At 40.8% G+C, this 42,169-nt stretch carries 57 protein-coding genes; 15 read left to right on the forward strand and 42 right to left on the reverse strand.

Annotated elements, in window-relative coordinates; translation table 11 throughout:
• Nucleotides 1-176: 176 nt before the first annotated feature.
• Together HF078_RS12650 and HF078_RS20795 are read left to right on the forward strand one after the other, a co-directional pair.
• Nucleotides 177-449, forward strand: coding sequence for a hypothetical protein (locus HF078_RS12650; RefSeq protein WP_169291487.1), 273 nt, complete (start codon nucleotides 177-179; stop codon nucleotides 447-449).
• On the forward strand, nucleotides 409-666 hold the full coding sequence (locus tag HF078_RS20795; protein WP_205831616.1) for a hypothetical protein: 258 nt from the start codon (nucleotides 409-411) through the stop codon (nucleotides 664-666). The genes HF078_RS12650 and HF078_RS20795 overlap by 41 nt, the downstream gene beginning before the upstream one ends.
• 364 nt (nucleotides 667-1,030) lie before the next feature.
• Here the strand turns inward: HF078_RS20795 and rlmD are convergent, their stop codons facing one another.
• Nucleotides 1,031-2,398: a 23S rRNA (uracil(1939)-C(5))-methyltransferase RlmD gene (rlmD, locus tag HF078_RS12660; protein ID WP_169291488.1), complete on the reverse strand. Its 1,368-nt coding sequence runs from the start codon at nucleotides 2,396-2,398 to the stop codon at nucleotides 1,031-1,033.
• A 21-nt stretch (nucleotides 2,399-2,419) separates the two neighbouring features.
• On the reverse strand, nucleotides 2,420-2,929 hold the full coding sequence (locus HF078_RS12665; RefSeq protein ID WP_169291489.1) for a hypothetical protein: 510 nt from the start codon (nucleotides 2,927-2,929) through the stop codon (nucleotides 2,420-2,422).
• Nucleotides 2,930-3,057: 128 nt separating this feature from the next.
• On the opposite strand from HF078_RS12665, the gene HF078_RS12670 reads away from it, so the two are divergent.
• Complete coding sequence (locus tag HF078_RS12670) at nucleotides 3,058-3,252, forward strand: hypothetical protein (protein ID WP_169291490.1); 195 nt, start codon at nucleotides 3,058-3,060, stop codon at nucleotides 3,250-3,252.
• Between the two features lie 237 nt (nucleotides 3,253-3,489).
• Here HF078_RS12670 and HF078_RS12675 read toward each other — a convergent pair whose 3' ends face one another.
• From HF078_RS12675 to HF078_RS12760, 18 genes are all read right to left on the reverse strand, one after another.
• Nucleotides 3,490-3,831, reverse strand: coding sequence for a type II toxin-antitoxin system PemK/MazF family toxin (locus HF078_RS12675; RefSeq protein ID WP_169291491.1), 342 nt, complete (start codon nucleotides 3,829-3,831; stop codon nucleotides 3,490-3,492).
• Nucleotides 3,832-4,281: 450 nt separating this feature from the next.
• On the reverse strand, nucleotides 4,282-5,439 hold the full coding sequence (gene cntE, locus HF078_RS12680; protein ID WP_169291492.1) for a staphylopine family metallophore export MFS transporter CntE: 1,158 nt from the start codon (nucleotides 5,437-5,439) through the stop codon (nucleotides 4,282-4,284).
• A gap of 12 nt (nucleotides 5,440-5,451) precedes the next feature.
• Nucleotides 5,452-6,195 carry an ABC transporter ATP-binding protein gene (locus HF078_RS12685; RefSeq protein ID WP_169291493.1) on the reverse strand — a complete coding sequence of 248 codons (744 nt, stop codon included), beginning with the start codon at nucleotides 6,193-6,195 and terminating at the stop codon, nucleotides 5,452-5,454.
• On the reverse strand, nucleotides 6,186-7,001 hold the full coding sequence (gene cntD, locus HF078_RS12690) for a staphylopine uptake ABC transporter ATP-binding protein CntD (protein ID WP_169291494.1): 816 nt from the start codon (nucleotides 6,999-7,001) through the stop codon (nucleotides 6,186-6,188). Before cntD ends, HF078_RS12685 begins: the two co-directional genes overlap by 10 nt.
• On the reverse strand, nucleotides 6,998-7,897 hold the full coding sequence (gene cntC, locus HF078_RS12695) for a staphylopine uptake ABC transporter permease subunit CntC (RefSeq protein ID WP_169291495.1): 900 nt from the start codon (nucleotides 7,895-7,897) through the stop codon (nucleotides 6,998-7,000). Before cntC ends, cntD begins: the two co-directional genes overlap by 4 nt.
• Nucleotides 7,898-8,830 (reverse strand): nickel/cobalt ABC transporter permease, encoded by a 933-nt coding sequence (gene opp1B, locus HF078_RS12700; RefSeq protein WP_169291496.1) that lies wholly within the window; start codon nucleotides 8,828-8,830, stop codon nucleotides 7,898-7,900. It lies immediately after the preceding gene.
• 49 nt (nucleotides 8,831-8,879) lie between these two features.
• A complete protein-coding gene (cntA, locus tag HF078_RS12705) occupies nucleotides 8,880-10,478 on the reverse strand; it encodes a staphylopine-dependent metal ABC transporter substrate-binding lipoprotein (RefSeq protein ID WP_169291497.1) in 1,599 nt (532 codons plus the stop codon).
• Between the two features lie 266 nt (nucleotides 10,479-10,744).
• On the reverse strand, nucleotides 10,745-10,924 hold the full coding sequence (locus tag HF078_RS12710; RefSeq protein ID WP_169291498.1) for a hypothetical protein: 180 nt from the start codon (nucleotides 10,922-10,924) through the stop codon (nucleotides 10,745-10,747).
• A 47-nt stretch (nucleotides 10,925-10,971) separates the two neighbouring features.
• The gene (locus HF078_RS12715) at nucleotides 10,972-11,184 is read right to left on the reverse strand and encodes a helix-turn-helix domain-containing protein (protein WP_148988898.1); all 213 of its coding nucleotides are present in this window, start codon (nucleotides 11,182-11,184) and stop codon (nucleotides 10,972-10,974) included.
• Between the two features lie 10 nt (nucleotides 11,185-11,194).
• Nucleotides 11,195-11,671 carry a DUF2975 domain-containing protein gene (locus HF078_RS12720; protein ID WP_169291499.1) on the reverse strand — a complete coding sequence of 159 codons (477 nt, stop codon included), beginning with the start codon at nucleotides 11,669-11,671 and terminating at the stop codon, nucleotides 11,195-11,197.
• A 158-nt stretch (nucleotides 11,672-11,829) separates the two neighbouring features.
• On the reverse strand, nucleotides 11,830-12,408 hold the full coding sequence (locus HF078_RS12725) for a GNAT family N-acetyltransferase (RefSeq protein ID WP_169291500.1): 579 nt from the start codon (nucleotides 12,406-12,408) through the stop codon (nucleotides 11,830-11,832).
• Between the two features lie 14 nt (nucleotides 12,409-12,422).
• Nucleotides 12,423-13,151, reverse strand: a complete 729-nt coding sequence (locus HF078_RS12730) for a tubby C-terminal domain-like protein (protein WP_169291501.1) — start codon at nucleotides 13,149-13,151, stop codon at nucleotides 12,423-12,425.
• A gap of 89 nt (nucleotides 13,152-13,240) precedes the next feature.
• Entirely contained in the window at nucleotides 13,241-13,528 is a 288-nt protein-coding gene (locus HF078_RS12735) for a hypothetical protein (protein WP_169291502.1), read from the reverse strand.
• A gap of 24 nt (nucleotides 13,529-13,552) precedes the next feature.
• Complete coding sequence (locus HF078_RS12740; protein ID WP_169291503.1) at nucleotides 13,553-13,930, reverse strand: hypothetical protein; 378 nt, start codon at nucleotides 13,928-13,930, stop codon at nucleotides 13,553-13,555.
• 29 nt (nucleotides 13,931-13,959) lie between these two features.
• Complete coding sequence (locus HF078_RS12745; RefSeq protein ID WP_169291504.1) at nucleotides 13,960-14,382, reverse strand: DUF4275 family protein; 423 nt, start codon at nucleotides 14,380-14,382, stop codon at nucleotides 13,960-13,962.
• The gene (locus HF078_RS12750) at nucleotides 14,372-15,199 is read right to left on the reverse strand and encodes a GNAT family N-acetyltransferase (protein WP_169291505.1); all 828 of its coding nucleotides are present in this window, start codon (nucleotides 15,197-15,199) and stop codon (nucleotides 14,372-14,374) included. The genes HF078_RS12745 and HF078_RS12750 overlap by 11 nt, the downstream gene beginning before the upstream one ends.
• A gap of 28 nt (nucleotides 15,200-15,227) precedes the next feature.
• The gene (locus tag HF078_RS12755) at nucleotides 15,228-15,761 is read right to left on the reverse strand and encodes a GNAT family N-acetyltransferase (RefSeq protein WP_169291506.1); all 534 of its coding nucleotides are present in this window, start codon (nucleotides 15,759-15,761) and stop codon (nucleotides 15,228-15,230) included.
• The gene (locus HF078_RS12760; RefSeq protein WP_169291507.1) at nucleotides 15,762-16,298 is read right to left on the reverse strand and encodes a ribonuclease FAU-1 family protein; all 537 of its coding nucleotides are present in this window, start codon (nucleotides 16,296-16,298) and stop codon (nucleotides 15,762-15,764) included.
• Nucleotides 16,299-16,665: 367 nt separating this feature from the next.
• Between HF078_RS12760 and HF078_RS12765 the strand changes: the two genes are divergently transcribed.
• Nucleotides 16,666-17,298 (forward strand): HNH endonuclease family protein, encoded by a 633-nt coding sequence (locus tag HF078_RS12765; protein ID WP_169291508.1) that lies wholly within the window; start codon nucleotides 16,666-16,668, stop codon nucleotides 17,296-17,298.
• A gap of 65 nt (nucleotides 17,299-17,363) precedes the next feature.
• A complete protein-coding gene (locus HF078_RS12770; protein WP_169291509.1) occupies nucleotides 17,364-17,606 on the forward strand; it encodes a hypothetical protein in 243 nt (80 codons plus the stop codon).
• Nucleotides 17,607-17,932: 326 nt separating this feature from the next.
• On the opposite strand, the gene HF078_RS12775 is transcribed toward HF078_RS12770, so the two are convergent.
• From HF078_RS12775 to HF078_RS12790, 4 genes are all read right to left on the reverse strand, one after another.
• Complete coding sequence (locus HF078_RS12775; RefSeq protein ID WP_169291510.1) at nucleotides 17,933-18,469, reverse strand: histidine phosphatase family protein; 537 nt, start codon at nucleotides 18,467-18,469, stop codon at nucleotides 17,933-17,935.
• 142 nt (nucleotides 18,470-18,611) lie between these two features.
• A complete protein-coding gene (gene tatC / locus HF078_RS12780) occupies nucleotides 18,612-19,346 on the reverse strand; it encodes a twin-arginine translocase subunit TatC (protein WP_346775341.1) in 735 nt (244 codons plus the stop codon).
• Between the two features lie 70 nt (nucleotides 19,347-19,416).
• The gene (gene tatA, locus HF078_RS12785) at nucleotides 19,417-19,617 is read right to left on the reverse strand and encodes a twin-arginine translocase TatA/TatE family subunit (protein ID WP_169291512.1); all 201 of its coding nucleotides are present in this window, start codon (nucleotides 19,615-19,617) and stop codon (nucleotides 19,417-19,419) included.
• Between the two features lie 16 nt (nucleotides 19,618-19,633).
• Complete coding sequence (locus HF078_RS12790) at nucleotides 19,634-21,526, reverse strand: alkaline phosphatase D family protein (protein WP_169291513.1); 1,893 nt, start codon at nucleotides 21,524-21,526, stop codon at nucleotides 19,634-19,636.
• Nucleotides 21,527-21,840: 314 nt separating this feature from the next.
• Between HF078_RS12790 and HF078_RS12795 the strand changes: the two genes are divergently transcribed.
• Nucleotides 21,841-22,398, forward strand: a complete 558-nt coding sequence (locus tag HF078_RS12795; protein ID WP_169291514.1) for a nitroreductase family protein — start codon at nucleotides 21,841-21,843, stop codon at nucleotides 22,396-22,398.
• Nucleotides 22,399-22,527: 129 nt separating this feature from the next.
• On the opposite strand, the gene HF078_RS20900 is transcribed toward HF078_RS12795, so the two are convergent.
• Both HF078_RS20900 and HF078_RS12805 read right to left on the reverse strand, forming a co-directional pair.
• Entirely contained in the window at nucleotides 22,528-23,049 is a 522-nt protein-coding gene (locus tag HF078_RS20900) for a hypothetical protein (protein ID WP_240951746.1), read from the reverse strand.
• Nucleotides 23,050-23,201: 152 nt separating this feature from the next.
• Nucleotides 23,202-24,056: a dimethylarginine dimethylaminohydrolase family protein gene (locus tag HF078_RS12805; protein WP_205831617.1), complete on the reverse strand. Its 855-nt coding sequence runs from the start codon at nucleotides 24,054-24,056 to the stop codon at nucleotides 23,202-23,204.
• Between the two features lie 210 nt (nucleotides 24,057-24,266).
• Here HF078_RS12805 and gvpU point away from each other — a divergent pair, with 210 nt between their 5' ends.
• The 5 genes from gvpU (at nucleotide 24,267) to HF078_RS12830 (ending at nucleotide 27,984) form a co-directional block, all read left to right on the forward strand.
• A complete protein-coding gene (gene gvpU, locus HF078_RS12810) occupies nucleotides 24,267-24,680 on the forward strand; it encodes a gas vesicle accessory protein GvpU (protein WP_169291515.1) in 414 nt (137 codons plus the stop codon).
• A gap of 93 nt (nucleotides 24,681-24,773) precedes the next feature.
• The gene (locus tag HF078_RS12815; RefSeq protein ID WP_169291537.1) at nucleotides 24,774-25,958 is read left to right on the forward strand and encodes an MFS transporter; all 1,185 of its coding nucleotides are present in this window, start codon (nucleotides 24,774-24,776) and stop codon (nucleotides 25,956-25,958) included.
• A 317-nt stretch (nucleotides 25,959-26,275) separates the two neighbouring features.
• Nucleotides 26,276-26,710, forward strand: a complete 435-nt coding sequence (locus tag HF078_RS12820) for a MarR family winged helix-turn-helix transcriptional regulator (protein ID WP_169291516.1) — start codon at nucleotides 26,276-26,278, stop codon at nucleotides 26,708-26,710.
• A 54-nt stretch (nucleotides 26,711-26,764) separates the two neighbouring features.
• Nucleotides 26,765-27,412 carry an SDR family NAD(P)-dependent oxidoreductase gene (locus HF078_RS12825; RefSeq protein ID WP_169291517.1) on the forward strand — a complete coding sequence of 216 codons (648 nt, stop codon included), beginning with the start codon at nucleotides 26,765-26,767 and terminating at the stop codon, nucleotides 27,410-27,412.
• Between the two features lie 50 nt (nucleotides 27,413-27,462).
• The gene (locus tag HF078_RS12830; protein ID WP_169291518.1) at nucleotides 27,463-27,984 is read left to right on the forward strand and encodes an NAD(P)H-dependent oxidoreductase; all 522 of its coding nucleotides are present in this window, start codon (nucleotides 27,463-27,465) and stop codon (nucleotides 27,982-27,984) included.
• 78 nt (nucleotides 27,985-28,062) lie between these two features.
• On the opposite strand, the gene HF078_RS12835 is transcribed toward HF078_RS12830, so the two are convergent.
• Entirely contained in the window at nucleotides 28,063-28,602 is a 540-nt protein-coding gene (locus HF078_RS12835; protein WP_169291519.1) for a flavodoxin family protein, read from the reverse strand.
• A 123-nt stretch (nucleotides 28,603-28,725) separates the two neighbouring features.
• On the opposite strand from HF078_RS12835, the gene HF078_RS12840 reads away from it, so the two are divergent.
• A complete protein-coding gene (locus tag HF078_RS12840) occupies nucleotides 28,726-29,610 on the forward strand; it encodes a LysR family transcriptional regulator (protein ID WP_169291520.1) in 885 nt (294 codons plus the stop codon).
• 31 nt (nucleotides 29,611-29,641) lie between these two features.
• On the opposite strand, the gene HF078_RS12845 is transcribed toward HF078_RS12840, so the two are convergent.
• The 5 genes from HF078_RS12845 to HF078_RS12865 all read right to left on the reverse strand — a co-directional run bounded on the left by HF078_RS12845 (nucleotide 29,642) and on the right by HF078_RS12865 (nucleotide 31,719).
• Entirely contained in the window at nucleotides 29,642-29,791 is a 150-nt protein-coding gene (locus HF078_RS12845) for a hypothetical protein (RefSeq protein ID WP_169291521.1), read from the reverse strand.
• A gap of 72 nt (nucleotides 29,792-29,863) precedes the next feature.
• Nucleotides 29,864-30,043 (reverse strand): hypothetical protein, encoded by a 180-nt coding sequence (locus tag HF078_RS12850; protein ID WP_169291522.1) that lies wholly within the window; start codon nucleotides 30,041-30,043, stop codon nucleotides 29,864-29,866.
• A 37-nt stretch (nucleotides 30,044-30,080) separates the two neighbouring features.
• On the reverse strand, nucleotides 30,081-30,410 hold the full coding sequence (locus HF078_RS12855; protein ID WP_169291523.1) for a hypothetical protein: 330 nt from the start codon (nucleotides 30,408-30,410) through the stop codon (nucleotides 30,081-30,083).
• A 20-nt stretch (nucleotides 30,411-30,430) separates the two neighbouring features.
• Complete coding sequence (locus HF078_RS12860; RefSeq protein WP_169291524.1) at nucleotides 30,431-31,237, reverse strand: GNAT family N-acetyltransferase; 807 nt, start codon at nucleotides 31,235-31,237, stop codon at nucleotides 30,431-30,433.
• A complete protein-coding gene (locus HF078_RS12865) occupies nucleotides 31,225-31,719 on the reverse strand; it encodes a DinB family protein (protein ID WP_169291525.1) in 495 nt (164 codons plus the stop codon). The genes HF078_RS12860 and HF078_RS12865 overlap by 13 nt, the downstream gene beginning before the upstream one ends.
• 366 nt (nucleotides 31,720-32,085) lie before the next feature.
• Between HF078_RS12865 and ptsG the strand changes: the two genes are divergently transcribed.
• Entirely contained in the window at nucleotides 32,086-34,143 is a 2,058-nt protein-coding gene (gene ptsG, locus HF078_RS12870; protein WP_169291526.1) for a glucose-specific PTS transporter subunit IIBC, read from the forward strand.
• A gap of 52 nt (nucleotides 34,144-34,195) precedes the next feature.
• Here ptsG and HF078_RS12875 read toward each other — a convergent pair whose 3' ends face one another.
• On the reverse strand, nucleotides 34,196-35,020 hold the full coding sequence (locus tag HF078_RS12875; RefSeq protein WP_169291527.1) for a manganese catalase: 825 nt from the start codon (nucleotides 35,018-35,020) through the stop codon (nucleotides 34,196-34,198).
• Between the two features lie 115 nt (nucleotides 35,021-35,135).
• Here HF078_RS12875 and HF078_RS12880 point away from each other — a divergent pair, with 115 nt between their 5' ends.
• The gene (locus HF078_RS12880) at nucleotides 35,136-35,486 is read left to right on the forward strand and encodes a DUF2200 domain-containing protein (protein ID WP_169291528.1); all 351 of its coding nucleotides are present in this window, start codon (nucleotides 35,136-35,138) and stop codon (nucleotides 35,484-35,486) included.
• A 92-nt stretch (nucleotides 35,487-35,578) separates the two neighbouring features.
• Complete coding sequence (locus HF078_RS12885; RefSeq protein ID WP_169291529.1) at nucleotides 35,579-35,854, forward strand: hypothetical protein; 276 nt, start codon at nucleotides 35,579-35,581, stop codon at nucleotides 35,852-35,854.
• Nucleotides 35,855-36,234: 380 nt separating this feature from the next.
• Here HF078_RS12885 and HF078_RS12890 read toward each other — a convergent pair whose 3' ends face one another.
• The 9 genes from HF078_RS12890 to HF078_RS12930 all read right to left on the reverse strand — a co-directional run bounded on the left by HF078_RS12890 (nucleotide 36,235) and on the right by HF078_RS12930 (nucleotide 41,632).
• Nucleotides 36,235-36,540 carry a DUF4190 domain-containing protein gene (locus HF078_RS12890; protein ID WP_148988934.1) on the reverse strand — a complete coding sequence of 102 codons (306 nt, stop codon included), beginning with the start codon at nucleotides 36,538-36,540 and terminating at the stop codon, nucleotides 36,235-36,237.
• Nucleotides 36,541-36,615: 75 nt separating this feature from the next.
• Nucleotides 36,616-36,828 carry a hypothetical protein gene (locus tag HF078_RS12895; RefSeq protein WP_169291530.1) on the reverse strand — a complete coding sequence of 71 codons (213 nt, stop codon included), beginning with the start codon at nucleotides 36,826-36,828 and terminating at the stop codon, nucleotides 36,616-36,618.
• 25 nt (nucleotides 36,829-36,853) lie between these two features.
• A complete protein-coding gene (locus HF078_RS12900) occupies nucleotides 36,854-37,132 on the reverse strand; it encodes a hypothetical protein (protein WP_169291531.1) in 279 nt (92 codons plus the stop codon).
• 555 nt (nucleotides 37,133-37,687) lie between these two features.
• Nucleotides 37,688-38,323 carry a hypothetical protein gene (locus HF078_RS12905; protein WP_205831618.1) on the reverse strand — a complete coding sequence of 212 codons (636 nt, stop codon included), beginning with the start codon at nucleotides 38,321-38,323 and terminating at the stop codon, nucleotides 37,688-37,690.
• 519 nt (nucleotides 38,324-38,842) lie between these two features.
• Nucleotides 38,843-39,133 carry a hypothetical protein gene (locus HF078_RS12910; RefSeq protein ID WP_481748017.1) on the reverse strand — a complete coding sequence of 97 codons (291 nt, stop codon included), beginning with the start codon at nucleotides 39,131-39,133 and terminating at the stop codon, nucleotides 38,843-38,845.
• Nucleotides 39,134-39,136: 3 nt separating this feature from the next.
• Nucleotides 39,137-40,033: an ABC transporter permease gene (locus HF078_RS12915; protein ID WP_169291533.1), complete on the reverse strand. Its 897-nt coding sequence runs from the start codon at nucleotides 40,031-40,033 to the stop codon at nucleotides 39,137-39,139.
• A 3-nt stretch (nucleotides 40,034-40,036) separates the two neighbouring features.
• Complete coding sequence (locus HF078_RS12920) at nucleotides 40,037-40,975, reverse strand: ABC transporter permease subunit (protein ID WP_169291534.1); 939 nt, start codon at nucleotides 40,973-40,975, stop codon at nucleotides 40,037-40,039.
• A 22-nt stretch (nucleotides 40,976-40,997) separates the two neighbouring features.
• Entirely contained in the window at nucleotides 40,998-41,360 is a 363-nt protein-coding gene (locus HF078_RS12925) for a hypothetical protein (protein WP_156317593.1), read from the reverse strand.
• Between the two features lie 38 nt (nucleotides 41,361-41,398).
• Nucleotides 41,399-41,632, reverse strand: a complete 234-nt coding sequence (locus HF078_RS12930; protein WP_060664100.1) for a hypothetical protein — start codon at nucleotides 41,630-41,632, stop codon at nucleotides 41,399-41,401.
• Nucleotides 41,633-42,169 lie beyond the last annotated feature (537 nt).

A 42,169-nucleotide genomic window follows, 5' to 3' on the forward strand; every position in this document is an offset into this window, starting at 1 on the left:
TTTCATTTAATTGCATCTAAATCATTGCCTCCCCCCCATATTATCCTTATCATATGAACAAAATTGTGCGCTTGATAATGATTTTATTAAGCAATATGGAGAACCATTAAAAATAGAACAACATAAAATACCGTAACCTTATTTTTAAGGACTTAATTAACAAGGCGGTAACATAGATGGGGAAAGAAGAAATCTCGAAGTTATATAATGAGGATAGGGGATATGGACTTGATGGATTCCTAAGCCGTAATCCAGGATCCGCAGGTAATAAAGATACTGAAGTTGAAGTTGGTTCTGGTTCTGGTTCTGGTTCTGGTTCTGGCTCTGACTCTGGCTCTGGTTCTGGCTCTGGTTCTGGCTCTGGCTCTGGTTCTGGTTCTGGTTCTGGCTCTGGTTCTGGTTGTGGTTTTGGCTCATGCTTTTGTACTTGGTATGTGTTTTGCTACTGATGATGGAGTGGAATCTGGTTCTGGTTCTGAATTTGATTCTGCTTCTGGATCTGGTTCTGGTTCTGGTTCTGGTTCTGGTTCTGAATTTGGTTCTGAATTTGGTTCTGATTCTGGATCTGGTTCTGGTTCTGGTTCTGGCTCTGGTTCTGGTTCTGGTTCTGGCTCTGGCTCTGGTTCTGGGTCTGGCTCTGGGTCTGGGTCTGGTTCTGAATCATAATACTTTCATGATTCTAAAGTAAAAGATACGAGAAAGCCCCTTTTATTAGTCTTTAAAAGCAAAAAGAAACGGATGAACAATTCCTTGCCTTTCAGACGCAAATTGGAATGTTTGAAAAACAGAATATAATGATTGGCGTGTTAGATGGATTTAGTATGATACATTACCGTATCACCCACTTTCATGGTAAGGGCAAGTTATCTCAAGGGGCTTTCTAGAAAGCCCCTTTACATTTCTGTAGAGGGCGGAAGCAAGTACCACCCTTGCTCTTTATAAAATAAAATCCCTTGAACCTGATAGTCCAAGGGTCATAAAGAACGTGTTAACTTCAACCTAAGCCTGCTGATATATCTTTTGATGCAATTCATTTTAATTCCAATAACGCGACAGCCTCTACGTGTACAGTATGAGGGAACATGTCTACCGGCTGCACCTCAACCGTCTTGAATCCCCCATCCTCCAACACTCTTAAATCTCTCGCAAGTGTCGCCGGATTACAGGATACATACACTACCTTCTTCGGCTTCATTTCCAGAATGGTTTGGAGTAATGCTTCATCACAGCCTTTGCGCGGTGGATCTACCACTAACACATCCGCGGTGTTGCCTTCCTTATACCATTTCGGGATCACCACTTCCGCTTCACCAACTGCGAATTCTGCATTTGTGATTTCGTTTAGTTCTGCGTTGCGTTTTGCATCTTCAATTGCTTCTGGCACGATCTCGACGCCGAACACTTTTTTCGCTTTTTGTGCCAGGAACAGGGAGATGGTTCCGATCCCACAGTAAGCGTCTATGACACTCTCTTCCCCGCTTAAGTCCGCATATTCTAGGGCTTTTTCGTAAAGCACTTTCGTTTGTTCCGGGTTGACCTGGTAGAAGGATCTAGCGGAAATGGCAAACTTGATGTCGCCGATGAAATCATAGATGTATTCATTTCCCCAAAGCACACGCGTTTCGTCTCCGAAAATTACGTTCGTTTTCTTCGTGTTTACGTTCTGCACGACTGATTTCACTTCTGGTAGGGCGACAGTGATTTCTTCCACAATCGCTCTGCTGTTGGGAATATCTGGTGTGCGGGTGATAAGGACAATCATCACTTCACCAGTCACTAATCCATAACGTGCCATCACGTGACGGAGCACGCCTTTGTGCGTTTTTTCGTTATAAGCACGCACGCCATGCTTGTCGCAGATTTCACGTACCGTTTGAACGACACGGTCGTTGATTTCCTGCTGTATGAGGCATTCCTTCATATCAATGATTTCGTGGCTACGTTGCTGGTAAAAGCCTGCAATCAGTCCGCCTTCGCGCTCGCCTATAGGAACTTGCGCTTTATTACGGTAGCGCCATGGGTTGTGGTCCATTCCGAGTACCGGATGAACCGGCACGTCTTTTAGATGTCCTATGCGTTCAAGGACATCCTTGACCTGCTTTTGCTTGGCCACAAGCTGACCTTCATAGCTCAGATGCTGAAGCTGGCAGCCCCCGCATTGCTTATAAATCGGGCACGGAGCATCTACACGATAAGGGCTTGTCTTGTAAATCTCCTCAAGCCGGCCGAATGCATAGCCTTTTTTTATTTTTATAATTTTGACTTTGATCTCCTCGTCTGGAAGGGCATTTTGGACGAAAATTGGAAAGCCATCTATTTTTGCTACGCCAGCACCGTCATGGGTTAAGTCTTGAACGGTGACATCGTAGTATTCATTTTTTTGAACAGGTACTGTCATGTATTTTCTCTTCCTTCTCGTTTAAAATCGCTGTTCCGATTGTACCATAGGAAGGGGGGGCGTGCTATTTGTTTGTCTAATCACTTTTTCTACGATGTACTGATATCCATATAATACAACTGCCAAAATTACAGTAATACACCAGTACATACTTGGTGACATCCTTTTTAATTTAAATATTCCCACCTTTTTCAAGAAGCCACCAAAAAGAAATATATTTACCCAATCTAACACTATATTTGAGATTAAAAATTTTCGAAAAGAACCGTATGTTAATTTAAAGATCCACAGTGTTCCAATAAAGTGAGCACCTAAAATATATGTAAAATCTATTGGTGCATTAGAAAATAGAGGGTTATTGTTTTTAAACCATTTTTTCCGATTAGCAATTACGGTAAATACACTTATAACTAGGTTTGCGAAAGTTGCTACGGGCAAAAAACGAACAAATGATTTCACTCCTATAAAAGGAACAGTTAACCACGGAAAAATTAAAACACATAAAGAAATTAGCATTCTTTTATTATGCATATACCTACTCCTAAAAACGTATTTTAAATATATTATTAACAGTTTCTAGAAAGACATGTACGATAAAAAATTGCTTACTGGTTGAATATGTTAAAGTTAGAATAGTTTTATGGAGGAGAGGTTGCCAAATGACCATTGTTGCTTTTTTAATAATTGCCTGGGTACTAAGTTGGTTCGGTTTTAACCGAATGTTTGTGCAAGCATTTAATGAACTATTTAATAAGGAAGTTTCCAACGCAAGCTACTACTTTATATTCTTTTGCATCGGTGTTATTGGAGATTTCATATTATTTTTCAGGGGGCAATATCCGTTTGATTTGTAAAGGGGAAGTGGGAAGGGCTGGAGTTTACTAAGTTTTATGTTCTACACTTTTCTGCTCAGCTTCTACCCTTTTCCAGTAAGCTTATACATTTCCCAAGATACCTTCTACATTTCCCAAACGATATTCTACATTTTCAACCAAACCTTCTACAACTTCACTAAAACAGGATGGATTGCAGGGCTCCCAATGGAGCCCTGCAATCCATCCCTATGTGAGTTAAAGTCAAACCTATAGTCGTCAGAATAAGTCCTGAAACATTAACTCTAATGTTTCAAAATCTGATGAATCCATGGAACCTATTTTTTTTATGATTATTCTGTCTTCAATGGAGAATAATTTATTGGGGAGTACCCACTGATTATCGTAAAGCAAACCAACAGATCTTGTTTTTCTTAATTTGTGTTCATAACGATCTTTGCCACCTTGTTTTTCTTGGCTAGTAATTGCGACACAAATATATTTGCCGTATTGGTTGCCATGCTCGTCTTTGCTGATAATAGCAGCAGGTTTTTTCTTGAATCCAGGTGTGTCATTGAAGGGGAACGGGACTAGAACAATATCTTTATTGTTAAAGGTCATTATAAGCATCATCCTTTTCATTGTCCCACACTTCTTGAAGTGATTTATGGACGATTTCCTTGTAAAGATTATCCTCTTCTTCTGTTAAAAGCTGTTGTAACATTTCCTTAATCCTTTTAATATGATCCGAGAAGGCCTCTCTTTCATTACCTGATAATGACTTAATAAATTGTTCCAAAGCATCAATTTCATTGAAAACATCTTCTTTTTTAGAGCCGACAAATCTAACACCTCATTTCTTTTGAATTTACATCTATTATATCTTTAAAAAAGAAGACTAACCAAAAATGCTATGAAAGCTTTTTATATAGTACCCTACTACCTTTTTAACTTCATCTTCTACCTTTTTCCGGCTAGCTTCTACATTTCCCAAGTTACCTTGTACATTTCCCGGACTAAATTCTACCTTCTAACGCCAACTTTCTACAACTTAACAAAAATATGTGGGTTTTACCCCCGACGGTAGGCCACTACCACCATCATTCCCCCCAATACCGAACAGACCAAGTATACGGTTGAGTAAGAGGTAAGATCTGCTACTGGCCCCATAACAGCGCCTCCCATGCTCACCCCTAGATCGGCCGAGGCTATGAAGAGACCTAGTAACACATTCCTACTAGCCTTTGGTAGGACAAGGCTAAGATACGTTGTGAGTGATGGATAGAGCAGTGCTTGAGCGACCCCTACCACAATGGCTCCAAAATAGAAGAATACAGCTCCACCTTCTATTGCATAGCTGATACTTAGCGTCCCAATTGTGAGTAAGAGCATAGTGGCAATCATAAACGAAGAATGCCATTTGCCGTCTGACGGGATCCTTTTTCGTAAAGTAAAGCGAGATACGACAACCGTTAAGGCCATCAACATCAGAAAGATTCCAGCATTTCCATCTGGGACTTGCATCGAATAGAGGGGAATGAAAAAGGTCGTTGCCCCAAACACAATGGACCCAAATAGCATTAGTATGCAGCTTCTTGAAAGATCTGGATTAGCTACTAATTGACGTAAAGCCTTTCCCATCCCTAAAGATGGTTGGCTAACAGCTTTTACATCTGTCTGTCCTCCTACCCTTGCTGTAAAACCAATCAAACCTGTTACAACAGCCAAGGTAACCATGACTATCCCGAAAGCTCCCATTCCCTCTTGCCATATCCCAAGGGCCAAGAGCGGACCAATGATTCCTGGAATATAGGAAAAAAGAGAATACAATGATATTCCTTGGGAACGATCTTTTTCGGGAAGTGCATCCATGATTCCGATCTGCAATGCCATGGAAAAGAAAGCCGTACAGACACCCTGCAAGATTCTCGCAAATGCGTAGCCGCCCAGTCCAGTAACGGCATATAAAATTAAGGCTATTCCGTTTACAACCAAAATGGTACGTAAAATGGGAATGGGACCGTACCGAGCAATTAACTGACCTGCCCATGGTCTAAGGAACATCGTAGTAAATAAATAGGCTCCCATGATCATTCCTATTGTGGTATTAGTTGCTCCGAGTGCCTTTCCTTGCAAAGGAATAATGACATTTAAGATAGCATTGGCACTGAAATAGAAGAGCACTAGAATATACAGCCGCATAAAGGGCCATGATAACGCGCCTTTCATCTGTCTCTCTCCTTATATCGTTAGTAACGAATGTAATAGTTTTTTTGCATAGGATGATTGTACTTGGCCTAAATCTTGTGTTCTAACTGTTTCTTCGATTTGACCGTCTTTGAAAATGATCATCCTGTCGCAAAGATAAGCTGCCGCTTGAATATCATGGGTAATGAAAATAAAACTCATGTCGTAGTTGCTTTTTAACTCTTTTAAGAGGTTTAGCACTTGTACTTGGACGGAGACATCTAACGAACTGATGGCTTCATCGAAGAGGATACAAGCAGGTTCTGTTGCGATTGCCCTTGCAATACAGACGCGTTGTACTTCCCCACCTGATAACTCGTGTGGGTACTTTTTAAGGTAGCTGCCAGGAAGGCCCACCTTTTTTAACAAATCTATCAGTCTTGCATCCCCTACATCTTTCCTCCCTAACACCTGCAATGGTTCAAGAATGGCATCTTTTACGGTAAAGAATGGATTTATAGAAGATTTATAGTCTTGAAAGACGGCACTGATTTTTCCAAGCCTCGTTTTCCTTAAATGAGTCGGCAGCTCTTGAAAAGTAACACTACCACTGTCCGGCTTCTCCACTCCAAGAATCATTCGCCCTAGCGTGGACTTCCCGCTTCCACTCTCTCCAATGATACCTAAACACTCTCCAGCCCTGCATTCTAGCGTGACTTTATGTAGAACTTTTTGCTTTTCCTTAGAAAATAACCCGCCTTTTTTATACGATTTTTCTACGTCTTTTACTAGTAACAACTGGATCCCTCCATAATCTTTTTGAAATGATTACTTAACGAAAGTCTCGTTTCCACTAAGAATTTCGTATATGGATGGTCGGCGTCATTGAAAATTTTCTGGGTGGTCCCACTTTCCACGATTGTTCCTTCCTTCATGACGATGACGTTTTCTGCTATTCGTTGCACCACGCCTAGATCATGAGAGATGAAAATCATGGAAGTTCCCAACCGGTCGCGTAGTTTCTTAAACTCTTCCACCACTTCGTACTGAGAGATCGTGTCTAGAGCGGTTGTCGGCTCATCGGCAATAATGAGATCTGGTTCTAATACAATCGCCAATGCAATCATGACGCGTTGCAACATTCCTCCCGATAGTTGGTGGGGGTATTTGGCCAGTAAGTCCGCCGGATCCTTAATCATCACCCGTTCAAGGGCTGCAATCATTTTCGCATCCGCCTGGGACTTCGTCACACCCAAGTGTATAGAAAGTGTCTCCCTAAGATGCGTCCCTATGACACTAGTAGGATTGAACGCACTCATCCCATTTTGCATAATCATGCATATGCTTTTCCCTCTTCTTTTTCTCATTTCGTTATCTGAAAGTCCGGTCAGTTCCTCTCCTTTAAATAAGACACTTCCTTTTGTCTGAAGGGTTGGTTTATTCAGCCTCATGATCGCTTTGCTTGTCACCGATTTCCCGCTTCCGCTTTCCCCCACAATAGCAAGACAATTACCATCCCCGACTGAAAAGCTGCTACTTTTCACAAGAATCTTCCCTGAAATGGTATCCTGAACTTGCAAATGATGAACGTCTAATAGATTCATTGGTAGTTGGTCACCCCTTTCCCTTGCAAACTAGTTTTCTCTCGCCTCCACCAAACTCTTTTACTCTTTGTCCGGACCAGTTTTGGATCTAAGGCAACTTGCAAGGAATCGGATAAGAAGTTGAAAGCCATGACAACCAACATAATGGCAATCCCAGGGGCTAGCATCATCTCTGGTCTGATGAACATCACTTCTCTTGCCTCATTTAACATCATCCCCCACTCTGCATGTGGTGCCTGAATTCCTAAGCCTAGAAAAGAGAACCCAGAGATCTGCAAAATCATTGAGCCGATGGAGCTGCTTGCAATGACTGTAATATCGGCAAATGTCACCGGTAAGATATGCTTTCTTAAGATCCTTCCGTTGCCGCTTCCTGAAACTTTTGCAAATTTTATATAATCGAGCTCTACAAACTGCATGACAGACGTGCGAATCACCCTCGCATACCAAGCCCATTTGATCAGCGCAAAAGCTATTAAAATATTTTCAAGTCCAACTCCTAGAATCCCAATGACAGCAAGTGCCATCACATATCCAGGAAAAGAGAGCATCATATCACAAAGCCTCATGATGACCATATCTACTTTCCCTCTGAAATAACCAGCCAAAAAGCCTAAGACTCCTCCTGTCAATACAGAAACAATAAGAACAGCCAATACCCATAGAACACTTGGTCTTATTCCATAAATGATTCTAGAAAGGATGCATCTGCCTAAATGGTCATTCCCAAGCCAATGGGAAAGCGATGGGGAAGCATAGCGTAAAGCCATGTTAACCTCATTTGGGTCATGAGGGGCAGCTACCGGGGCAAATATTCCTGCCATTAGCAATGCTACAATAAATAAAAAGGAGACACAGCCTACTTTATCTTTTCGTAAATTATGCCAGACTCTCATTTATAACTCCTTTCTGAGCTTTGGATTCATTGCAACATTTATTACGTCAGAAAGCGTATTAAATAGAACAAAGAAGGTAGCTACAATCAGTACATAAGCTTGAATAATCGGGAAGTCTCTTCCAAGAATGGCCTTAATGCTTAAGCTGCCCAAGCCGGGCCAAGCAAAGACATTCTCCACGACAACCGTGCTCCCTAGAATAATCGGTATCGCCATTCCGAAGATGGAGATGGTAACCTGCAGAGAGTTCTTTAGCACATATAAAAGAACTTTTGGTTCAGAAAGTCCTGAAGCTCTCGCATATAGCACATAATCCTCATTCATGTTGGCAAGCATGGAAGATCGGACATTTCTAAAATAAATCCCGGCATAACTGATGGTGATGACCAAGACAGGTAGAATGTAACTTTGAAAACCAGACATTCCACTCGTTGGAAGTAAGTCCAATTGAACAGATATGTACCAAACTAATATAGAAGCTAATAAATAGGATGGCATGGCCGTTAGAAAAAACATGGATCCCCGAATGGACTTATCGATCCATTTGCCCTCTTTGAATGCACAAAGGACCCCTAAAAGAACGGATGACACCATAATAGCTACTGAGGAAACAAAGGTAAGTTTCAACGTGTTAATAAAAGCAGGCCCAAGCATGGTCCAGACAGGCATTCCGTTTACATACGAATCCCCAAAATCAAGTTTCAGGCAGGATAACAACCATTCTAAATACTGCACAATTAATGGTTGATCTAATCCAAAATCCTTTCTCGTTTGCTCCAAAAGCCCCTCGGTAATTTCCGGAACTTCCTGTGCCTGTAATATCAATTTAGCAGGATCATGTGGAGAGAGATGCACAAGAACAAATGTTAAAAACGATACGACGAAAAGCAAGGGAATTGCGATCAACAGCTTTTTAATCAAGTATCTTATCAATTGTTTCACTCCTTTATATCAAAATAAAAGAAGGGATTTCTCCCTTCTTTTATTTAAACTTCATTCCTTCAAATGGCAATTCGTATTGTGTCTGTTTAAAGGTGACACCCTCTAGGTTCTTGGGTGCGATTACCGTTACACTTCCATTAGATATAGGAATGAACACAGCCTCGTCATGCACCATCGTCAAAATGTCCGCATACAGTTTCTTTCTAGCTTCCTCATCTGTAGAAATCATTACTTCTTCAATCTTTTTGTACAGTTCTTCTGATTGAGCCATCCCCTTGGTTGTATGTAAATAGGAAGCCTCAGAAGTGAAGGCAGCTATTGTACTTTGTGGGTCATAAGCCAGTCCCCATGTTTGGTTAAACAATAAATCATACTCTCCAGTTGAACGCCTGTTGGCAATGGATGTAGACTCTTCTCCCACTATATCCAGTTGAATGCCAATATCCTTTACAAGTGCTTGAATATATTCTGCCTGACGCTTTTGAGAAGACGAATTACTGTCATAGTAAAGTGCCATTTGTAACTTTTGTCCATCTTTTACGCGTGTTCCGTCATTTTCTGCTTTCCACCCGGCATCTTCTAACAGTTCCTTCGCCTTTTCCACATCGTATTCACGCTTGTCTAATGGGACATCTGCGTAATTTACGTTAGATGAAAATAACGTATCTGCCACTGATTCTGTTCCATTCAATAGATCTTTTACAATCGTTTCTCTATCAATAGCGTGCCAAATAGCTTCTCTGACAGCTTTCTCATGAACAGGATTATCCTCTCTGCTGCTGTTGGCCACAATCATTTTCGTATTCATTGGCTCACTTCTGATGATTTCATAATCATTGGATGCCACCAACTGTTCCATTGTTTCCACGTCTAAGCTGTCTGCACCACGGTCATCTGTAAATGCAAAGTTCACTTCACCCTTTTGCAAGGCTAAAAAAGTAGTCTCATCTGCCGGGAGCACCTTTGAGGTAATCTTCTTAATGGTTGGTGCCCCATTCCAATACGCATTGTTTGCTTCAAATGTCGCATATTCATCTGTTTTATGTTCTTTTAAAATGTACGGTCCAGTTCCGTTATAGCCATTCACTCCGTCTTTTGTTCCCCCGTTTTTGAAATCATTTGGGGACAAGAACACAAATGGCCTTGTCATGGACAACTCGACCAATGTTGGGTAATACGTATCAGTTAATACCAACTCCACCACATACTCATCTACCACATTCACTTCTTTAATTTTGGTAGAAAGCTTAATCCAAGCATGCTTTTCTGCATTAGCTTGAACTGCATCCATATTTTTCTTCACCGCTTCGGCATTAAACTGTTCCCCATCATGAAAAGTGACATCTTCTCTTAAATGGAAAGTATACACTTTGCCGTCCTCTGAGATCTCCCAAGATTCAGCCAGTAGCGGCTTTATACCTTCTTTGGTGTTTTCAACTAATGACTCATACACCATCCCCTGAGCTGACATCGACCCTGTATAAAGATGTGGGTTCATGTCATTGATATCTTTAGATGAAGCATAAATCAGTTCATCTGTTTGTTTTGCTTTGGTACTTGAAGAACTGTCATCAGAGCAACCACTTACAACCAACAGAATAGTAAGTACCAAAATTAATAACCTTGCATTCTTTAACATTATGTATCTTCCTTTCTTTTATAACGTAACGATTACGATTTTTAAAATATGGTAAATCATAATCATTACGTTTTGTCTAACAGAATTATAGCATGCTGTTTAATTCTGTCAATGGTTTAAAAATGTGGTTGAGGCTTAATCTCATAAGATAAATATGACGTTCAAACTATGTGGACAGCGCATTATGGATAAATTCCAACTCTATGATAGATTAATAAAAGTTGTGAAAAATATACGAAAATGACTCATTGATTATAGCTTGAACTTTATACCTTTTCGTCGTCACCTTCGATCCTCTTTCGGTCAGCTTCTACATTTCCCAAGTTACCTTCTACATTTCCCAAACAAGCTTCTACCTTTCCACGCCAACGTTCTACAATTTTACATAAAAAAGAGGTTTCTACCGCTCCGCTCAAGCGATAAAAACCCCTCTTATCTTCTGTCACTAACTTCTCCCATTAGAAAATCCAAAAGGATATGCTCCCCAATTTACCTACTCCTCCTCGGGCCTATACTCCAATATGTCTCCCGGCTGGCAGTCGAGAGCTTTGCAGACGGCCTCGAGGGTGGAGAAACGGATGGCTTTGGCCTTGCCATTCTTGAGGATGGAGAGGTTTGCCATGGTTATTCCGACTCTTTCAGAGAGTTCAGTGACGCTCATTTTTCTTTTTGCCAACATGACATCGATATTTATGATTATAGCCATTGTCTTCACCTCACACTGTTAAGTCATTTTCGGATTTTATGTCGATGGCTACCTGCAAAAGCCTCTGAAGGACCGCAGCGAATACGGCAATTACGATAGAGGCAAAGATCGGAACCGCACCCATGATGATCGCGCCTGGTGCATCATCTTTATCTGCTAAAAGAAATATAAATGGCATGATGACAACATACACACAACTGATTGTAATCGCACAAAATTTGATTTTCTTCAAAGCTTCTACCGAAAATTGCGAGAAGGCCTCGTTATTATCAATATACCCTAAAAGTTTCAGCGCCTGATACAATGCAAAATAAAATGGGATAGTGGTCAAAAACATCCCAGTTACAATGGGGTAGATAATATACGCGTATTCAGGATTTGCCGGATCTTTTACCAACGATACCAAACCAATTATACTTAAAATAAAAACCGGCGTCCCAATAAGAAATACCGCTATTTTCAAAAAAAGTGTAGAACCATGCTTCATCAAAAGCACCTCGCTTCATTGTTATAAATAGAATTTACCATTTTGTTTATTGTTTTTCAATAAAATTTTATTGAAGAGCAGACATTAGGCAGTGGAGACAGGCACCGCGACCCATTTCCGCACAAAAAAAAGACAAGCACTTTACTCGCTTGCCTCTCCTAAATGACTTGAGATTTCACTTTTGCAAACACACACGTATCCCGCAATTCCCCATTCACATCGCGCTCACTACTTTTAAGGATTCCCTCTAAAGTATAACCCGCTCGTTCTGCCACCGCACGGCTCTTCACGTTGTTAGAATCGCAGCGGATCTCCACACGATTAGCCCCAAGCTGTTCAAATGCAAACTGGCTGATTCCTTCCACCGCTTCCGTAATGTAGCCCTTGCCACTGTGCCTGGAATCAATCCAATAACCGATCTCAAACTTTGGTATGGACCAGTCGATCCGATGCAACCCTGACGATGCCACGAATTCACCGGTTTCTTTTAAGAAAACCATGAGCCTTAGATCCTTTCGTTGTAAAAACTGAGCATGACTTTCCCTTATATTCGCTTCCACATCCTCCACTTTCTGGTCATGTTGCGCGAAAATCATCCACGGCTTCAGCTCAGGTAGAGAATGAATGATCGCGTCATGTACCGCTGAACCGTCTCCCGGCAAAGGCATTCTAACTAAGAGTCTTTCTGTAGTGAATTCATATGGGAAGTCTTTCAAGATTGGTTTTGTGTTGGTCATATGTATTCTCCCTCCTACTGTTTATGCACATAATTAAATAAAATAAAGACCATTACTAATACCTCTTCTAATTTTGCATAATCATCATCGACTAATTCAAAGTGGTATTTCGACCGTAACACTTCAGAACGTTTTCCTTTTGCAATCACATGGCCATCTATCAGCACGTCTGTTGCAGACCCGATTCCAAAAGATTGATAGTAAATCACTTTATCGTCTATTTCTACAGTTAATGCTTCTTTAAGCTTTGCAGCATTCTTCATGGAAAATTCTGTTTTCACTTTTCCAACCGGCTCGCCATCTCGCTTGATCATCCAACTGGTGTTATTTTTGAATAAACTGCTTTGCTTCTCCACAAATTCGACTTTCCCCGCTTCATCCAACTCAAAGGAAAGATTCATATACCCATTACCGTCCCCTTCCACCACTTCGTTGACCCAATGCTGCCAACGATGTTGGTAGAAGCGGCGGTACACCGCAACTTTCTCCTTTCCTTTATAAAGCTGTTTCACGCCAGTCGAATACCGTTCACCCATGTGCGTATTCCAGGTTTCATCCGTATTTGAAGGTATATAGTTCACATCTCTGCGTACCATCCATTTATGTACAAACCAAAGCACGAAAGCTCCAATTGGAAACAAAAATAGAATAAATATCTGATCCAATTCAAACTCGCCCATAATGAAAAAACGGAAGGTCATACCTATTGTTCCGATGATAAAGAGGAACAGTAATTTTCCCATTATTGGTCTCCTTTCTTTTTTAGGTTAAGGAGACAGGGACAATCGCCCATTAATAAGACTATTTTTTATGCGTTCTCCTACCAATATCCTTAGAAAATTGTAGAGATTATCAACTTCTTATTTTTTATTAGGGCAGCCAAACTGTCACCGTTTATTTTAGTAGATTCTAATAAAGCGTGATTGCCTCCTGTACTATATTCAGATAACTGTGTGTGTCCCCGCCACAATGCTCTTCCTTTTTTAGCATTATCGATGAAATACAGCTGTTCCTTATATGTAAACTCGATTTCCCTACCTTGCTCTAAATAATATATAAAATGCTCATAGCTAATGATTTTCCCAGCTGGAATATCGGCAAATCCATCGTGGTTATCCATTAATTACACCTACCTTGACCTCCATCACTCTTCCCAATCTTGAGGCACCTTCACCATCACATATTTCCCTGTCCACATTTTGGTGGTAACAATCAGCTTCTCGTCCCCTTTTTCAAAAAAGTACCCACTGCCGTCTTGGGTCACAAACACCCATCCTTGGTCACCTATCATTTCTTTAAGGGTTTCCCTGTATTCTCCTTGATCTGCTCGTGTTATAAACCAATCATGCTCATCCTCGTTTGCAATTTTTACGATGGGATCTGAAGCTTTATTGATAGATTGCAAGACTTCCTTTTTACTGACAGATTCTATAGGCAGGGTCGGTAAATAAAATTTCCTGCTGTATGCGTACGTTCCTAGGATGACTGCTATAAGGCTAATGATGGTGAGTCGTTTTATCATAGGTATCCTCCTCATGCTTGAAGCAATGATTAAGAATCAATAAAATATGGACCGCACTCTCCTTCGTGCGTCATGATGAATGTCCACTTTTTGTCCCAATCCATGACATATATATCACCATAGAACATATGAAAAGGATCATAAGGTAGATCCTTGACATCTAAACCACGCCCGCTTTCTACTAAATAAACTGTATCCACGTACTGATAAAATATCAAACACTTATCCTTTTGTTTTGCATGAAAAAGCCTAACAGCTTCCTCTTTAGTAGAGCACGGTACCGCTTTCCAACTGCATAAATGCCATAAGAAACTTTCTAGGTAAATAGCATTCTTTTCTTCTTTAGACAAATGGCCGGCGAAACTATTTTCCCAAGATTTGCGGATATATTCTCCCCATTTATGAACCTCTAATACCCTTAATTCTTTCCTAAAGCCTGTTCTAACTCCCATACTTATAGTAATCCTGCGAATGATAACTCCTAAATCCACAAGATTCATAGAGTTTCAGCGCATGGGCATTCCTCGCTTCTACTTCCAAAAAGACAGGCAGTCCTTTTTCCGTCTTCATTTTCACCACTTTAGATAAAGCTTTCCGTCCAATTCCTTTGCCTTGTAGCTCTGGAAATACAGCAAACCCATAGATCCACGCTTCTCCGTTTGTTTCGGATACACGGATTTTCCCTGCAGTTCGACCTTCCGCTTCAATGATGAACATGTCCTCGCTATTGAGTTCTTTCATTCGTTGATTAAAGCTCACCGCTTCTTGTTCTGTAAAACCAAAGCAGGCTACTTCCAGTTGGATTTCCGCATCAAAATCCTCTTGGGAAGTAGATGGTCTAATGTTTACAGCTAGATCATCTATTAATTCCCCAGTTTCCCATTTCATTTGGTACTCAGCCACTTCGAATGAACAAGGGATACTTTTTAGAAACTCCTTCGCACTTTGAGAGGAGTTAGGCGCATTTAGCAAAACAGTCGATATCTCTAGCTTTTTCACCTCTGTCATTGCTTCAGTAAACATTTTTTTAAAAATTCCTTTTCTACGATAATCAGGATGAACCATTCCAGTCATCTCTATTTTACTTCCAAACCCGTAACAGCCAAGAAAGCCGATAAGGCGCCCATTTTCATAATGAAAGAAGTCTTCTGTGCTGTTTTTGTCGCGGGTTTCCAGCATATCTTCATTTAGTTTCAGCTCGAACCCGCCTTCTTTTTCACAAAGGGATTGGAGTTCTTTGATTTCTTGTAGTTGTTCGTTAGTTAGCATGGTTTACACCTCTATTAGATAAAATTTTTTACTCCATGAATTCCTTCGGATAAACAACCGTCCCTTGTACATATTGAAGAGTACCTTCTTTTAGTTCAAGTGCCATGAAAGAGTCTGATGGCACAGGGAAAGATGCAGAAATGTCCCATAGACCAGCACTTTTGAAACCGAATTTAGGATAGTAATCTTTATGTCCCAGAACAATGATGGAGGTGTACCCAAGTTCACTTGCTCTTTGAAGAGCTTCACGAATGAGGGTACTCCCAACTCCCTTCCTTTGATACTCTGGGGTAACTGAAACAGGAGCTAGAGCAAGAGAGGCATTCTCTTCACTCTGATTAACTATTTTTATCCTTGTCAGCAGAATATGGCCTACTATCTCCTTCTTTTCATCTATCGCAACTAAAGAAAGCTCGGGTATAAATGCATCCGATCTTCTTAGTCGCTGTACAAGAAAGTGTTCCTTTTGATCGCTATATTCTGCTTGTTCAAAAGCACGTTTCACTACATGTTCTGTGATTACATAATCTTCTTGCCTTTCTTGCCTGATAACTATATCCATCTAATCCTCCAATAAAATATTCAAGTGGGATTTTGTCAGCCCCATTAACTGAAAGTCATTATTTTCAATCTGTTGATTAATTTTGTTTGCTTCTGCCCATGCCAGCTGGTATTGGGCCTGATTAATCGTACCTTTGGTGTATGCTTCCTCCAGCTCATCTGCATCTTTTTGGATTACTTCTCCTGATGAAAGAACAATAATGTCTAAAAACAGGTCATCCGTGTAAGGAAGGTTGTTTTCTATTCCATTCTCATTCGTGATATCGATATACCATTGAACGACCTCGCCACTCGCATCAAACATGGTCGTTAAGGAGTAATGTTCATTGCTTGGAAAGTGCTGAAGCCACATATATCCATCATCGACAATGCAGATACTCTTTTCTTCATAGTTTACAATTAAAGGCTCGGTAACTTTATGTATATGAAGCAAGGTAACATACCCTCTAAAGGCTTCTGTATCTAAAAATTTCTGTGAGTACTGCCGTTTCAAAATCCGTTTCCATTCAGAGCGGTCTCCGTATCGTCGTTTCAGCATCGGTATCCTCCTAGCGGGTTTTAGGGACAGGCACAGCGACCCATCCATAATTTAATTCCAAGTAAATCGGAAGCAGAATTTGGTAAGCTTTTCGTAAATGGGGTGATAGCGAAGCGCGCCCCGCTAAAAAATGAGAAGTTATTCTTCCCACACATTCCGGGTCAACGGACCTGTCCCCTCGGCGCTTCTCCTCGCTTCGTGGTTCATAGGGAGCAGGAGAACAGTACCTTTTCTTAACATTTACAATATTTTAACTTATATGGACACTTTTTTATATTATTATTATTTCTGTTAGATACATAGTCTATTAGATTCTCGTCCATCCACGAGTATTTAATATAAAAATTTTATAGTAGGAGGCATTTCTATGCTGAAGAAGTCCATGTTGGTTGTTTTTGCCTTTATTCTGTCGTTCTCTGCTTTACAGCTTGATCCGCAATCTGTATCGGCACTTCCCCCTGGAACACCGTCCAAGTCTCAAGCTCAAACGCAATTAAACTCGTTGACTGTAAAATCGGAAGGCTCCATGTCAGGCTACTCACGGGATCATTTCCCGCATTGGAGCAGCCAAGGTAGTGGCTGCGATACCCGCCAAATCGTCCTTCAACGAGATGCTGACTATTACAGCGGTAACTGCCCTGTCTCCTCTGGAAAATGGTATAGTTATTTTGATGGCGTTATTGTGTATTCTCCATCTGAAATTGATATTGATCACGTTGTTCCGTTGGCAGAGGCTTGGCGTTCCGGCGCTAATAGCTGGACTACCGATCAGCGACGCGCTTTTGCCAATGACCTCAATGGACCTCAACTTATTGCCGTAACAGCAAGCGTTAATCGTTCCAAAGGGGACCAGGATCCATCTACATGGCAACCACCTCGTACCGGAGCCCGCTGCGCATATGCAAAATGGTGGATTAATACGAAATACCGTTGGGACTTGAGTCTTCAGTCTTCTGAAAAAACAGCATTGCAAACGATGCTTAACAGCTGTTCTTACTAAAAAATTTATGGAGGCTGCAGGTTATGTGCTTTGCAGCCTCGTTATTTAAGAGAGGTGATCTACCTATGGAAAAGCTATCTTCTATTTTTACTGCATCACACGGAGTCATGACTGCCGAGGTTGGTGTCATCAGCGGCGAACTTGAACTGCGAACTACTTGTGATGAAGATGGAGTTCTCTCGCTTGCCATTACTTATGTAGGTGCCGCAGAGTGGTACACGTTGCCTGGAGAACGCTATCGCCTGCATGATTTACGGGACCATGAAGTGGTTCATGGGATGCTTGTGAAGGTGTTGGAGCGGGGATGAGGCAGGTGGCCACTCCTCCGCCAATTTCCCTACTCTTTTCAATCATTTTGACTGTGGACCATGGGAACATACACCATGAAGCACCCTCCACAAATACTTCAAAAACTTACATTAAACCACCGAACAACAAGAAAAATAGTCACTATCCCCCAAACAGTCGTCCCCATAACAAACCATATTTGTGAGTTTTCTTTCTTCCCCTGTAGGTTCCTTTTAAAAAAGGAGAGCACCACAACACCAATTACGAAGAAGGCAATAGTAAAACCCAACAAAACATCCAATTTACATCAACCTTTCTACAGAATAGAATTGACACATCTCTAACACTATTTCGGGGTCACCGTGCCTGTCCCCTCAATCCAACTCAGCCTATACACATCCGGGTTCCCAAGGTTCTTCCAGTCTTCAAATCCAAAGCTAGGTTGGTAATACCTAATTAGCAAAGACATGATATTTCCGTGTGTCACGATAACGATATTGTCCGCTTCCGTTTCATAAGCTTCTTCTACGACTTGGACAATCCTGTCCATTGCCTCTCTACTTGATTCGCCGCCTTCGAATTTTAGATCTAAATCTTCATAGGTTGCTTCCAACTTTTCAAGCCAGTCTGGTAAATCGTCGGAACTAAGTGTACGTTCTGCTAAGCGTTCATCTTTTTCTATTTTTATCCCTCTTTTTTTACCAAGCGGTTCTATAGTTTGGATAGCGCGTAAAAAAGGGCTTGAGATGATGCGGTCTATATGTGTGTTGGAAAAATACCTTGCTAACTCTTGCGCTTGCTTCTGTCCCTTTTCTGTAAGGGGTGATTCTGGAGGTTGCCCTTTGGCTTCGCAATGCCTGATTATGTAGATGTTTTTTGACATGAATGAGCCCCCTTTATTCTGGTATATATTTCTACGAACAGAATGGAAATTTGTTTCAATTTCCATAGAAAAAGACGATCCTTTTGCTTCCTTGTCAAAGAAGTAAACGAATCGTCCCTCTTATTTTTCACGCCACAGCATACTAACTGATGGTTGTTGTTTTTTCGGCTCGATGTACCTGTCCCTTCGAATCGTACACCCATCCACATAACAAAATACTAGATTCGTATAAAAGTACTAAAGGAATAAGAACAAACACTTGGGATAGTAAGTCTGGCGGTGTTATCATGGCGGAGATAATTACCATTGCTAGGTACACGTATTTACGATATTTTGTCATCATCATCGGCGTCAAGATACCGAGCTTTGTTAAAAACCAGACAATGGCCGGCATTTCAAATATGAGTCCTAAGGGAATGGTAATCTGGAACAAAAACCGAAAGTATTTTTCCGCGGTGAACATGATTTGGAACATACCTTCTGATAGAGCGACTACGAAACCGAAGACCTTTGGGAACACAACAAAATAGCCAAATGATAAGCCTGCCACAAACAAAAGAAATAATACAGGTATAAAGAGGGCAGTTGACTTTCGTTCGTCATGCTTAAGAGCCGGTTTGATGAAAACCCATAACTGATATGCCGCAAATGGAATGACCGCTGCTAATGCGCAAATACTGGCAAGCATAAAATAAACCCAAATTATTTCGGATGGACCGAGAACCGTTAATTCTACTTCCGCCCCCTTCATGATCCATTTGTAAACTTTGCCTACTTGGAAGAAGCTGACTAGAAAGATAGAAACGTATATAAAAAGGATCATAAGCAGCCTTTTTCTTAATTCTGCCATATGTGTGAGAAAAAAAGTCTGTTCCACAAAACATCCTCCTTTGTGTATGTTAAAAAAAGAGGAGCTATCCACAGAAAGAGATAGCCCACTCATTTATTTACAACGCCTTCTCTTCTATCTTTTTGTCTGCGTCTACTGACTCGTTGTCATCTTTCATTAAATCTTTTGTCCCCTTTTTAAATTCACGCAGGGTGACGCCGAATGAGCGCCCGATCTCAGGAAGCTTGGTCGGTCCGAAAATAAGCAAGGTAATTACGAGAATAATAATAAGTCCAGGAATACCAATATTTTGTAGCATTTGTTCGTCCTCCTTATTAGTTTTTAATTAAACCTTGTCCTTGTGTCACATTGATTTTCGCTTCGCCGTTAGGTACTTCACATTGCCATAACAGTGATTTGGAAGCGTTAGGTGTTTCAATGTTGTCCACAGAATAAGCAGTCCAAGTAGCTTTAGTGTTAGTCAATTCCAGTAATGTATATCCGTGTGTTGTACTGTCAAACAGTTCAATCCAAGGATTCTCTGCTTTAACGATTTGTTGAATTTCTTTAAACAAAAGTTCAGCTGTAATCGTTGCTCCTTCGCTTAATCGGCCTTTCACGATGTCGATAAGTTCTGAGGCAGCGTCGATTGGAATTGGTCCCGACGTGTCTGGTGCTTGGTTTAATGCATTACGGAGCGTTTCTCTTAAGTTACTTGACGTTACAGAACCTACCATTAATTCTACGCCGTATTTTTCGCTCGTTTTGTCATATTTATATTGAAGGTAAGAGGCTTCAAAAGTATGGAAGTCCCCTGTGAGCGCTATAAAATTATCAATTTTATTGTTCATGACCGTTTGTGCAATAACATCTCTTTCATATGCAAACCCATCCCAAGCATCTAAATTCATGTAGCGATTTAGTAATTTTAACTGGGTGATCTGCACTTCATTGCCCCAAATTTTCCAGGTTCCGCCTGCATTTTTTAATTCATTCAAGAACCATTCGCGCTGGGTGCTTCCGAGCATAGATCGGTCAGAATTATTAATGCCTTCACATCCACCTGAAATGTAGCGATCTAATGTCCCTTGCCCACACGGGTGTGCATCTCGATAAAGACGCTCATCTGTTAAAAGAATTGTTGCAAGGTTACCAATTGTAACGGTGCGATAAATTTTAATGGACTCTTCAAAAGACTTCGTTCCGTCATAAGGTACACGTGCCGGCATGTATTCAAACCAGACTTGATTGGCAATAAGTCTTCTTGCCGGATCAGACTCGGGATTATCGTCTGGTGCTACCGCAGGATAATACGTGTCATTGGCAAACTCATGATCATCCCAAGTAGCCACCATGCCATGACGCTCATGCAATTTTTGTAAGTCTTTATCTCCACGATACGTCTGATAAAGCTTACGGTAGTCCTCTTTGGTAAAAGCTTTTGCTTGTCCACTTGGAAGCTTAATTTGTCTATCTTTCAAATTTCCTTGGTAGGCCGCATCTCCAACAGATTCATAGATGTAATCTCCTAGATGCAAAAAGAACAACATTTCCTCTTCTGCCATATGACCAAGTGCATTAAAATATCCATTCGTGTAATCCTGGCAAGAAACATAGCCTATCTTTGCAGAGGCAACCTGACTATTATCTACAGGAAGTGTCTTACATGCTCCTGTTTTACTTACATAGCCTTTTTTCGTAATAAAACGGTAGTAGTATGTTTGATTCGGTTTTAGTTGTCCATCCAAATCTATACGAACCACATTATCATGATCCTTCCAGATAGGAGAGAAACCTTTGAGCACTACACTAGAAAAATCCTTTGTTGTACTTACCTCAAACATGACGAATTTCCCTTGTTCAATTGCCTCTGCCAGAGACTCATCATTGTTGGCAGTTGTATTTTCTAAATAGTAGATGATATTGCTGGTGATTTCTTCTGTTGAAAGCCCCTCTTCTATGGAAGGTTCCACTCTTGTCCACAACATCATTCCACTAGATGTTGGGTCACCTGAAGCAACGGATTGAGGAAAGCCTTCCCCTACAGGTTGCAGTCCTTTATAGGGCGTCACACCTTCTGCTGCCAGCGCCTTATTGGAGACAAAGGAAGTCAATTTGCTAATCCCTGTCGTTTCCAATGCCACCACTGCTGAACCTGCTAAAAAATACTTCAAAAAAGTTCTCTTAGACGAATCGTATGCTTCAAATTCCCTTCTGCCATTCTTCAATGCTGTTTCCTCCTTCTATGTTGTGTTCGTAACCAGACTAAAGGGTAAAAGTAAACCCGGTTTGAATTATCTGTTACAGGAGAATTAAAAGAATATTACAAGATAGCTTAGGTTAGAGGGACAGGCACCATGACCCGTTTGTACATTAAAATGTAAATTATTTCCTTGTTACTTAGGAGTAAGGGACCATACTTTTTGCCTACACACCTTTTCTCCCCACGACATAGTTATAGAATTACTAGAAGATATAGACTATACTATAATTGAGAATGATAATCACAATCATATATTAACTTCAAGAGGGGATGAATCTCATGGAAGCGAACAAATCAACTTTAGCTCAAACCATACGCGAGCGACGTTCTATAAAAGCTGGATATACAGAAAAAGAAGTAACACAGGAAACCGTACTAGAATTACTGGACGATGCAGTCTGGGCACCTAACCATGGACTACGGGAGCCATGGAGATTTATTTTTGTGTCCTCAAGTGAGAAGCAGGGATTTGTTGAGAAGCTAGTAAAAACATTCCCGCCCGAGATGCAGGAAAACAGAAGGAATTATTTCAGTCAACCGGCTGCCTTCCTAATCATCGTGATGGAAGAAGACCCGAGACAAAAGCAATGGGAGGAGAACTTTGGTGCAGTCAGCTCACTAATTCAGAACTTCCAGCTGCTTGCCTGGGAGAAAAAGCTTGGCGTTGTCTGGAAAACCAATCCTCATATCTATGATCCAAAGGTTCGTACAATCTTAGATGTACAGCCTGGTGAAAAAATTGTTGGATTTTTGCATATGGGATACTTTGAGCAAGTGCCACCAAGACGCGAGCGAAAATCCGCAGGAAGCAAGTTGACAGCTTTTAAGAATGAATAGGGCATTGGAAAAGACGCTTCCCTACTGAGGGGGAAGCGTCTTTTCACTTTAAGTATTGTTTTTTGGTGAGGTATTCAAGGTGGAAGTAAATACTTAGAGGAATATATAGGGGTTTATGCAGGAGCCACCCTACCTGTTACTTTTACTTTTCATGATGAACATCTCTTTTTCAAGTCTGTTTACCTTATTATCAATGAAGTCGAAATCGTTCATTCTTAGTTCATTTGTTAATTCAAACTGCCCGCCAATACCGTCAAGTTTTGCTTCAACAGTATTGAAACGTTCGTGCATTTCTGTCTTCATGCCTCCCATTTCGGTCTTCATATTTCCTATTTCTGATTTCATGCCTCCCATTTCGGTCTTCATATTTCCTATTTCTGATTTCATGCCTCCCATTTCGGACTTCATGCTTCCTATTTCTGATTTCATGTTACCCATTTCAGTGTTCATGCTTCTCATTTCGGTCTTTATGCTTCCTATTTCTGATTTCATGTTACCCATTTCAGTGTACATGCTTCTCATTTCGGTCTTTATGCCTGTCATCTCTGACCTTAAGCTGGATGTTTCCGATTTTAAATCATTTACATCTCCTCTCATACCTTTAACTTCTGTATCCAGGCCGATAAGCAGCTCAAGAATTTGTTTTTCCATGTTATCACCTCCTCTTTTCATTATAGGGGATAGGAGAATAACTATCACGTATTATACGAAGAATTCATTTTCCATTTTTGGATGGGGGTGTCGCAGAGACCCACTATTAAAAGCGGGTCAAGGTGCCTGTCCCTGCAACACCAGCTCCCCCTCTACCCACGAAGTATGGGCAGCGTGCAACAACGAAAGGATCCCCCTGATTTAATAATTTCAATGATGTCGACTTCTATTATTTCATAACCTCTCTTCGTGAGTTCCGCGTTCACCTTAGGATTTACGGGCAGGCTGAAAATTTTCTTATTGCCTATGCTTAGTACATTTGTGCCAAGGGTGAACTGTTCGTCTCTTGTTACTTCGATTAATTCAAACTGCGACGAGAGAATGTCTATCTCTTGCTGTGTAAAAGCTTCTGCATAGTAAAGTGCTTCTGTCGGTGAAATGATGTTGAACACACAATCCAAATGTAAGTATTTTTCTTTAAAAGGCACCTTTACTACTTTATAATGCGGCAGGATGCTTTGAAGATGTTCAATTGCTGCTACATTTGTTCGGTTGCTCAAACCAACATACACCGTTTCGCCATGGATGATGACATCTCCGCCTTCTATCATGTCCCCCTTTAAATTTAAATAAGAAATTTCTTGTTGCTCTAACATACGTTTTAAGACATCTTCTTCCCCTTGTCTTATTTTATTGGCCATTTCCGCAACAAATAGGATATTTCCAAGGGTGAAGCCAATATCTCGTGTGAATACTTGCTCCGGGAACATTTTCATTGCAGGCAGGAGGATAACTTCCACTCCATGTTCCTCCAATTTATCCACGAACTTTTTATGCTGCGCCATGGCAATTTCAATATGAATGCCTTCATTCTTAAACTTTTCCTGTGTTTCATTAATAACCTCTCGGATGGTCATATATTCAGGTTTGCACAGAATCACTTTGCGCAACATATCATATTCACTATTTGCATGCGGCCGCATTGATTCATTGGAAATGAAAGACATGTTAATCCCCCTTTAACTAAATAATGTTTATATTGTTACCTAGTAAAAGGTTTTTAATTGGCAAAGAGAACGGTTTTCTTTTTCCTGGTAGTAGCATAGGAAAGAGCACCTCCACTTGCACAAACTTCCAGAATAACCTCTCCTTCTTTACCTATACTAACTATGTGTGCGTGACAAAATGGATAAAGAAACAAAAAGTGAGGGGTTAACTTGGCGAAAAAAGAGGAAAACGTATCCACCGATGATGCAGTAATGCAGATGCTGCTTGATCTAACAGATAAAGACGGTGTGGAAATTGGAATCACGTTAAACATTAATGGAACAGTAGTAGCAGGAACGCTGGTTGGTCCCCACACTTATTACGAGGGAATCATTCAATCTGCAGATGGTATAGAAAATAGTACCCTGTCTCGCGTTCTACATAAAAAATTTACTGATCTTAAAGAGGCCTATATCAGTGAGCGGCAAGAAGAAGAGGAAAAGAAAAAGCAGGATATGATTGCTACGTTTATTCATTTGAAAGATGCGGTGTATATTTCTGCGAACGCGCAATCTCCTTTCAAAAGTCACACTTGGTGGCGTGGAAGAATTGATTCCATTGATGGGTTTTCTTTTAAGCTTTAAGCAATTGAACTTATTAATCGTAGACATGACGATGGAGGGGTAGAGGTGACAAACAAGAAAATCGGACAAGTCAGTGCTTGGTGCATAATAAGCATGGCTTCCATCCCTCTTATTATGACACTAGGCAATTCCATGCTTATTCCTGTTTTGCCATTGCTCGAAAAAGAATTAGACATCTCCTCCTTCCAATCCAGTATGATTATCACTTCTTATTCTGTTGCATCTATTTTCTTAATACCTATTGCAGGTTATTTATCTGACCGTTTCGGCAGGAAAATGATTATTTTGCCCAGTTTACTGCTTGCACTTATCGGTGGGTTAATTTCCGGATTTGCTTCCTGGAAAATAGATGATCCATACTCATGGATAATCATTGGACGAATTATTCAAGGTGTAGGGGCTGCTGGGGCAACCCCGATCATTTTGCCGCTTGTTGGGGACTTGTATCAGGATGACGATGAAAAAACCAGCTCTTGCTTGGGGATCATTGAAACATCCAATACATTCGGGAAGGTTCTTAGTCCTATATTAGGTTCGGTTTTGGCAGCTGTCCTATGGTACCTGCCTTTCTTTTCGATATCTATTTTCAGTTTAATTTCTATTTTAATGGTCCTTATATTCATTAAAGTACCTAAGAAAAAGGACAAGCCACTTGCACTAAATATTTTTATTCAAAACACAAAGAAGATTTTCCAAAAAGAAGGAAAATGGCTCTATACCACCTTCATCATTGGCGTTTACGCGATGCTGATCCTATTTGCCCTATTATTTTATTTATCCGACATTCTTGAAAAAACGCATGACCTGCACGGTGTAAAAAAAGGGTTATACTTAGCGGTTCCTTTGTTCACCCTGTGCGCCTCTTCTTATATCACTGGAAAAGTGATTAAGGGAAATATTGAATTGATGAGAAAAATTCTGATTATTACACTTGGCGTTATTGCCATTTCCATCGTTTTTGTGGGCTATCAAAATGAAAAGCTATTTTTATTGCTCACCATATCCAGCTTTATTGGAATTAGCATTGGAGCAATGCTGCCCACCCTTGATGCTATAATCACCGAAAATGTTGAAAAGGAAGAGAAGGGAACGATCTCCTCCCTTTATAGCTCTTCTCGATTCATCGGGGTTGCTGCAGGTCCGCCTATTATGTCTGTGGTCATGAAAAAGCACCTACTAACAAGTCTCTATATATCCAGTGCTATGGCAGTTATTATCGGCGTACTCGTCTTTATTTTCATCCAAAATGTAAAACCAAAGAAAAGCACGCTTTGGTAGTTGGTTGTGGGGACAGGCACGGCGGCCCATACTTGCTTGGATGTGCGAAAGGTGTGGCTTCATGCAGGCAGTTTGTTGCTAAAATAAGGACCTCTAGTTCCATTTTTCCTGGGGCAGAGGTCTTTAGCAATTCTATAACTCCTTTTATTGAATGGTTTCAGCGGTTTCACCCACCAATCTTCTCTGTCCTCTTCCCCAAATACTCCCCTAATTTCACTAGCCCTACGGCAAAATCCTTTTTTAAAACGAAACAGTTGCTTTTCTACTTTATAATGTGTTAATTTGTATATGCAAATGAAATTAAAGGACTGAAAAAAATGCGAGAAGAAGAAGAGCTGCTCATTCATTGTTTGTATTTTACGGCCAATAGATTTGCACGTAATATGACAAAATTGACGGAGAAAACATTCGATTTTGATGAACTTTCCCCTTCTTATCTATATATGATGATGCTTGTGAAATACAATCCCGGCATCTCACAGAAAGAGCTTTGTCATAAATTATCAATCGCTCCATCCACGAGTACTCGTTTTATTGACAAATTAGAGAAATTAAAACTTGCAACCAGAAGAATGGAAGGAAAGCAAAGCTTTATAACGTTGACAGAAAAAGGCGAAGACATTTACACTGAATTCAGACTTTCCCTTAAAGAGCTTTTTAAGAATTACTCGGAGATATTAGGGCGTGAGTTCAGCTTGGATCTAAGTAAAACCTTGCATGAAGCGAGCAATAAAATAGAAAAAAAAATATAAATTTTTTTAGATTTTCATTTGCATATACAAATAACGTTTTTGAGGAGGATATACATGAATAATAAAGTGATGTTGATTGTTGGAGCAGGCCCTGGGATAAGCTTAAGCACAGCAAAAAAGTTTGGCCGCGAAGGGTATAAAATTGCGATGATTGCACGCCGTGAAGAGGCATTAAATCAATACACAGAAGAATTGAAATCAATGAACATAGAGGCAAAAGGATTTAAAGGTGATGTTTCTGAAGAAGATTCGCTTCAAACAGCCATCCATCAAGTGATTAAAACATTTGGAAAGATTGATGTGCTCCTCTACAATGCTGCAGCGGGTACTCCAGGAAAACCAACAACTCTTAAAACAGCAGATTTAATAAACGATTTCAAAATTAGTGTGGCAGGAGCCCTAGTATCTGTCAAAGAGTCCCTTCCACACATGAAAAATGGATCTATCCTGTTCACTGGCGGAGGATTGGCTTTGACTCCTTATACAGACTACGCTTCTCTCGCTGTAGGGAAAGCAGCTATAAGAAATTTGGCATACAGTTTGAACCAAGAACTAAGTCAAAAGGACACTTACTTGGGATTACTTACTGTTAACGGATTTGTTCAGGAAGGCACATCCCTTTCACCAGATCATGTGGCTGAAGAATTTTATAGAATGAACACTAACCGGACAGAACTTGAAGTTATGTTAGAAAATCAATAATTTTTTTCGCATTATCATTTGCATATACAAATAACAGGAGGTGAAAATAAATGAAAACACTTGTCCTTTTGGCACACCCAAATATTGAAACCTCAAGAATTAATAAAGCTTGGACCAAGAGATTAATGAGCGAAGAGAACATGACGGTCCATAACCTTTATGCTGCATATCCAGATGGAAAAATTGATGTGAAACATGAACAACAACTACTACTCAACCACGATCGCATCGTTTTTCAATTCCCGTTGTATTGGTACAGCAGCCCCTCACTTTTAAAAGAGTGGCAAGATGTTGTGTTGGAATATGGTTGGGCATACGGCACTAACGGAACTAAACTTCACGGCAAAGAACTTCTCCTGGTCATTTCAACGGGCGGTCCAGCTTCTGCCTACCAAGCAGGAGGGTATAATCTCTTTAGCATGAGTGAATTGACAAAGCCGTTTCAAGCGACAGCAAACTTGACAGGGATGAAATTCCTTCCTTCCTTTACACTTCAAGGAGCCCACAGATTGACGGAGGAAGAGATTGAGGAAAATGCAGAGGAACTGGCTGGTTATATTGGTACATTGTAAAATAGAACCCTAAACGGTTAATAAAAATTAAGGGGCGGTTCTGCTTTTCTAATGAGCAAAAACCGTCCCTACTTTCTGTTAGAATAGCTCCTTACGAAGTTGTTCCGCTTGAAACAACGCAACCTTATCCTCATGAATATCCCCGGGCTGATTACCTTTCCCAATGATGTACCCCTTGAATTCCATTCCCATGAATTCAAAAATATATTTGAATTGCTCAATCATTGGCAGTCCTTTTATAGAAGGAGAATCTCCTCCGACCGCAATAATGTATGCATTTTTGGTAGACAATTGAGCTTTAAAATCTGGAAAATTAGCGTCTCGCATCGTATGCGACCAGCGATCAACAAAATTCTTCATCATGCCTGACATGCTGTACCAATAGATTGGTGTTGCAAAAATTAACGTATCATGCTGAAGAATTCGCTTAAGCAAAGCGTTATAATCATCTTTTCGATCCTGAAACCCCTTCTCATCGTGCCGCATATCAACAATCGGGTGGATAATATGTTCTCTTAGAAAAATCTCTTCCACCTCTATACCTTGTGTGGCGTATTTTGTTAAGGTTTCTGTGTTTCCATTGGGACGAGTCCCCCCATATATAATTGCAATAGACATGTTACCTCTTCCTTTCTACTATGTTGTCATGATGTTGGCTTTATTTTATAATGAACGTTAAAATCAATAAAGCTGATAATCTTGATAACATTAATCAATAATATCGATTAGTGGGGTGAAACTATGGACATTAAACAATTAATTACCTTCCACCATGCTGCATCCACCTTGAATTTTACGCAAACTGCCAAAGTGTTGAACTTTGCACAATCAAGTGTGACTGCTCAAATTAAAGGGTTAGAAAAAGAAGTCGGCAAGCCTTTATTTGAGCGATTAGGGAAAAAACTGATCCTAACGGAAGCAGGGATACAGTTCAAAAACTATGCAGAAAAAATGATTCGTTTAAGCGAGGAAGCTATTGTTGCGACCCAAGGGGAAGATGTGTTGACCGGTAGTCTTACGATTGGAGCTCAAGAAAGCCAGTGCACCTACCGTCTCCCATCTATCTTAAAAGAATATAAAGCTTCTTTTCCAAAAGTGAAGCTCATTTTTAGACCAGCACATTCAGATGAAATGGCTAGGAAAAAGCTAATGGAAGGCGAACTCGACGTGGCATTCATTATGGATAAAAGTAGTCAGAAAGGCTCTTTAAGAATGGAGAAGCTTGCGGAAGAGGAACTTAAGCTCGTTATTGCACCAGATTATCCTAAAAAATTACTTACCGTTTCTGATCTAGTTCACGAGACTCTATTACTTACGGAAACTGGTTGTTCTTACCGTGACATGTTCAAGGACTACCTATCATCAGAAGGGATTTTCCCGACAGAACAAATTGAATTCGGTAGCATTGAGGCTATCAAGCAATGTGTCATAGCAGGACTAGGTGTAGCACTGCTCCCAAAAATGGTCGTCCAAAAAGAATTAAATGAAGGGAAAATGCGTGAGCTCCCATTCACAGCATCCACCCCTCCCCTGTTCACACACCTTGCCTGGCACAAAGACAAACAAATGACAAAGCCACTGGCAGGATTTATAGAGCTAACTAGAATGAAAATGAAAAGTGGGTAATGGGGACAGGCACCATTACTCTTTTTCATATCTATTTAATTACTTTATTAACCTCTCTTGTAACATTCCATTGATTGTCTATTAGTGTCCAACCTTCTATTGTAAAAATACGAGTAACTTCATCGTTTCCTTGAATAACAACCATTTCGTAGAATACACTCGCACGAACGTGGTCTTGCATTCTTACCACCCGATTATCAAACCTTTTCTCTGTTCCAATTAAAGCTTTTACAGATTCCTTCAAACCTGCAATTTATTGATCATAATCAAATTCCATCGGCTTTGCATCATCTGTGGTAAATACCACAACGTGATAAGAATCCTTATCGTAAAAGGCTTCCAATTTTTCCGTTTTACCATTTGCCATGGCTTCATCCCAACAACGGATAAACTCATTATGTAGGTCCATAAAAGCTTGTTCCGAATACTTCATAAGTGACCCTCTGCGTATTTGTAGGCATCCTAACTATTCAAATAATTAATTTTAAGAATTTCTCCAATACTCCCACTGATTTTTCATAAAGTCGAGGATTGATATACTTAATTACTCCTATCCAAGCTAAGAAAACCCCTAAAAACCCCGCTACAAAAAGGCCCCCCAAAGCAAAATTTTTATGAATCCCGTAACCTATTGGCACAAAGAATACAATTGTCGATGTTAGAACTATGAATGTAAAAATCAATAAAGTTCTGTTTTCAATTTTGTGTCTATCTTTATTCAACTTACGAACACCAATTCCCATTATTTTAAAATAACAAACTGTAACAATTACGGGGATTAACCACCTAAATGCATCCATTTGTTTACCCCTTTTTATCGTTAAACTTTCTCCCAAACCGCATTCGTATATGCAATCCTCAACCCAGCTCGCTCCATGTTCTTTTGGCTTACACTGCCAAATGCCGCTTGCCCAACCAAATATCGGCAACCTGCATTAGCAGCCTGTTTCATGCGCTTTTCAATGAGTGCTGTTTGAACGCCTTTATTTCTAAATTCAGGTACAGTTGCCGACGCAGCCAATGTGGCCACATCATTTTTTATAAACAAGACTGCGATTCCGACTGGCTCAACGCCTAAACGAGCCAAATAAAAAGTCCAATTGTCGCTCTCTGCAAGTACCTTGTTATTAGCGGTCACATAGTCCTTGAATGCAACGGGCATCCCGAAACCTTTCGTATAGAACTCACCAAAGATATCAAAGTTCTCTAGACTGATTTCTTCAATTTGAATTGCGGTGTCCCCACCAGCCGGTTCTTCAGTAGACAATGGGCGGTAAAGTACCGTGTGGAAGCCACTTTGAAAAAAGCCCAATGAACTAAGCTTTCGGAAAAGGTCAGTTGAGGCATTGCCTGGTGTCACTTCAAACCTATGAGGAATGCCTCTACTAGAATAAAATTCTACTATGTCATCCAAATCTTCTACATTCTCTCCGCTAATTCCCTTCACCGTATTGAATGATGGACCTGGAATATTTTTAACAGAGAACGCCACGGCATTCCCAAATCGCTGCAGCTCCACGCCCATTGCATTATCGTTCAGGCTCCGAACTCTTAATAATCTATCTTCTAGCGCATCAATCTCAGACTGTTCCACGATTTTCAATTGATTTTTCGTTAAGATTGACATGTTTTTACCTCGGGCGCGATGAGATCCGTATCCGGTGGGTTATAGCCTAGCTGTCGGCCAATTTTTACAATCTGTCCTTTATGGTGGAATTCATGGGTGGTGGTGTGCGTAAAAAGCCAGAGTGTGCTGAAGTCAGATGTTTCACCGTTTTTAAACGTGTATGGGATGGTATGCTCCCAGTTACCTTGATACTTTAGCAAAAACTTCTCAACTATCTCGTCCGTTTTTTGGAAAAGCTCTCTCATATCTTGAACGGTTTTAATGTCTTTCGGTTCTGTTTTTTCTATTGCTTCTCCAAGACCATGTGTCCCGAGCCAAAAATGATAGCAAGTGGCAATATGTACGTGAAGATTTCGGATCGAATCCCCGCCAAAGCTCTCCATTTCTTTTACATAGTCGGCATGTGCCATGCCTTCACAATAGTGAAATAACGTTTCCCTTGTTCGTCTAATCCAATCGTACTGAGTTTGAAATAACTCCATTTTCCCATCTCCCTACTTTTAAATGAAGGAATATTCCGTCTTTATTTTTATAGTACCACACAGGTAGATAGATGGTAATAATTTCTACAGTAGTATTAGAAGGTACTTAGTCAACTATATGAAGATAAGTTCAGGTGAGAGATATTTGACCGTAGGAAGCGGGTTATCGTGCAGTTCGTGCCAAAACATAGGAAGTTGATGCCAAAATGCTTCGAGTTCGTGCCAAAACAAGTTCGTGGTCTTTAGGCTCAGTCACACCGGCACAAATGGTCGCAAAAGCCTGTCCCCTCAACCCACTGTTTAAAACTCCCTATTTAGGGGAAATTAAAAACACTTTGAAATCTACATATATTGGAGGTATTATCCTTGAAAAAGTTATTTGGTGTGTTACAGAAGGTCGGGAAAGCGTTGATGCTTCCGGTTGCACTCCTACCTGCGGCTGGGATTTTGCTTGCGCTTGGAGCTGCATTGAAAGAGGAAAATTTATTGGAGTTGATGCCTTTCCTAGGAGCGGATTGGATCCAGTTAGTGGCGAGTGTCATGGATGCTGCTGGAGGAATTGTATTTAGCAACCTCCCTGTGCTCTTTGCCGTTGGGGTTGCAGTTGGACTTGCTGGTGGTGAGGGGGTTGCCGCACTTGCAGCAATTATTGGTTACCTCATCATGAATGCCACGATGGGTGTAGTGCTTGGCGTAGATGATGGGATGCTTGATGACCCGGCATATGCGAATGTTCTTGGGATTAACACGCTTCAGAGTGGAGTGTTCGGCGGAGTAATCGTCGGGATCCTCGGAGCCTTCATGTACAATAAGTATTACAATATCGAGCTACCATCTTACCTCGGTTTCTTCGCCGGAAAGCGGTTCGTCCCAATTGTAACGGCTGCCTCTGCCGTTGTGTTAGGTATTGTCATGTCCTTTGTTTGGCCGCCGATTCAAGGTGGATTGAACACACTGTCGGAAAGTATGATCAACACAAACTTAACGTTGTCCGCCTTTATTTTTGGTGTCATTGAACGTGCCCTCATTCCGTTCGGTCTGCATCATATTTTCTATTCTCCGTTTTGGTTTGAGTTTGGATCCTATACCAACCAGGCTGGAGATATTGTCCGCGGGGACCAGGCGATGTTCTTTGCCCAGCTGCGAGACGGTGTCGAGCCTACTGCCGGAACGTTTATGACAGGTAAATTTCCATTCATGATGTTCGGTCTTCCTGCCTCTGCGCTCGCCATTTACCATACCGCCCGTCCTGAAAAGAAGAAAGTAGTCGGTGGGATTATGGCGTCTGCTGCCCTTACCTCTTTTTTGACGGGTATTACAGAGCCAATTGAGTTCTCGTTCCTGTTTGTTGCACCTGTGTTATTCGCGATTCACACCGTGTTCGCGGGTCTTTCGTTCATGGTAATGCATATTTTAGATGTGAAAATTGGGATGACGTTCTCAGGTGGGGTCATCGACTACTTGCTTTTCGGAATTGTGCCAAACAGAACTGCTTGGTGGCTAGTTATTCCAGTAGGTCTTGTATTTTCAGTCATTTACTATTTCGGTTTCCGCTTTGCTATAACAAAATTCAATCTTGCAACTCCTGGTCGTGAGGAAGTGGACGAGGAGGAAGATGGAGCCTCTCCGACAACTGCCGGCGACCTCCCTCATGATGTATTAGAGGCGATGGGTGGTAAGCAGAACATCTCGCACTTAGATGCTTGTATCACAAGGCTTCGAGTGTCGGTGAACGAAATTTCCATGGTCGATAAAGCTCGTTTAAAAAAGCTTGGTGCCTCTGGCGTTTTAGAAGTAGGCAACAATATCCAAGCTATTTTCGGACCTAAATCGGATACGTTAAAATCGCAAATCAAGGATATTATGGACGGGAAGACACCTCGTCCTGCTAAAACAGACACAAATAAGGAAGTCGAGCAACAAATTGAAGAAATCAATCCAGATGCAATGCAAACCAAGTCAACGGAAGGCGGATTTATCGCTCCTATCAAAGGGGAAATCAAACCACTTGACGATGTTCCAGATCAAGTCTTCTCTGGAAAAATGATGGGTGACGGCTTTGCAATTGAACCTGCAGAAGGACTTGTTGTCTCTCCTGTTGACGGAAAAATTGTTAACCTATTCCCGACCAAGCATGCGATTGGAATTGAATCAAACGAAGGACACGAAATTTTGATTCATGTAGGAATTGATACCGTGAACCTAAAAGGGGAAGGGTTTGAAGCACTCGTTGCACAAGGTGATACTGTTACGAAAGGGCAGGAACTTCTTAAGTTTGATATGGATTTCATCCGGAAGAATGCTCCTTCCTTGATGACACCAATTGTGTTCACCAACCTGAAAGATGATGAAAAAGTGAAGCTGAACAAGCAAGGTGAAGTTAGGTTGAAGGAAGAAGGAATAGTCGAGATATCTAAAGGATAAAAAAAGAAAAGGACGTTTCGATCACGCTCAAGTTAATCGAAACGTTCCTTCTTTATTTTACAGATGGCGGAGTATTGTGCAAGGCTGGAGGAGCAGGGTTTAGCATTGGTTTTCCTCCCCAAGGCCCTGACATGCTTAAGTATTCGAAATTAGCTAAACTGTCTGGCGCAGGGCCACTCGCCCAATTGCCTTTGCTACTCTCTTCTCCCTCTGATAATGCAATAAACGTATGAGCGACTTCCGATTTTTCCTTTGAAGTAGGGAATGTGCTTGGGACGATTACTCCTTCTTGCGCTTCTAGTTCATAAATTGCTGCCAGCCATTGATTTTGATGCATTCTATCCCTGGCAATCAGGAATGACAGCATATCTCTTACTCCCGGGTCCGTCGTTTGCTCATATAATCTGACTGCCTGCAAACGCCCTTGTGTTTCGGCATTTAAATTTGCCCTGAAATCGGCAAGCAGATTGCCACTGGCTATCACGTACCCTGCGTTCCATGGGACACCAACGCTGTTGACTGGCATTGCTGAAAGACCGGAAACAATGGCGTATTGAGGGTTCATCCCTCCCATAATTGCTGCCATTACAGGGTTCTGTGCCGCTTCTTCTTGAGCTTTGACTGGTGCATTATCAAGCAGTCTTGCAATCATGGTTGCAAGCATCTCAACATGGGCGAGCTCCTCCGTCCCCGTATCCATCAATAAATCCCGGTACTTCCCATGTCTCCTTGTTCCCCAGCCTTGAAACAAATATTGAACAGCAACCGAAATCTCTCCGAACTGCCCACCCAATATTTCTTGCAACCTTGTTGCAAATATGGGATCAGGCTTATCAGGCTTGGCTTCATACTGTAATTCCTTCATATGAAAAAACAAAACATCTCCCCCCTCCTTTATGCATCACATGTAATATATACTGACAACGGTTTGTACATCATTCTAAATTTTCCATGGTACAATAAAGGAAAGAATTTCTATGGGAGGGTTTATCATGAAAAAACATCGCATCTATACGACCAGTTTCGCAAGTGTATACCCCCATTACGTTACGAAGGCAGAGAAAAAAGGACGTATGAAAGCAGAAGTGGATGAGATCATTCGTTGGTTAACAGGCTACAGCCAAGAGGAATTAGAAGTACTAATCGAAAATAAAACAGACTTCGAAACCTTCTTTGCCGAAGCTCCCCAAATGAACACAGCCCGTAGCCTTATTAAAGGAGTCGTTTGCGGTGTTCGAGTAGAGGAAATTGAAGAAACAACCATGAGAGAGATACGCTATTTGGATAAGCTCATTGATGAGTTAGCTAAAGGAAAATCGATGGCGAAAATCTTGCGTGCTTAGGGGACAGGCACCGAGTCCCACCATTTCCTGTAAAAAAAACTGGTGTTTTTGTTTTGGCAGCAGCATAAATTTATTGAATGAGGGGGGAGTTTATGCAAAAACGTGCCATTATATTTAGTTCACTTTTCTTCCTTTTGTCAGCCATTCCTTTGGTTGCCTTTCTGACTTCTTGGGGTTCAACAATGGTTGAGCTGTTCAACAGAGTAACGCTCTTCATTCCCATTGCCTTTGGTGTTGTAGGATTACTTGTCACTCTATTTAGAGTAAAAGGGTGGCCAAAGGGTTGGCTGATTGCGGCAAATTCACTTAGTGTTTGCGGGTGGGCATTATTACTCTTTATAGCGATTTACGGGTTTCAAGCACCATAGAATTCGACAAATAGATGTGCTATTTCTTTAATTAGGAAAATGAAAATTTCCTACAATACTTTTTTCAAAAGTTAATTTCGATTTTTCCGCTGAACCTCTTGCTACTCAGGGGGTTCAGATTTTATTTAACAAACGTTTGTTTAAAAAGATCTATTTCAAAATAAGGGTTTCCCGGGAAATTTGTCGTTTCGTATTGAATGGTGGCAGGTTTGTGAATTATATCACTACACCTTTTTCAAAAGTTAATTTCATAAAAATTGTTTTCTCCTTATAGCCCCATAGGATAGATATTTTCTTAATCAAACGTTGGTTTAAAAATTACTATATTAAAAAGTATAAAAGGACAGCCCCCTTACCAAACGAGGGCTGTCCTTTTAACCTTAAATGACTTCCATGATGAAGTCTGTCGATTCGAAAAATAACAAACTAATAAGAATAATGATAAGCGGCAATATTATTCCAATTAGGCTGCATACTATGCCCGCCTTGGCATATCCTCGTCCTGATTGATCTGTTTTGGAAATCTCATTAAGACTTATCACACCAAGGACAAACCCCGGAACTGCAAAAAGCATGCTCAAAAAGCTTATGACACAACTTATAATAGAAATAATTCCTAAGATTAGTGATAACACTGCATTACTATTGATTTTTTCCGTTTCGGAATGCGGAACAGATTCATTCATTTTTTACACCTACCATTCTAATCCAGTGAATGTTAGAAGATACATTATTAGACTCTCACTGCATTATAGCTCTCCTCAGCTACAACACGCCACTACTTTTCTATTATCCTTTTCCCTAATCCAGATATCTCCATGCCTAATTTCATAGTTTATTTTTGCTTGATCCAAATGTTGAATCTGGTTGTCTGTTTTTTCTGTCCAATATACATAAGAGCTACTGCTATTTGCTGAGCTGCAGGCAGATAAAGTGAGAAGTGCAAGCAAAATAATTGCGAGAAATTTGTTCATTTTGATGCCTCCGTAGGTTCCCCTTCTAGCTTAAATAAGTGACTGCAATCGTTAAAAACAATACACCAAGCAAATATTCAGGGATATATACCTTTTTCTTTTCACGGTGGTAGTGTGATTCCGCCCCATTTATTATGTTGGTGATTCCCACAAGGATGAATGCCAAACCAGTATAAAAGAGGTCAAAGTTATTTTTTAACCCCATTAACAGAAAAGCGAACACACCTACTAAAAGAATGATTCTAATTACAGTTATCTGCTTTGAACTTTTCTTTCGTTCTCTATCTTGAAAAAATATTCCCAATTGGAACAACTCCTACTTGGATTTCCATATTAAATAAAACAGTACAGGTGTACGACATTAAGCCTAGTTTTATTAATGAGTGTACCTTTCTACTAGTTAAACGAAGTGACTTAGTAAAAAGTTCCATGCTTGTCCGATTTTTGAGAGATTCGTTGCTGTGGGGGATGCAGGGGGTGTTCTCTGTTACCGTTTTTCTTTTCAGTAGCTGATTTCGGGTTGAGTGAACCTGTCTCTACTACCGCTTCTCTTCTCGCTAGCTGTTTTCGGGCGGAGAGACTCGCTCTCTACTACCGTTTTCCTTCTCGCTAGCTGTTTTCGGGCGGAGAGACTCGCTCTCTACTACCGTTTTCCTTCTCGCTAGTTGTTTTCAGGCGGAGAGACTCGCTCTCTACTACCGTTTTCCTTCTCGCTAGCTGTTTTCGGGCGGAGAGACTCGCTCTCTACTACCGTTTTTCTTTTCACAAGCCTATTTCGGGCAAAGAGAACACCTCTCTACTACCGTTTTCCACTCTTGCATCAAGTTTTTAGAACAGAGATACAATTTTAAACTTACCTCTAATTAACTTTATCTCTACAACATACTGTCTTTACTAGGCTGATTTCCTCTAATATCGCATCCCGGTCATCTGCCCTAAACACCACTGTATCAACCTTTTTCTTTATTCCGTAAGACCCTTGCATCTCAACCGGCTCTTTCAAGATAAGTTCATAATGTGGGGTATCTAGTTTCAATAAAGAGTAGTATGTACTTTTAGGAATTTTCATCCCTAACTCCATTTCTTTTGCCCGCGCAATTTGCTTAATGTTGGCAATATCTAAAGTGATGCTACTTTGAAAGCCTAGCCTAATGATCAATTTTTCTTCCCTAATTATATGCGGTAGGTATTTTGCTGAATTATAAAATCCTACCAAATATAGAATTCCGTAGACATTCAGTACGGTAAAGATCCAGGCAATAACTTCATTCCACTTTTGCAAAAGATAATGAAACAGCACGCCTTCTCCAATTATCAGTATAGCAAACACAATAATGAACGTTTTCATCTCCGAAGTTCGATGGTAAGTAAATGATTTTACGTTCTGGTCGGCTGTTTTAGTTTTCTCGAACCAAACTAATAATGAATAATAAAATACATTGATCTCCGTGATAACAAACTCTATTAAAAATGATTTACCTAACTTTTGCTCCAAGACCATCCTAATATTATTGTTGAAACCTATCCCAGTCTTATTTTTCAAACCAATAACGCTTTTTATCACACTAAAAATAATGTATGTTACGATGCATGCTTCTAGTGCTATCACTAACCAGAACAGGTCGCTTGAATATGCCCTACTCCAAAATAGTAATAGCACTAGAGCAAGTAGCAGAATGATTTTCTTAATCTTTATAACCCCGCTTTAATAGAGAATATTAATAACTACACCCTACCCCCAGAATAGTCAGGAAAAATCCCACCAACAAAAAGATCAATGAAGCCTTCGCAAAGTTCCTCAAGCTCACGTTGTGATCACCAAATGCCAGAACCAATAAAACGATAAAGTTAACAAAAGGGATTGCCAAAAGGAGCAAGACAACAATCCAAGTCCCCAGGGTTACTTCACTCGTATCCCAGCTGTGACGGGGCGAAGTAAGACCGCGGCTTTCAAAGTGTGTTTGTTTGTAGTGGTATTCATTGTAATTCAATGACACCTTTCTCTCTCAAACAATCAATTAAACACTTCCAACCAAACCGGGTAATAGAATTGTCCTTCTGAAATTTGAAAGAAACTTCCATAGATCCCTAAATGGGTAATGCCGTATTCACCCGCTACTACCGGAGTATAAGCAGAAAAGAGAAAAAGGTTCACGCGTTCAACTTCCATTTCCAGCCCCTCCGGCAACTTTTCATAAATTGGCTCCCCAGTCATCTCAAGATACTCTTCCTCACTGGGGTTTGTGAGTACAGCCACCAGCAACAAGGTCACCATCAATAGCAACAAACTGTATTTTTTCAACACACATCACATCCCAAACCGACTAAAGTGCCTTCTCAATCCCTCACCTAAAATATTAAAGGTCAAAATAACATACATAATCGCAATCGCTGCAGCCGCTGGAATCCACACGGCTGTATAAATATCTTTTCGGGCATCCCCTAAAATGGTCGGCCAGTTGAAGCTTGTGTTTACCAACTGAAACATTCCACCAGGCGGAACCTCTACAAATTGCATCGTAATGAAAATAGAGAAAATCCCTAGCTGGCCGATAATCAGCGCTACCCTTCCAATATCAAAGCAAAAATTAACAAGCATGGTAGGGAGAAGTGAAGGCAAGAAATGATTTTTGGCAAGACCGAAATTGGTGACACCAACTGTGCGAGCCGCATCAATATAAGGCTTTGTTTTTACATGCATTAGCTGATCACGAACTGTCACGCCCACACGCCCCACTTCCACCAATGCTATGCTGAAAATAACAATCCAGAACCTATTTTCTGCATAAATTAAAAGTGGTAGATTAAACGCTAAAATGGCAAAGAAAATTACCGGCATGCTGGAGAAAATCTGATCCCACACGTTAAGGACATTTGAGATTACACGTCCCCCTAAGGATGCAATCGCACCAAGCACAACACCTACCACATAACGAATGCTTGTTATTAAAAAAATAAGTAATAATGTATCCTTGGCTCCCATGACAAGAAGACTTACCATGTTCCTGCCTTCATGGTCAGAGCCAAGCGGGTAGTCAGCTGATGGAGGGAAAGGCGCTGATACGATGCCCCCAGCCTCTGGGAAGATTAACCGTTTCCCTTCTAACCCCTCTTTAACATATGAAAAAGAGGAACCGAAAACGGCTACCAGGATTAATAGCACAAGAAAAAATCCTCCGGTCCAAAGCGCTGTGTTTTTTCGCATCTTCTACGCTCCCTTCTGGCTGAGCTTTGTCAGCATAATCATTTTTACAATATGAACGACAAGCACGGTTACTATAAAACAAAGAGCGAAACCAAATACTAATCCCGCTTCAATGTCTGAGGTACCGAACCCAACCGTGTTCTGTCTTCCGCCTAATGCTACAAACATCCGATTCCCTGCTCCAGCATAGCCAGTCAAGTACTCCACCATCAACATGTTTGAAATAACCACCATCATAATGGTCGGCAGGTGCGCAATCAAGTCAAGCGCACTGTTTCTCAAAATATGGCGGTTGATAACCTGACTGACTTTAAACCCCTTAGCAAAAGCTGTTCGAATATAGTCCTGACCATCTTGATTCAAAAGCGACACACACGTCATGCGCGCGACATACATCGTCGGATAAACGGAAACCAGCAAGGCCGGCGCGGCAAAGCTGTACCAATTCTGATTGCTGAAAATCAAGCCCATCGGCAGGTAATAGAAAGCTAGATAAAATGCGATAATGACGACGAAGAAATCAGGGATCGACTGGAAAAGCCAAGTAGTTCCGTTCCCAAACAAATTCTTTTTTGTATATGTATTGCGGTAATCAAAAACCCCCTTTAAAACACCGAAAATAATGCTGACCACAAATCCAATCACAATGATAAGTAGGCTTTTCGGATAATACCGAAGTAGTTCTTTTTCTACGGAAGTTTCAGAGAACATAGTTCCTCCAAGACTCTGGTGGTCCCAAATATACTGAAAGAACTGGATGATGTTTGTTTTATACACTTCAAAAAATAGAGAAAGTTGAAATCCTTGGAATGCACCATCTTCTAGATTCATAGGAATTTCCCCATAGTACCCTCCTCTAGGAAAAAAAATGAGCAGGATAGTGAAAATCAGAGCCAAAATAACAGAAACAGACAATTTAAGAGATTCTTTCTTTAGTTCCATCGGATCCCCCTTTTTTCAACATTCAGTCTTTTTTCTCTGCAATATAGTATTTGTCTTTCCACTCGTATAGGATGAAGTTGTTATTCTTGGTGTGTTTGTAAAGGGCTGTCCCAGGCGGTAAGGAATTACTATCTAGATGCTTTTCAATTAACTCCTCGGCGGTATCCATATCCACAATATTGCGTTGGACTTTACCGATCAGGTCTCCTTTAACGCTATCCTCCGCTTCTTTCTGGGTCAGCTGAAAGGAGGTTTCCTGTACTCGAACAAATTCGTAGGCCCAAGATGCTTCTTCTGTGGATTTAGTGAGGATGGGCTCTTTGGTTGATGCGCAACCAACTAGGCTCAGGGAAAGGAACGTTATTAATATAGGTCTTTTCAACATTATCACCTCAGCAGTGTGTTAGGAAGGTTTCAGATGGGCTATGATTTGTTTCTTTTACTTTTATGTAAACTGGCCAATAAACCTACTAAGGTTGCTACAGGAAGTTTAAGAAGAGAATAGGCTATTAGCCCTTCCACTACATATCCTTTTGCCTTTTGGAAATTCGTTGTTTCAGGGACCCAGTCGATTACATATCCCACACTAAAAATACTAGGTAGTGATAGGACGATGTAAGCAATAATTGTAAAAATGATGAAACTCTTCCAGGGCATCCGACCTCCTCCTATCTGCTAAGATATTCTATCTCCAATTATTTCAAAATAGATTGGAATACTCAAATGTTTTTTGAAAATTTTGTTAAAAATGAGTTGGATTTTGTTTACAATTTGTCACATTTAAATGGTACACTGCTATTCGCTTCACACAAAAAAACGCTCCAAAATTCTGGAGCGCATTACTTCCATGATAGGCATTTTATATTTTACCTTTCTACACATCCAGCGACTGCGTCGGGCGAAAAGGCGCGTTCTATTGGACCTTTTCTCCTTTTTCAACACCGCTTCGGGCATATAGACGCGCTCTATTTGACCTTTCCTCCTTTTTCAACACCACTTCGGGCATATAGACACGCCCTATTTGACCTTTCCTCCTTTTTCAACACCACTTCGGGCATATAGACACGCCCTATATGCCCTTTCCTCCTTTTTCAACACAACTTCGGGCATATAGACACGCTCTATTTGACCTTTTCTCCTTCTTCAACCACGATTCGGGCATAAAGACGCGCACTATTTGACTTCTTCTCATTT

Source organism: Bacillus sp. RO2, assembly GCF_012911845.1.
Taxonomy (GTDB): Bacteria; Bacillota; Bacilli; order Bacillales; family Bacillaceae_I; genus Sutcliffiella_A.

Excerpts from the sequence above, each read along its gene's own strand:
- cntA (WP_169291497.1), bottom strand. The coding sequence starts at position 10,478 with ATGTTAAAGAATGCAAGGTTATTAATTTTGGTACTTACTATTCTGTTG.
- HF078_RS12885 (WP_169291529.1), top strand. The coding sequence starts at position 35,579 with ATGCAAAAACGTGCCATTATATTTAGTTCACTTTTCTTCCTTTTGTCA.
- HF078_RS12845 (WP_169291521.1), bottom strand. The coding sequence starts at position 29,791 with ATGCAAGACCACGTTCGTGCGAGTGTATTCTACGAAATGGTTGTTATT.
- HF078_RS12915 (WP_169291533.1), bottom strand. The coding sequence starts at position 40,033 with ATGCGAAAAAACACAGCGCTTTGGACCGGAGGATTTTTTCTTGTGCTA.
- HF078_RS12880 (WP_169291528.1), top strand. The coding sequence starts at position 35,136 with ATGAAAAAACATCGCATCTATACGACCAGTTTCGCAAGTGTATACCCC.
- HF078_RS12665 (WP_169291489.1), bottom strand. The coding sequence starts at position 2,929 with ATGCATAATAAAAGAATGCTAATTTCTTTATGTGTTTTAATTTTTCCG.
- HF078_RS12930 (WP_060664100.1), bottom strand. The coding sequence starts at position 41,632 with ATGCCCTGGAAGAGTTTCATCATTTTTACAATTATTGCTTACATCGTC.
- rlmD (WP_169291488.1), bottom strand. The coding sequence starts at position 2,398 with ATGACAGTACCTGTTCAAAAAAATGAATACTACGATGTCACCGTTCAA.
- cntE (WP_169291492.1), bottom strand. The coding sequence starts at position 5,439 with ATGAAAGGCGCGTTATCATGGCCCTTTATGCGGCTGTATATTCTAGTG.
- HF078_RS12725 (WP_169291500.1), bottom strand. The coding sequence starts at position 12,408 with ATGACCAACACAAAACCAATCTTGAAAGACTTCCCATATGAATTCACT.
- HF078_RS12795 (WP_169291514.1), top strand. The coding sequence starts at position 21,841 with ATGGAAGCGAACAAATCAACTTTAGCTCAAACCATACGCGAGCGACGT.
- HF078_RS12895 (WP_169291530.1), bottom strand. The coding sequence starts at position 36,828 with ATGAACAAATTTCTCGCAATTATTTTGCTTGCACTTCTCACTTTATCT.
- HF078_RS12840 (WP_169291520.1), top strand. The coding sequence starts at position 28,726 with ATGGACATTAAACAATTAATTACCTTCCACCATGCTGCATCCACCTTG.
- HF078_RS12650 (WP_169291487.1), top strand. The coding sequence starts at position 177 with ATGGGGAAAGAAGAAATCTCGAAGTTATATAATGAGGATAGGGGATAT.
- HF078_RS12740 (WP_169291503.1), bottom strand. The coding sequence starts at position 13,930 with ATGATAAAACGACTCACCATCATTAGCCTTATAGCAGTCATCCTAGGA.
- HF078_RS12670 (WP_169291490.1), top strand. The coding sequence starts at position 3,058 with ATGACCATTGTTGCTTTTTTAATAATTGCCTGGGTACTAAGTTGGTTC.
- HF078_RS12925 (WP_156317593.1), bottom strand. The coding sequence starts at position 41,360 with ATGTTGAAAAGACCTATATTAATAACGTTCCTTTCCCTGAGCCTAGTT.
- tatA (WP_169291512.1), bottom strand. The coding sequence starts at position 19,617 with ATGCTACAAAATATTGGTATTCCTGGACTTATTATTATTCTCGTAATT.
- HF078_RS12805 (WP_205831617.1), bottom strand. The coding sequence starts at position 24,056 with ATGTCTTTCATTTCCAATGAATCAATGCGGCCGCATGCAAATAGTGAA.
- HF078_RS12830 (WP_169291518.1), top strand. The coding sequence starts at position 27,463 with ATGAAAACACTTGTCCTTTTGGCACACCCAAATATTGAAACCTCAAGA.
- HF078_RS12675 (WP_169291491.1), bottom strand. The coding sequence starts at position 3,831 with ATGACCTTTAACAATAAAGATATTGTTCTAGTCCCGTTCCCCTTCAAT.
- cntD (WP_169291494.1), bottom strand. The coding sequence starts at position 7,001 with ATGAATCTATTAGACGTTCATCATTTGCAAGTTCAGGATACCATTTCA.
- HF078_RS12825 (WP_169291517.1), top strand. The coding sequence starts at position 26,765 with ATGAATAATAAAGTGATGTTGATTGTTGGAGCAGGCCCTGGGATAAGC.
- HF078_RS12755 (WP_169291506.1), bottom strand. The coding sequence starts at position 15,761 with ATGGATATAGTTATCAGGCAAGAAAGGCAAGAAGATTATGTAATCACA.
- HF078_RS12765 (WP_169291508.1), top strand. The coding sequence starts at position 16,666 with ATGCTGAAGAAGTCCATGTTGGTTGTTTTTGCCTTTATTCTGTCGTTC.
- HF078_RS12750 (WP_169291505.1), bottom strand. The coding sequence starts at position 15,199 with ATGCTAACTAACGAACAACTACAAGAAATCAAAGAACTCCAATCCCTT.
- HF078_RS12815 (WP_169291537.1), top strand. The coding sequence starts at position 24,774 with ATGGCTTCCATCCCTCTTATTATGACACTAGGCAATTCCATGCTTATT.
- HF078_RS12730 (WP_169291501.1), bottom strand. The coding sequence starts at position 13,151 with ATGGGAAAATTACTGTTCCTCTTTATCATCGGAACAATAGGTATGACC.
- HF078_RS12860 (WP_169291524.1), bottom strand. The coding sequence starts at position 31,237 with ATGTCAATCTTAACGAAAAATCAATTGAAAATCGTGGAACAGTCTGAG.
- HF078_RS12920 (WP_169291534.1), bottom strand. The coding sequence starts at position 40,975 with ATGGAACTAAAGAAAGAATCTCTTAAATTGTCTGTTTCTGTTATTTTG.
- HF078_RS20900 (WP_240951746.1), bottom strand. The coding sequence starts at position 23,049 with ATGGAAAAACAAATTCTTGAGCTGCTTATCGGCCTGGATACAGAAGTT.
- HF078_RS12775 (WP_169291510.1), bottom strand. The coding sequence starts at position 18,469 with ATGTCAAAAAACATCTACATAATCAGGCATTGCGAAGCCAAAGGGCAA.
- HF078_RS12735 (WP_169291502.1), bottom strand. The coding sequence starts at position 13,528 with ATGGATAACCACGATGGATTTGCCGATATTCCAGCTGGGAAAATCATT.
- HF078_RS12760 (WP_169291507.1), bottom strand. The coding sequence starts at position 16,298 with ATGCTGAAACGACGATACGGAGACCGCTCTGAATGGAAACGGATTTTG.
- cntC (WP_169291495.1), bottom strand. The coding sequence starts at position 7,897 with ATGAGAGTCTGGCATAATTTACGAAAAGATAAAGTAGGCTGTGTCTCC.
- HF078_RS12820 (WP_169291516.1), top strand. The coding sequence starts at position 26,276 with ATGCGAGAAGAAGAAGAGCTGCTCATTCATTGTTTGTATTTTACGGCC.
- HF078_RS12865 (WP_169291525.1), bottom strand. The coding sequence starts at position 31,719 with ATGGAGTTATTTCAAACTCAGTACGATTGGATTAGACGAACAAGGGAA.
- HF078_RS12770 (WP_169291509.1), top strand. The coding sequence starts at position 17,364 with ATGGAAAAGCTATCTTCTATTTTTACTGCATCACACGGAGTCATGACT.
- HF078_RS12855 (WP_169291523.1), bottom strand. The coding sequence starts at position 30,410 with ATGGATGCATTTAGGTGGTTAATCCCCGTAATTGTTACAGTTTGTTAT.
- HF078_RS12720 (WP_169291499.1), bottom strand. The coding sequence starts at position 11,671 with ATGAAGCATGGTTCTACACTTTTTTTGAAAATAGCGGTATTTCTTATT.
- HF078_RS12715 (WP_148988898.1), bottom strand. The coding sequence starts at position 11,184 with ATGGCTATAATCATAAATATCGATGTCATGTTGGCAAAAAGAAAAATG.
- HF078_RS12745 (WP_169291504.1), bottom strand. The coding sequence starts at position 14,382 with ATGGGAGTTAGAACAGGCTTTAGGAAAGAATTAAGGGTATTAGAGGTT.
- HF078_RS12850 (WP_169291522.1), bottom strand. The coding sequence starts at position 30,043 with ATGAAGTATTCGGAACAAGCTTTTATGGACCTACATAATGAGTTTATC.
- HF078_RS12890 (WP_148988934.1), bottom strand. The coding sequence starts at position 36,540 with ATGAATGAATCTGTTCCGCATTCCGAAACGGAAAAAATCAATAGTAAT.
- HF078_RS12835 (WP_169291519.1), bottom strand. The coding sequence starts at position 28,602 with ATGTCTATTGCAATTATATATGGGGGGACTCGTCCCAATGGAAACACA.